The organism is Mucilaginibacter galii (assembly GCF_014635825.1).
Classification (GTDB): Bacteria; Bacteroidota; Bacteroidia; order Sphingobacteriales; family Sphingobacteriaceae; genus Mucilaginibacter; species Mucilaginibacter galii.
In genome coordinates this window covers 1-57,671 of the sequence record NZ_BMDO01000004.1, presented here as the reverse complement: position 1 = coordinate 57,671, position 57,671 = coordinate 1, and the positions used below count along the sequence as shown (strand labels likewise).

General features: G+C 42.5%; 54 protein-coding genes and 1 other RNA gene. 32 read left to right on the top strand and 23 right to left on the bottom strand.

Annotation, left to right across the window (positions count from 1 at the left end):
* Positions 1–341: 341 nt before the first annotated feature.
* Positions 342–2,297 carry a KUP/HAK/KT family potassium transporter gene (locus IEV61_RS08750; RefSeq protein ID WP_188415728.1) on the bottom strand — a complete coding sequence of 652 codons (1,956 nt, stop codon included), beginning with the start codon at positions 2,295–2,297 and terminating at the stop codon, positions 342–344.
* A gap of 196 nt (positions 2,298–2,493) precedes the next feature.
* On the opposite strand from IEV61_RS08750, the gene IEV61_RS08745 reads away from it, so the two are divergent.
* The 10 genes from IEV61_RS08745 (at position 2,494) to IEV61_RS08700 (ending at position 13,481) form a co-directional block, all read left to right on the top strand.
* Complete coding sequence (locus IEV61_RS08745) at positions 2,494–3,003, top strand: T9SS type A sorting domain-containing protein (protein ID WP_188415726.1); 510 nt, start codon at positions 2,494–2,496, stop codon at positions 3,001–3,003.
* A 419-nt stretch (positions 3,004–3,422) separates the two neighbouring features.
* Positions 3,423–4,034 carry a fumarylacetoacetate hydrolase family protein gene (locus tag IEV61_RS08740; protein WP_188415723.1) on the top strand — a complete coding sequence of 204 codons (612 nt, stop codon included), beginning with the start codon at positions 3,423–3,425 and terminating at the stop codon, positions 4,032–4,034.
* Positions 4,035–4,038: 4 nt separating this feature from the next.
* Entirely contained in the window at positions 4,039–5,751 is a 1,713-nt protein-coding gene (locus IEV61_RS08735; RefSeq protein ID WP_229747076.1) for a M23 family metallopeptidase, read from the top strand.
* 11 nt (positions 5,752–5,762) lie between these two features.
* Entirely contained in the window at positions 5,763–6,227 is a 465-nt protein-coding gene (gene bcp, locus IEV61_RS08730; RefSeq protein ID WP_188415721.1) for a thioredoxin-dependent thiol peroxidase, read from the top strand.
* Between the two features lie 106 nt (positions 6,228–6,333).
* Positions 6,334–6,888, top strand: coding sequence for an RNA polymerase sigma factor (locus IEV61_RS08725; RefSeq protein WP_188415719.1), 555 nt, complete (start codon positions 6,334–6,336; stop codon positions 6,886–6,888).
* 50 nt (positions 6,889–6,938) lie between these two features.
* A complete protein-coding gene (locus tag IEV61_RS08720; RefSeq protein ID WP_188415717.1) occupies positions 6,939–7,967 on the top strand; it encodes a hypothetical protein in 1,029 nt (342 codons plus the stop codon).
* 9 nt (positions 7,968–7,976) lie between these two features.
* Positions 7,977–8,417: a hypothetical protein gene (locus IEV61_RS08715; RefSeq protein ID WP_188415715.1), complete on the top strand. Its 441-nt coding sequence runs from the start codon at positions 7,977–7,979 to the stop codon at positions 8,415–8,417.
* 279 nt (positions 8,418–8,696) lie between these two features.
* Positions 8,697–9,890: an aspartate aminotransferase family protein gene (locus IEV61_RS08710; RefSeq protein ID WP_188415713.1), complete on the top strand. Its 1,194-nt coding sequence runs from the start codon at positions 8,697–8,699 to the stop codon at positions 9,888–9,890.
* 307 nt (positions 9,891–10,197) lie between these two features.
* Entirely contained in the window at positions 10,198–12,474 is a 2,277-nt protein-coding gene (locus IEV61_RS08705; protein WP_188415711.1) for a glycosyltransferase family 4 protein, read from the top strand.
* Positions 12,474–13,481: a glycosyltransferase family 4 protein gene (locus IEV61_RS08700; protein WP_188415709.1), complete on the top strand. Its 1,008-nt coding sequence runs from the start codon at positions 12,474–12,476 to the stop codon at positions 13,479–13,481. Before IEV61_RS08705 ends, IEV61_RS08700 begins: the two co-directional genes overlap by 1 nt.
* 67 nt (positions 13,482–13,548) lie before the next feature.
* Here the strand turns inward: IEV61_RS08700 and IEV61_RS08695 are convergent, their stop codons facing one another.
* From IEV61_RS08695 to IEV61_RS08660, 8 genes are all read right to left on the bottom strand, one after another.
* Positions 13,549–15,015, bottom strand: coding sequence for a glycoside hydrolase family 130 protein (locus IEV61_RS08695; protein ID WP_188415707.1), 1,467 nt, complete (start codon positions 15,013–15,015; stop codon positions 13,549–13,551).
* A gap of 185 nt (positions 15,016–15,200) precedes the next feature.
* Complete coding sequence (locus tag IEV61_RS08690; RefSeq protein ID WP_188415705.1) at positions 15,201–16,121, bottom strand: DUF58 domain-containing protein; 921 nt, start codon at positions 16,119–16,121, stop codon at positions 15,201–15,203.
* 73 nt (positions 16,122–16,194) lie between these two features.
* Complete coding sequence (gene trxA, locus IEV61_RS08685; protein ID WP_188415703.1) at positions 16,195–16,515, bottom strand: thioredoxin; 321 nt, start codon at positions 16,513–16,515, stop codon at positions 16,195–16,197.
* Between the two features lie 244 nt (positions 16,516–16,759).
* Positions 16,760–17,323 carry a sugar O-acetyltransferase gene (locus IEV61_RS08680; RefSeq protein ID WP_188415701.1) on the bottom strand — a complete coding sequence of 188 codons (564 nt, stop codon included), beginning with the start codon at positions 17,321–17,323 and terminating at the stop codon, positions 16,760–16,762.
* A gap of 11 nt (positions 17,324–17,334) precedes the next feature.
* Entirely contained in the window at positions 17,335–18,096 is a 762-nt protein-coding gene (locus IEV61_RS08675; protein ID WP_188415700.1) for a DUF5131 family protein, read from the bottom strand.
* Positions 18,096–18,929, bottom strand: coding sequence for a three-Cys-motif partner protein TcmP (tcmP, locus tag IEV61_RS08670; protein WP_188415698.1), 834 nt, complete (start codon positions 18,927–18,929; stop codon positions 18,096–18,098). Before tcmP ends, IEV61_RS08675 begins: the two co-directional genes overlap by 1 nt.
* Positions 18,930–18,978: 49 nt before the next feature.
* Positions 18,979–19,272, bottom strand: a complete 294-nt coding sequence (gene gatC, locus IEV61_RS08665) for an Asp-tRNA(Asn)/Glu-tRNA(Gln) amidotransferase subunit GatC (RefSeq protein WP_188415696.1) — start codon at positions 19,270–19,272, stop codon at positions 18,979–18,981.
* A complete protein-coding gene (locus tag IEV61_RS08660; RefSeq protein ID WP_188415694.1) occupies positions 19,259–19,999 on the bottom strand; it encodes a lysophospholipid acyltransferase family protein in 741 nt (246 codons plus the stop codon). The genes gatC and IEV61_RS08660 overlap by 14 nt, the downstream gene beginning before the upstream one ends.
* A 39-nt stretch (positions 20,000–20,038) precedes the next feature.
* Between IEV61_RS08660 and trpS the strand changes: the two genes are divergently transcribed.
* The 10 genes from trpS (at position 20,039) to yidC (ending at position 31,563) form a co-directional block, all read left to right on the top strand.
* A complete protein-coding gene (trpS, locus tag IEV61_RS08655; RefSeq protein ID WP_188415692.1) occupies positions 20,039–21,034 on the top strand; it encodes a tryptophan--tRNA ligase in 996 nt (331 codons plus the stop codon).
* A 109-nt stretch (positions 21,035–21,143) separates the two neighbouring features.
* On the top strand, positions 21,144–21,758 hold the full coding sequence (locus IEV61_RS08650; protein WP_188415690.1) for a deoxynucleoside kinase: 615 nt from the start codon (positions 21,144–21,146) through the stop codon (positions 21,756–21,758).
* A 77-nt stretch (positions 21,759–21,835) separates the two neighbouring features.
* Positions 21,836–22,564 carry a 3-deoxy-manno-octulosonate cytidylyltransferase gene (kdsB, locus tag IEV61_RS08645; RefSeq protein WP_188415688.1) on the top strand — a complete coding sequence of 243 codons (729 nt, stop codon included), beginning with the start codon at positions 21,836–21,838 and terminating at the stop codon, positions 22,562–22,564.
* A 245-nt stretch (positions 22,565–22,809) separates the two neighbouring features.
* Positions 22,810–24,231 (top strand): MBOAT family O-acyltransferase, encoded by a 1,422-nt coding sequence (locus IEV61_RS08640; protein WP_188415686.1) that lies wholly within the window; start codon positions 22,810–22,812, stop codon positions 24,229–24,231.
* Complete coding sequence (locus tag IEV61_RS08635; RefSeq protein ID WP_188415684.1) at positions 24,231–25,076, top strand: hypothetical protein; 846 nt, start codon at positions 24,231–24,233, stop codon at positions 25,074–25,076. Before IEV61_RS08640 ends, IEV61_RS08635 begins: the two co-directional genes overlap by 1 nt.
* A 53-nt stretch (positions 25,077–25,129) precedes the next feature.
* Positions 25,130–25,717 (top strand): hypothetical protein, encoded by a 588-nt coding sequence (locus tag IEV61_RS08630; RefSeq protein WP_188415682.1) that lies wholly within the window; start codon positions 25,130–25,132, stop codon positions 25,715–25,717.
* A 58-nt stretch (positions 25,718–25,775) separates the two neighbouring features.
* On the top strand, positions 25,776–27,110 hold the full coding sequence (locus IEV61_RS08625; RefSeq protein WP_188415680.1) for a M23 family metallopeptidase: 1,335 nt from the start codon (positions 25,776–25,778) through the stop codon (positions 27,108–27,110).
* A 70-nt stretch (positions 27,111–27,180) separates the two neighbouring features.
* The gene (locus IEV61_RS08620) at positions 27,181–27,870 is read left to right on the top strand and encodes a hypothetical protein (protein WP_188415678.1); all 690 of its coding nucleotides are present in this window, start codon (positions 27,181–27,183) and stop codon (positions 27,868–27,870) included.
* A 227-nt stretch (positions 27,871–28,097) separates the two neighbouring features.
* Positions 28,098–29,708, top strand: coding sequence for a CTP synthase (pyrG, locus tag IEV61_RS08615; protein ID WP_188415676.1), 1,611 nt, complete (start codon positions 28,098–28,100; stop codon positions 29,706–29,708).
* A gap of 22 nt (positions 29,709–29,730) precedes the next feature.
* Entirely contained in the window at positions 29,731–31,563 is a 1,833-nt protein-coding gene (yidC, locus tag IEV61_RS08610; RefSeq protein WP_188415674.1) for a membrane protein insertase YidC, read from the top strand.
* 304 nt (positions 31,564–31,867) lie between these two features.
* On the opposite strand, the gene lysS is transcribed toward yidC, so the two are convergent.
* The 5 genes from lysS to IEV61_RS08585 form a co-directional block, all read right to left on the bottom strand.
* Positions 31,868–33,592, bottom strand: a complete 1,725-nt coding sequence (lysS, locus tag IEV61_RS08605; RefSeq protein ID WP_188415672.1) for a lysine--tRNA ligase — start codon at positions 33,590–33,592, stop codon at positions 31,868–31,870.
* Positions 33,593–33,779: 187 nt separating this feature from the next.
* Positions 33,780–34,589, bottom strand: a complete 810-nt coding sequence (locus IEV61_RS08600) for a sterol desaturase family protein (protein ID WP_188415670.1) — start codon at positions 34,587–34,589, stop codon at positions 33,780–33,782.
* Between the two features lie 66 nt (positions 34,590–34,655).
* Positions 34,656–35,306 carry a Crp/Fnr family transcriptional regulator gene (locus IEV61_RS08595; protein ID WP_188415668.1) on the bottom strand — a complete coding sequence of 217 codons (651 nt, stop codon included), beginning with the start codon at positions 35,304–35,306 and terminating at the stop codon, positions 34,656–34,658.
* Positions 35,307–35,536: 230 nt separating this feature from the next.
* Complete coding sequence (locus tag IEV61_RS08590; RefSeq protein ID WP_188415666.1) at positions 35,537–37,450, bottom strand: AMP-dependent synthetase/ligase; 1,914 nt, start codon at positions 37,448–37,450, stop codon at positions 35,537–35,539.
* A 64-nt stretch (positions 37,451–37,514) separates the two neighbouring features.
* On the bottom strand, positions 37,515–37,982 hold the full coding sequence (locus IEV61_RS08585; protein WP_188415664.1) for a flavodoxin family protein: 468 nt from the start codon (positions 37,980–37,982) through the stop codon (positions 37,515–37,517).
* Positions 37,983–38,235: 253 nt separating this feature from the next.
* Here IEV61_RS08585 and IEV61_RS20680 point away from each other — a divergent pair, with 253 nt between their 5' ends.
* Positions 38,236–38,361 carry a hypothetical protein gene (locus tag IEV61_RS20680; RefSeq protein WP_262890597.1) on the top strand — a complete coding sequence of 42 codons (126 nt, stop codon included), beginning with the start codon at positions 38,236–38,238 and terminating at the stop codon, positions 38,359–38,361.
* A 168-nt stretch (positions 38,362–38,529) separates the two neighbouring features.
* Here IEV61_RS20680 and IEV61_RS08580 read toward each other — a convergent pair whose 3' ends face one another.
* Complete coding sequence (locus IEV61_RS08580; RefSeq protein ID WP_188415662.1) at positions 38,530–39,081, bottom strand: tetratricopeptide repeat protein; 552 nt, start codon at positions 39,079–39,081, stop codon at positions 38,530–38,532.
* A gap of 75 nt (positions 39,082–39,156) precedes the next feature.
* Here IEV61_RS08580 and ung point away from each other — a divergent pair, with 75 nt between their 5' ends.
* The gene (gene ung, locus IEV61_RS08575) at positions 39,157–39,834 is read left to right on the top strand and encodes a uracil-DNA glycosylase (RefSeq protein ID WP_188415661.1); all 678 of its coding nucleotides are present in this window, start codon (positions 39,157–39,159) and stop codon (positions 39,832–39,834) included.
* Positions 39,835–39,943: 109 nt separating this feature from the next.
* Here ung and gldC read toward each other — a convergent pair whose 3' ends face one another.
* The 3 genes from gldC to IEV61_RS08560 are packed head-to-tail and all read right to left on the bottom strand — an operon-like array spanning position 39,944 to position 41,908.
* Complete coding sequence (gene gldC / locus IEV61_RS08570) at positions 39,944–40,276, bottom strand: gliding motility protein GldC (RefSeq protein ID WP_188415660.1); 333 nt, start codon at positions 40,274–40,276, stop codon at positions 39,944–39,946.
* Between the two features lie 16 nt (positions 40,277–40,292).
* Entirely contained in the window at positions 40,293–40,562 is a 270-nt protein-coding gene (locus IEV61_RS08565) for a hypothetical protein (RefSeq protein WP_188415659.1), read from the bottom strand.
* A gap of 2 nt (positions 40,563–40,564) precedes the next feature.
* Complete coding sequence (locus IEV61_RS08560; protein WP_188415658.1) at positions 40,565–41,908, bottom strand: DEAD/DEAH box helicase; 1,344 nt, start codon at positions 41,906–41,908, stop codon at positions 40,565–40,567.
* A 146-nt stretch (positions 41,909–42,054) separates the two neighbouring features.
* Between IEV61_RS08560 and IEV61_RS08555 the strand changes: the two genes are divergently transcribed.
* Positions 42,055–43,389: a dihydroorotase gene (locus IEV61_RS08555; RefSeq protein ID WP_188415657.1), complete on the top strand. Its 1,335-nt coding sequence runs from the start codon at positions 42,055–42,057 to the stop codon at positions 43,387–43,389.
* A gap of 284 nt (positions 43,390–43,673) precedes the next feature.
* Entirely contained in the window at positions 43,674–44,432 is a 759-nt protein-coding gene (locus tag IEV61_RS08550) for a copper homeostasis protein CutC (protein ID WP_188415655.1), read from the top strand.
* A gap of 180 nt (positions 44,433–44,612) precedes the next feature.
* Here the strand turns inward: IEV61_RS08550 and IEV61_RS08545 are convergent, their stop codons facing one another.
* Both IEV61_RS08545 and IEV61_RS08540 read right to left on the bottom strand, forming a co-directional pair.
* Positions 44,613–45,191: a GrpB family protein gene (locus IEV61_RS08545; protein ID WP_188415654.1), complete on the bottom strand. Its 579-nt coding sequence runs from the start codon at positions 45,189–45,191 to the stop codon at positions 44,613–44,615.
* 89 nt (positions 45,192–45,280) lie between these two features.
* The gene (locus IEV61_RS08540; RefSeq protein ID WP_188415653.1) at positions 45,281–48,115 is read right to left on the bottom strand and encodes a TolB-like translocation protein; all 2,835 of its coding nucleotides are present in this window, start codon (positions 48,113–48,115) and stop codon (positions 45,281–45,283) included.
* Positions 48,116–48,341: 226 nt separating this feature from the next.
* On the opposite strand from IEV61_RS08540, the gene hscA reads away from it, so the two are divergent.
* Entirely contained in the window at positions 48,342–50,198 is a 1,857-nt protein-coding gene (gene hscA, locus IEV61_RS08535; RefSeq protein WP_188415652.1) for a Fe-S protein assembly chaperone HscA, read from the top strand.
* A gap of 77 nt (positions 50,199–50,275) precedes the next feature.
* On the opposite strand, the gene IEV61_RS08530 is transcribed toward hscA, so the two are convergent.
* Entirely contained in the window at positions 50,276–50,569 is a 294-nt protein-coding gene (locus IEV61_RS08530; protein ID WP_188415651.1) for a hypothetical protein, read from the bottom strand.
* A 95-nt stretch (positions 50,570–50,664) separates the two neighbouring features.
* On the opposite strand from IEV61_RS08530, the gene IEV61_RS08525 reads away from it, so the two are divergent.
* The gene (locus IEV61_RS08525; RefSeq protein WP_188415650.1) at positions 50,665–51,825 is read left to right on the top strand and encodes a tetratricopeptide repeat protein; all 1,161 of its coding nucleotides are present in this window, start codon (positions 50,665–50,667) and stop codon (positions 51,823–51,825) included.
* Here IEV61_RS08525 and IEV61_RS08520 read toward each other — a convergent pair.
* Entirely contained in the window at positions 51,822–52,406 is a 585-nt protein-coding gene (locus IEV61_RS08520; protein WP_188415649.1) for a riboflavin synthase, read from the bottom strand. The two genes, IEV61_RS08525 and IEV61_RS08520, sit on opposite strands and share 4 nt — an antisense overlap.
* A 177-nt stretch (positions 52,407–52,583) precedes the next feature.
* Between IEV61_RS08520 and IEV61_RS08515 the strand changes: the two genes are divergently transcribed.
* From IEV61_RS08515 to IEV61_RS08505, 3 genes are read left to right on the top strand one after another with little or no spacing between them, the layout of a single operon-like run.
* Positions 52,584–53,438 carry a methylated-DNA--[protein]-cysteine S-methyltransferase gene (locus IEV61_RS08515; protein WP_188415647.1) on the top strand — a complete coding sequence of 285 codons (855 nt, stop codon included), beginning with the start codon at positions 52,584–52,586 and terminating at the stop codon, positions 53,436–53,438.
* Between the two features lie 2 nt (positions 53,439–53,440).
* Positions 53,441–53,710 carry an Ada metal-binding domain-containing protein gene (locus tag IEV61_RS08510; RefSeq protein WP_188415644.1) on the top strand — a complete coding sequence of 90 codons (270 nt, stop codon included), beginning with the start codon at positions 53,441–53,443 and terminating at the stop codon, positions 53,708–53,710.
* A gap of 11 nt (positions 53,711–53,721) precedes the next feature.
* On the top strand, positions 53,722–54,324 hold the full coding sequence (locus tag IEV61_RS08505; protein WP_308472321.1) for an alpha-ketoglutarate-dependent dioxygenase AlkB family protein: 603 nt from the start codon (positions 53,722–53,724) through the stop codon (positions 54,322–54,324).
* A 15-nt stretch (positions 54,325–54,339) separates the two neighbouring features.
* Here the strand turns inward: IEV61_RS08505 and IEV61_RS08500 are convergent, their stop codons facing one another.
* Positions 54,340–55,080, bottom strand: coding sequence for a rhamnogalacturonan acetylesterase (locus tag IEV61_RS08500; RefSeq protein ID WP_229747075.1), 741 nt, complete (start codon positions 55,078–55,080; stop codon positions 54,340–54,342).
* A gap of 640 nt (positions 55,081–55,720) precedes the next feature.
* On the opposite strand from IEV61_RS08500, the gene ssrA reads away from it, so the two are divergent.
* The 3 genes from ssrA (at position 55,721) to IEV61_RS08490 (ending at position 57,561) form a co-directional block, all read left to right on the top strand.
* Positions 55,721–56,088: a transfer-messenger RNA gene (gene ssrA, locus IEV61_RS08495) on the top strand.
* 246 nt (positions 56,089–56,334) lie between these two features.
* The gene (locus tag IEV61_RS20575; RefSeq protein ID WP_229747074.1) at positions 56,335–56,634 is read left to right on the top strand and encodes an Arm DNA-binding domain-containing protein; all 300 of its coding nucleotides are present in this window, start codon (positions 56,335–56,337) and stop codon (positions 56,632–56,634) included.
* A gap of 21 nt (positions 56,635–56,655) precedes the next feature.
* Positions 56,656–57,561 (top strand): site-specific integrase, encoded by a 906-nt coding sequence (locus IEV61_RS08490; protein ID WP_229747073.1) that lies wholly within the window; start codon positions 56,656–56,658, stop codon positions 57,559–57,561.
* The last annotated feature ends 110 nt before the right edge of the window (positions 57,562–57,671 follow it).

The following is a 57,671-nucleotide window of genomic DNA, read 5'->3' as shown; positions in this document are numbered from 1 at the left end:
CACATCCGAATAAAATTAATTTACAACGAAGGTATTTTTAAAGTTACAACAATCAGCTCATTAAACTATTAATTAATCAATAATTGTTTGTTAAGTATAGTTGGTTGATAGTAGCAAATTTGGTTGATATGTATTGCCATATAAACGCATTTTAGAGCATTTGGAGATTGCATTACCGGAATATGCTAACGCTGAATAATATTAATCACTCAGCAATCCAGATTCTATGGCACTGAAAATTGTTAAGTAATGCTTTAAAACTTGCCAGGCGTGTTAAAATAAAAGCAAAAAGCCCTCATTGCTTGAGGCAATAAGGGCTTCGAAATAAGTTAAGAGGTGTGTTATATTACCCGGTTAATGACTACTGTTTCGGGATCGGCCAGCATAAGCGGTACTTTTTCAACCGTAACAAAGCTCAGATCGAGGCCAAAACCACGCTCTTCAGAGATACTCACCTTTTTCAACTGGGTGTGCACTGCCATAATTATACGCTCATAAAGCGACAAGTTGTGCGAACGCGAAAGTACTTTTTCGATAACCACGAACCTGAAATCGCCCACAATTTTGCGTTGATTTAGTGATTTGTAGCGGCTGGTAATATCAACCTCTCCTTTTTTAACAAGGTCTTCCACCACTTTTCTAAACAACAGGTTGATCTGCTGCTCTACGCGGAACCCTAATTTAAAGTCGATACGAATTAGTTTATTGGGTACCAGGAAATCTACTTCGTAATCGCGGGTGTAAGGCTCATCCATTACATCTACGTGTACCAGCCAGTAAACATCGGCACGCTTAGGCTGCTTTTGCAGTATAGAATAAATAATTTTGGATTCAATCTCTGAATTGAAGTTAGCGCTGGTTAAATAAACCAGTTGCGATGCATACTTAGGAACGGTTTCATCATCGCTTAACTCCTTTAACACTTCGTAATAATCCTCAATCTCTACAAACTTCACATACCGGTTACGAATGCGGCGGGCAGTATGCCAGCTCCACATTACGCCAAACAATAAAGCGCCTATACTTAAGGTAAACCAACCTCCATCTACAAACTTACCCAGGTTACCCGACAGGAAGGTACCTTCTACCAACAGGTAAACCACCAGGAATAAGTTGATAAGATATGATGGAACTTTACGTCGTTTTAAAAATTTAGAAACCAGTATAGTGGTCATCAACATGGCTACGGTAATACTTAAACCGTAGGCTGCTTCCATTTTGGCAGACTCCTGGAACAGGCAAACTACGCCTATACAACCGGCACACATAATCCAGTTAATGCTGGGCACATAAAGTTGTCCCTTTTGTTCAGACGGGTAGTTGATCTTTACTTTCGGCCATAAGTTCAACCTCACCGCCTCTGCAATGAGGGTATAAGAACCCGATATTAAGGCCTGGCTGGCAATAACTGCGGCTACGGTTGCTATACCGATACCGAAGATAAGGAACCAAGGCGGCATGATCTGGTAAAAAGGGTTCATCTTATTGAGGTCAAGCACTTGCCCTTCATGCTGCATCAACCAAACGGCCTGGCCTAAGTAGTTCAGGATAAGGCATGTTTTAACAAATATCCAGCTTATCCGTATGTTAGAACGTCCGCAATGGCCCAAGTCGGAATACAAAGCCTCAGCCCCGGTGGTACATAAAAACACAGCGCCTAGAATACCAAAAGCGGCATGGGTACCGTGGCTGGCCAGCAAATCGTAAGCATAATATGGGTTTAATGCTTTGAGGATGCTTGGCATTTGTACTATAAAGCCAATGCCTAAAACCCCCATCATGCTAAACCACAAAAACATAATTGGCCCAAAAGCCTTGCCTACCAGTGAAGTACCAAATTGCTGGATAAAGAACAACCCCACGATGATGGCCAATACCACATACATGGTAGGCACCCCCGGATATTTACTATGTAAACCCTCGATAGCCGATGATATGGTAATGGGCGGCGTAATAATACCATCGGCCAGCAAAGCACAGCCCCCAACTATAGCGGGTATAATAAGCCACTTGGCTCGCCTCCGCACCAATGAGAATAAAGAGAAAATACCACCCTCGCCCTTGTTATCGGCCTGCAGGGTAATCATCACATATTTTATAGTGGTTTGGAGTGTGAGTGTCCAAAAGATACACGACACTCCACCCAGTACAACGCCCTCGTTAATGGCATGTCCTTCGCCTATAATGGCCTTGAAAACGTATAAGGGAGAGGTACCTATATCGCCATAGATAATTCCTAAGCTAATTAACAGCCCGGCGGCCGTTAGCTTTTGCAGATCTTTATTGTGTGATGACACTTTGAATTATAAATAGTTATAAATAGAATTAGCGTGTTAAACGCTTAACAGAATTATTAGTCTGTTAAATAAGCAACCGATCATTAGCATAACCAGTTAAACCAGTATTTGTTAAAAATTGTTAAAAAAACTGCATGTATTTTTTACACACTAACGTTTAACTTGTTTTATTAGTACCTTTGTAGCTGAACGTAATATGGGGCAAAGATATACTTTTAATTATTTATGGATACTATTAATTGCAACAGCAATATCCATAAACTTTGCCTTTGCTTTTGGTGCCGTGCCACATCCAAAGGCCGATACCATCTATACCCGCAAACCAAAAGTTACTTCTAAACAATCTTATTTTAAGAATGGCTTAAATGTAGGCAGCATGCCGCAAATTAAGCCTTCGCCTTACGCTAATATTAAACCTACCGTACCTGTTAATACAGATAAGCTGTTGAGCAACGTGCAGGTTTACCCTACCATGATCACCGATCAGATCAATCTTAAATACTTTTTGTCGCGCAATAACAACGTGACCATTAAGATTGTGGATGTGTTGGGTAATAACGTGGCTACGTTGTTTTCGGACAGGGTTGAACTTGGTGAACGGACTTTTAAAAGCAATATGGCTGTTAATAAGCTAACCAGCGGCTTTTACTTTCTCAGGGTTACCGCCGGCACCGAATCGGTGATCAAGCGTATTACTATTCTATAATTTTTTGCAATTCTTATTTCTGCAGGTGCCGCGAACCTGCCTTTACCCATACATAACGTTTCCTGAAACATACATCGCAGAAATACCTGCGTAGCGGCAGAAAGAAGAAAATTTTCTTTACCAGATAGTGCCTTTGCACCCTGTAGCCAAAAGGCTTTTTACATTTACGACAATATAATGTTCTTTCTTCCATGATGAGGTTAGGGCTCTCACAACAGGAATAAACTGGCTGTCACAAAGCTATCATTGCGTTTGTTTAATCCCCTACATTAAATATTAACATTCCTGTTACAAACCCACATAAAAACTGCGTTTTGCATTGATTGTATGTTAAAACAATCAAAAAGCGGATAACTGCGTTTAGCAACAGACGCTTTGCTTAAATAATTTTTAGATTTGAAGCTGTACACAATCATACTATGAAGATAATTGCCATTGGCCGTAACTACGCCGAACACGCCAAAGAACTAAACAACCCGGTACCCACTACCCCGGTTATATTTATGAAGCCCGATACGGCACTACTAAAAGATAACAAGCCGTTTTACCATCCGGAGTTTTCGCAGGATGTACATCACGAGATAGAACTGGTACTGAAAGTGAGCAAAGAAGGCAAGCACATCAGTGAAAAATTTGCAGCCGATTACTTTGACGAGATTGGCTTGGGCATTGACTTTACCGCCCGCGATATTCAAAGCCGCCACAAAGAAAAAGGTTTACCCTGGGAACTAGCCAAAGGATTTGACAACTCGGCACCTATCAGCAACTTTTTACCAAAGAGCCAGTTTACCGATCTTTATGATCTGAACTTGAAACTTGATGTAAATGGCGAAACCCGCCAGGACGGCAACACCAAAGACCTCCTGTTCTCTTTTGAAAAACTGATAGCCTTTGTTTCGCAATACATTACCTTGAAAAAAGGCGACCTCATTTTTACCGGCACGCCCGAAGGTGTGGCTGCTGTTAAACCCGGCGACAGGCTTGAAGGTTACCTGCAAGGCGAAAAACTTTTAGATTTCTACGTAAAATAGCCTGATGCTGAAACAACTTATTTTTTTGCTGGGATGCGTATGTACTTTTAGCAACACCCATGCTCAGGGTATTATTCAAAGTAAAACTTATCCTAAAGGCACATTCCAATACCCTATTGATCTGCCGCCAAGTACGGCCGGTTCTTTTGGTGAATTACGCCCTAATCACCTTCATTCGGGCCTTGACTTTCGCACCAACCGTCGCACGGGCTACCCAGTGCATGCAGCTATGTACGGCTATGTGTCGCGTTTACGCGTGCAATTGGGTGGTTTTGGCAATGCCGTATACGTAACCCATCCTAACGGTTACACTACCGTTTACGGTCACCTCGACCATTTAACGCCCGAACTGGCTGCTGCCGTGCGCAAGTACCAAAACGACCATCAAAGCTGGGAAATTGACTTTAAATTGCAGCCATTCCAGTTCCCGGTTACTAAAGGACAACTGATTGCTATTTCGGGTAATACGGGAGCATCGGGCGGGCCGCACCTGCACTTCGAGATCAGGGATTCGCTGACCGAAGAAACTATAAACCCGCAGTTGTTTGGTTTAACCATTGCCGATAATATTCCGCCTACGTTGGGCAGTATTGCGGTTTACCAGTTAAACGGCAGGCCTTTTAACGAAAACACGCCCCGTAATTACTATGCGGTAGCCGGAGCAGCGGGCAATTACCACTTGACAGGCGCGCAAACCATTGCTTTAAGCGGCGATATTGGCTTTGGTATAGTTACCGATGACCAGAATAGCTCTTCGGTTAACCGTAATGGTATTTACTCGCTTGAGTTAAAAGTAGACGATAGAACCGTATATACTTTTGCCGTAGAGCGTTTTGCTTTCGATCAAACGCACGCTATCAATGCTTATATTGATTACCCCTTGTTTCTGAAAACCAAGCGAAAGATCCAGAAATGCTTTGTACCGCCGGGCAGCCGCATCACCATTTATCCGCAAAGCGAAAACCGTGGAATCGTAAGCTTTAAAGATACGCTGCTTCACAACGTAGAATATTTAGTGAAAGATATTGCAGGCAATGCATCTTCATTAAAGTTTAAAGTACAGTCCAGCACGCCTAAAGACCGACCTGTGGTTACCTACACCGGCACCAAGTTTAGCTACGATAAGCGTAACGAGTTTAACAATGGCCCCGTTAAAGTGGTAGTTGAACCAGGAAACCTTTACGATGATGTAGACTTTAATTACGCCCTGCTCCCTCAAAAACCAGGCACCTTTTCGGCAACGCACCACATTCATAACCGGTTTACTCCTATTCATGACAAATATGATCTTTGGATAAAGCCCGATGCAAGCATTGGTTCGTTAGCCAATAAAGCGGTTATTGTCAATACACTGGCCGGTTGCGTGGGTGGCATTTACCAAGATGGTTACGTAAAGGCCAAGCCTGCCATGTTTGGCGACTTTTTCATTAAACTGGACACGATGGCTCCTGTAATTACTCCGGTCAATATACGTAACGGCGGCAATATGTCGGCGGTAAGCGGTATTAGCATGCGCGCGAGCGATAATCTTTCGGGCATTAAAAGTTGTGTAGCTACAGTTGACGGCAAATGGGTACTATTGTCGCAAGATTACAGAACACGTATATATAAATATACTTTTGATAGTGGTATAGATCCCGGTAAACATACTTTTGAGCTAACCGTTACTGATAATAAAGATAACGTATCTAAATTTACAGCATCATTCAACAGATAACATCACACATTATGGCAACATTAAAAGAAGGCGATAAAGCCCCCGATTTTACCGCTACCGATCAAAACGGAAAATCTGTTTCGCTGAGCGATTATAAGGGAAAGACGGTGGTACTATACTTTTATCCAAAAGATGATACGCCCGGCTGCACAGCCGAAGCCTGCGATTTCAGAGACAACTATCAATTCCTTTCCTCACAAGGTTATGAGGTTATTGGTGTAAGCACCGATGATGAAAAATCGCACAAAAAGTTTGAGACCAAATACAACCTTCCTTTTACCCTTATTGCCGACGCCGATCAGCAGATAGTGAACAGCTACGGTGTATGGGTAGAAAAAAACATGTACGGCAAAAAATATATGGGCACACAGCGTACCACTTTTATCATTGATCCCGAGGGCAACATCAGCCACATTATCGGCAAGGTAGATACCAAGAACTCGTCGCAGCAGGTACTTGATCTGCTCAAGTCTTAGTGCTTATTTTAAAAACAATTGGTTACTTTAGCTTTAATTATTAATAACGGTGTTTTGTTATTAAACCAATTAGCTTAACTTTCATCAAATATCAAGAATACAATAGATGTCAGCATCCGTTAGTGATACCGAGATACTCAGCAAGTTTCAGGACGAAAAGACCCGGAACGAAGCTTTTAACCTTTTGCTGAAAAAATATCAGCAAAAGATATACTGGCACGTACGCCGCATGGTCATAAACCATGATGATGCCGATGACCTGGTGCAGGACGTATTTATTAAAATATGGAAAAACCTGCCCGGTTTCAGGAGCGATGCCCAGCTTTATACATGGATGTATCGTATTGCTACGAATGAGTGCATTACGTTTCTGAATAAAAAGAAACAGAAGAATAATATACCGCTGGATGATGTATCGTACGAACTGGCCGAATCGCTGGCCGATTCTACCTACCTCAGTGGCGACAAGGTACAGTTGAAGCTGCAACAGGCTTTGCTTACCCTGCCCGATAAGCAGCGGCTGGTGTTTAACATGAAGTATTACGATGATATGAAATACGAAGAAATATCTGACGTACTCGGTACCAGTGTAGGGGCACTAAAAGCATCCTTCCACCTGGCGGTAAAGAAGATAGAAGCGCATCTGTTATCACACGATTAATTTCATTTTTACATTAAACCTTATAGTTTTACTTTCATCTAACGTAAGATATGGAAATCGATATAGAACATAAAGACCTGCCGGAAGATGATTCCTGGCGCCAAAAGTTACCGACAGGTAACCCATTTGGCGTACCAGCCGGCTACTTTAATGATTTGAGCGAGCGGATTATATCGGGCGTACATTTGGAAGAAATTAAACAGGCCGACGTTTTTAGCGGCTTTACCCTTCCCGAAAATTATTTTACAGAGTTAAGCAGTAATATACAAAGCCGCCTTACTATTGAAGAAGCAGCCGCTTCTGAAACCGAAGGCTTTACCGTTCCAACAAATTATTTTGAAGAATTAAGCGGCAACATACAAAGCCGCATTGCCTTAGAAGAGGCGCTGGGTAATACCAACGAAAGCTTTACCACACCGCAAGGCTATTTTGAAGAGCTTACCGGTAACATACAAAGCCGTATAGCTTTAGAAGACGCTTTGGGGCAGGACACACAGAGCTTTACGGTACCAAAAGGTTACTTTGAAGAATTAAGCAGCAATATACAAAGCCGCATTAATTTAGAAGAGGCTTTGAGCGGAGAAACTGAAAGCTTTACCGTACCGCAAGGTTACTTTGAAGAGTTAGTTGGCAACATACAAAGCCAGGTGGCTATAGAGAACGCTATCGCCGCCGAAAGTAATGCTTTTGCCGTGCCTGAGGGTTATTTTAACCAACTACAGGAAAGCATAGTGAGTAAAACCACAGTGCAGGAAGAAGCTAAGGTAGTACAAATGCCTTCAAGGCAGGGTGTGATCAGGAAACTGGTTTCTACAGCAGCATTCAAATATGCATCGGCCGCCTGTTTCGCTTTAGTCATAGGAGTTGCCGTTTACATTAAAGAAGCCTCGGCTCCGGTAAGCCATAATTCGGCATATCTGCATAAAGAACTATCTGAAATACCATCTGACGATATACGTGCTTACCTGGAAACCCAGACAGACGCTACAGAAACCGAACGGAAAGTAATTGCCGACGGAACAAGATTTGATGACAATACATTAAGAGATGCTTTACGTGATTACGTAGAAACGCAATAATTAAATACTATGAACAGGCTCTTGAAACACTTGGTGTTTATTTTAATGTTATTTACCGGCTACGAAGTTTACAGTCAGCCTCCTGCTTCGTTCAGAAGCTCTAACAATGGGCGTAACAAGGTGGAATCCTATCGCGAAAATTATGTAGACAGGCAGCTGAATTTGAACGAAGACCAAAAAGCAAAATTTTGGCCGGTTTATCGCCAGTATCATGATGAGATAACCTCGGTTAAACGGGCAAAACGTCAGAATATATTAACCAATAAATCAAGAGATCAAATGCAGAAAGACCTGCAGTTTGACCAGCAATTGATTGATATTAAAAGACGTTACAACCAGGAATTTATGAAAATAATGCCTGCCGATAAAGTCGCTAAAATATATCAAAGCGAGCGCGAGTTTAACGATGAGCTGTTTAAGCAACTCGGCGAACGTAGTAATCCTGATTGATAGTTGATTAGTTGATTAGTTGATTAGTTGATTAGTTGATTAGTTGGAATTAAACTACAAACAATAGGGTTTCAAATATTATTATAAAAATTCAAAAGCCGTTACCCTAAATAGGTAACGGCTTTTTGTTGTAAATTTGCATTCCAAATTAACTCACAACTCACAACTCACAACTCACAACTCACAACTCACAACTCACAACTCACAACTCACAACTCACAACTCACAACTCACAACTCACAACTCACAACTCACAACTCACAACTCACAACTCACAACATGCTTACCCTTCGCCAGCTTTTTTTAGCCAATAACGCGCAAACTACCGATTTCCCGCTGATGCTGGAGTTTGAACGCGCTGAAGGTGTATATATGTACAATACCGAAGGTAAAGCATATCTTGACCTAATATCGGGCATTGGGGTGAGTAACATAGGCCATGGCAACAAAGAAGTAATTGAAGCCATTAAACAGCAGGTTGATCAATATATGCACCTCATGGTGTATGGCGAGTATGTGCAAACCCCGCAGGTAAAGTTTGCGCAAAGGCTGGCATCGCTCCTGCCCTCAAACTTACAATCAGTTTACTTTACTAACTCTGGGTCCGAAGCTATTGAAGGCGCCATGAAACTGGCTAAGCGCCATACCGGCCGCAACCAAATTATTGCATGCCACAATGCCTACCATGGCAGCACTCACGGCGCTTTAAGCATAATGGGTAACGAGGAATTTAAGCAAGCTTATCGACCATTGTTGCCCGGCATAAGCTTTATTACGTTTAACAACCCGGCCGATCTTCAATTTATTACCACTGATACTGCTTGTGTGATTATTGAACCTGTACAGGGTGAGGCGGGTATACGCGTACCTGATGTTACCTACATGCAGGCTCTACGTCAAAAATGTAATCAAACAGGTACACTCCTCATTTTTGATGAAAACCAAACTGCCTTTGGCCGTACAGGTAAACTTTTTGCATTTGAACATTTTGGCATAGTACCCGATATTTTGGTTTTAGGCAAAGCATTAGGTGGTGGTATGCCTTTAGGGGCGTTTATTGCATCGCTTGAGGTAATGGGTGCTCTAAAAAACAATCCCATTTTAGGGCACATTACCACATTTGGCGGGCACCCGGTTTGTTGTGCCTCAGGCCTGGCATCATTAGAGGTTTTGCTGCGCAATGATCATGTAGCCCAGGTTGCTGCTAAAGAGCAACTTTTTAGAGACCTGCTGGTACACCCTGCCATTAAACAGGTGCGTGGAAAAGGCCTTATGCTGGCGGCCGAATTAGAAAACTTTGAACTGAATAAAAAGATCATTGACCGCTGCATTGAACAGGGTATCATTATCGATTGGTTTTTACACTGCAGCAATTCTATGCGCATTGCTCCACCCCTTATTATCACTCCCAAACAAATTACCACGGCTTGTAATATCATCGTTCAAGCTGTAGAGTTTTTTACAAGCAAATAAATTAAGATAAACAACATCTTTATATATCAAATTGCCTCAAATTTATCTTAGCGGGTTTTGCAATTTTCTATTCAGTTAAACCACTTTCATCCCGCTTGTAAGTGTATTTTAAACACCTAAAAAGGCCCAATTTTGGTATAGTTTATGCACTTAAACGTGTGTTATTATTTAATTACTGGTTTAACGTGTGATATGAAGTATTAAGATTAGCAAATGGCCTTTTTTTAGTTCACCGTTGTACAAAATCTGCAATCATAGTTTCCTAATAATAACAACAATATCATAATAATTATACTACACTACAAAAATGAAAATAGCCTACATCTCTACTTATCCACCCCGCGAATGCGGAATTGCAACTTTCAATCAAAATTTGATGCGTGCTATCAGCGCTAACTTCCCAGAACGAAAATCGTTATCACAAGGAGGTTTTGTTGTTGCCGTAAATGATTCTGAAAGTTTGCAGGAATACGAATACCCCCAGGAAGTAAAGTATGTAATAAGGCAAAACCATCAAAAAGATTATATACGTGCGGCCAATTATATTAATACCAGCGATGCTGATGTTTGTATAATGGAGCACGAATTTGGTATTTACGGCGGTGAAAGCGGTATATACATTCTACCCTTGCTAAACCGTTTAGAAAAACCACTTATCTCTATTTTGCACACTGTATTGCGTGAGCCAAGTTACGTGCAAAAGATCATTGTACGTGAGATAGCAGAACAGTCTGCAAAAATTATTGTGATGAGTAACAGGGCTGTTGAATTCCTGACTACCATTTACGATATTCCTGCTGAAAAAATACAGATTATTGAGCATGGTGTTCCTGATTTGGAAGAGCCTGAAGTAAACCCTGTTTTAAACATCAGCTCATTTAAAGATAAAAAGGTGATGTTAACCTTTGGCTTGTTAAGCCGTAACAAAGGTTTAGAGGTAGTTATTAAAGCATTGCCTAAAATTGTAGCCAAACACCCCGATGTAATGTATGTGGTGTTAGGTAACACCCACCCCGGTGTAGTTAAACACTCAGGTGAGGAATACCGCGATTCATTAAAGTCATTAGCAGCGCAGCTGAAGGTTTCAAACCACCTGGCGTTCATCAATAAATTTGTAACAGAAGAAGAGTTGATCAACTACCTTACTGCTTGCAGCATTTATGTTACACCATACCATAACGAAGCACAAATTACCAGCGGTACTCTTTCATATGCTGTTGGTGCAGGTGCTGCCGTAGTATCAACCCCATACTGGCACGCGACCGAGCTCTTGGCCGATAAACGCGGTCGCTTGTTCGACTTCAAGGATGCTGACGCCCTGGCCGAAAACGTGATCGACCTGTTGGACAATGAGTCGACCATGACTGAAATTAAACAAAACGCTTATGAATATGGCTTGCACCTGCGCTGGCCTGTGGTTGGCGCCGAGTTTATTAAAGTTGCACAAGAAGCCAGCAGCCGTCATGATTTCAGAGATAAAATCTTGAGAAACAGTATTGTTGACCCGGAGATTATGCCAACATTTAACCTGGCTCACGTTATCCGTTTAACAGATGATACTGGTATAGTACAGCATGCTAAGTATGGTATCCCTAACTTAAAAGAAGGTTATTGCCTGGATGATAACGCCCGCGCCTTAATTATGGCATTAATGGCTTACCAGCGTAACAAGAGCCCCGAGGCCTTTGAATTGTTACCGGTATACCTCAGCTATATTCACTACATGCAAACCGACGACGGTAACTTCCGTAACTTCTTAAGTTTTGACCGCCGTTACCTGGATGAGGTAGGTTCTGAAGATTCATTCGGTCGTACCATTTGGTCCTTAGGTTATCTTATTGGTTGCGCGCAACATAACTCTTACCGCGAGTTTGCTATGGAGTTATTCCAACGTTCATATCCGCACTTTAAAAAGTTAGAACACCTGCGCGGCATGGCCAATACCATAATTGGTATTGCCTTGTACCTGAAAGCCATTCCTACTGATGAAGGCATGATGGCTGAACTTATACGCCTGACTACCCCTCTAATCGAGGCTTACGAAAACACATCATCGCCAGACTGGCAATGGTTTGAAGAAAAAATGACCTACGATAATGCTATTTTACCTTTAGCGTTATTACATTCTTACGAAATTACCAGCAACGAAAAAGTTAAAAAGATTGCGCTTGAATCAATGGCATTCCTGGATAAGCTCACCCTGTCTAACGGTTACCTGAGCCCTATCGGCAACGATGGCTGGTATTACCGTGGTGGTAGCTTCCCAACTTTCGATCAGCAGGCTATCGAAACTATGGCCATGGTGTTAATGCACTTCCAGGCATACGAAACTATGCGTAAGCCAGAGTACATTGAAAAGATGTTCTTAAGCTATAAATGGTTTTTGGGCGAAAACACGCTGCGTGCGCCGTTGTATGATCATGAAACCAAAGGCTGTTGCGATGGCTTAATGCCAACCGGTATTAACCGTAACCAAGGTGCCGAAAGTACTTTAGCTTACATGCTATCGCACTTAACCGTTTTAAAAGCCTTTGAGTTGGAGTACGAATACAACAAATTCGGTCAAAAAACTGAAGTGTATTAATGAGAGTTGCTGTACTATCTCCCGTTGCCTGGCGCACACCGCCAAGGCACTACGGGCCTTGGGAACAAATAGCATCTAATATAGCCGAAGGACTTGTAAAAAAAGGCGTCGAAGTAACCTTGTTTGCCACCGGCGATTCTATCACCGGAGGTAAATTAGAATCTATTTGTGCTACCGGCTACGAAGAGGACCGCAACCAGGATGCGAAAGTTTTGGAGTGTCTTCATATCAGTAATGTTATGGAAAAAGCCGGTCAATTCGACCTTATTCATAATAACTTCGACTTTTTGCCGCTTACCTATTCCAGGCTCATCAATACGCCGGTGATTACCACCATACACGGCTTTTCGTCGTCGCGCATTATACCGGTATACAAGAAATATAATGACAGTTCTCATTATGTGTCTATCAGCAACGCCGACCGTAGCGCTGATTTAGAATATTTGGCAACGGTGTACAATGGCTTAGATACACGCGACTTTAGCTTTACCGCAAAGGCAGATGATTACTTGCTTTATTTTGGCCGTATACACCATGATAAGGGCACTGCTGAAGCCATCGAAATTGCCAGGAAAACAAATCGTCGCTTATTAATAGCCGGTATTATACAAGATGCTAATTATTACCGCGAAAAGGTGGAGCCTTTTATAGATAATGAGCAAATTGTTTACGTAGGTCATGCCGGTCCGGATAAACGAAAAGACTTGCTGGGCAATGCTGCAGCTCTTTTACACCCTATTAACTTTAACGAGCCCTTCGGCATGAGTGTGGCAGAATCTATGCTTTGCGGCACACCAGTGATTGCCTTCAATAAAGGGTCAATGCCTGAGTTAATCAAAGATGCAGTAACAGGGTTTTTAGTTAATACGGTTGATGAAGCTGTTGAAGCGGTGGCGAAGCTGCCCACCATTAACCGCGAAACCTGCCGTGACTGGGCTACAACCCAATTTTCGAGCGAGAAGATGGTGGATGATTATTATAACCTTTACCAGCAGATCTTAGCCTGATAAAATCAGATACAAACAAAAAAAGCTTGCCGTTTGGCAAGCTTTTTTTGTAATACACCGTCATTATCTATATACCGTCAGATTTCAAACGGTCTAATAATGTCCGTAAATCTACTTCGGCAAATGATGAAGAGTAATCTGACAAACCGTAAGGAATAATCAGTTTTTTATTGTGTACAAACGATCCGCAAGAATAGATTACGTTTGGTACATAACCCTCACGTTCCTCGCTATTAGGTGTTAATAACGGTTCTTTTAAGCGGCCAATTTCTACGCTTGGATCGTCCAATTTTAGCAAGCTTGCTCCAAGTACGTATTTACGCATGGGGCCAACACCGTGGGTAATTACCAACCAGCCATCCTCAGTTTCAATAGGCGATCCGCAGTTACCAATTTGTACAAACTCCCATGAAAATTTAGGTTTTTGCAGCAACACCGGGTTTTCCCAAAGGTTTATCTTGTCCGAATACATGATGTAGTTATTGCAACCATCTATACGGGAGATCATGACAAACTTTCCGTTGATTTTACGAGGAAAAAGTGCCAGATTTTTGTTTTGCGAACCAGTACCATACAAAGGCATAATTCGGAAATTGATAAAATCGTGCGTTTGCAAAAGCTTAGGCATAATCAGGGCGCCATCATAGGCAGTGTACGTAGCGTAATAAACCGAACTGCCGTCCTCATTCATAAACTTCACGAAGCGGGCATCCTCAATACCCTTACGCTCATATTCTGAAATAGGGAATATTACACGATCTGATATATCGGTATCCAGCGAAAACACGATCTCATAATAAGAATCGGCCAGCCAAAGTACTTTATCGTACTCCAACTTCAACATATCGCTTTCCTGCAGCTTTTGCGAATCTAGTATAAGGCGGCGAAGACTTGAGTATTCGAAGTGATGATCAAGTTTGTCTTCCAGTTCTCTTAGTACATCAACGTTGATCTGCGTAGTAATGGCCTTATCAAAAAACAGTTTCTTGTTATAAACGGCGTTTCGTACAATTTCGGCCTCGTCAATATAGTTACCTGCGGGCAACACTGTAATATTATTATCTTTATCAAACAAGGCCCTACGGAAGGTAATAGAAGAGATATGCCCTTCACCTACTGCACGAAAGCTGATGATAACGCGTTTTTGTCCTTCTTCCAAATCGCCCTGATCAGGGTCGTCTACAATGGAGGGGTTAAAGAATGCGGCAGATTCAATAGAGTATTCGTGTGTGAAGTAAAAACCGATCAGCAGTTTGCGGTAAACGCTCAACGAATCAAAATCGATACTTAGTTCGCCAAAAAGGTTTTTGAGCTTGGCACAATGACGGTTTAGTACACGGGTAATGTTACGGTGCCGTGTAGAATATTCCTGCAATAAAGGCGAAATAAGGCCAAATACCTTTTCTTCGTCAATTTCCATTACACGCTGAATTACTTCTTTGGCACGCTCGTTACCGTTAAAAAAGAACCTGGCTATAACACGCTTGGAATCGGGGTTTACTTTTACAGCTTTACGCTCGATAGAAAGTCTCATATAAGGGGAATATGTATTTAAAAGTTATCAGCTAAAATTGATCGCTTAATGCTTTGTTAAGTGTTTAATTAACGCATATTAATCTTCAAGTTATTACACAAATTTTAAGCACTATGGTTTTAGCTAATTAACAATAGTTATACGTTTAGAGTGGTTAATAAGATTTATAAATAATTAATTTGCGTTTAAATTACTTTGTTGCGTTTAACCAGGTAAGCACGCAATAACTGGTTGTAGCCTTCATGTATGTTTGCGTCAACCAATTCAATTTGGTATTGGGCGCATTTGAGTTCGAGCTCGTGGCGGTATTGGCTTAATGCCGCGCGGTAACTTTCCCTTACTTTTCCCGGATGCACTTTTACCTCTTCGCCGCTTTCCATATCAATGAATTGATGCGGGCGGTTATCAAAATTGAAGTCAATTTCTTGCTGCCTGTCGTTCACGTTAAAAATGATAACCTCATGCTTGTTATATTTTAAGTGCTGCAAAGCGGCAAATAAGGCCTGCGCTTTTTCGGCGTTAAGGCTATTCTCCAACATATCGCTAAACACAATGATCATTGATCGCTGGTGCACTTCTTCGGCTATGTGGTGTATAACATTGGCCAGGTTGGTTTGCACATTGGCTTTGGGCTGATTATAGGCCTTCTCTAACTCAGCAAACAAGTAAAATAAATGCGTGGAGGTAGACCGCGTAGCACTCAGCCATTCAACTTTATCAGAGAACAGACCTAAACCAAAAGCATCGCGTTGCTTTTTAAAGAGGTACATTAGGGAGGCTATGCCATACACCGAGAATTGCAGCTTGCTCAACTCCTTTTGCGGAAAATTCATGCTCGATGAAGTATCTAACAGGAGATAACAACGCAGGTTGGTTTCTTCTTCAAACTGTTTAACGAATAATTTATCGGTTTTGGCAAAAAGCTTCCAGTCAATGTTCTTCACCGATTCGCCGTTGTTATACAAACGGTGTTCGGCAAACTCTACAGAAAAACCATGAAACGGGCTTTGATGCAGGCCGGTAATAAAGCCTTCTACCACCTGGTGGGCCAGTAATTCGAGGTTGGCTAACTGCCTGAGTTCGGTGTTGGAATTGAGCTGAGCCATCGCAACCAAAGTAAACAAAAAAAGCGTTTCCCTTTAACAGGAAACGCTTTTTTTATAATTATATTGAAAATGCTTAGGCTAATTGCTTAGCCAGTTTTTCGGTCAATACAGATTTTGGTACAGCGCCAATTTGTTTGTCAACTATTTCGCCGCCTTTAAAGAATAATAAAGCAGGGATGTTACGGATACCGAATTTCATAGAGATACCCGGGTTGTTATCTACGTTTACTTTACCAACAACGGCCTGACCGTCATATTCTTTGGCAATTTCTTCTACTACCGGACCTACCATACGACAAGGGCCACACCATTCTGCCCAAAAGTCTACCAATACCGGTTTATCAGATTTTAACACTAATTCGTCGAAGTTAGCGTCGGTTATTTCTAAAGCCATGATCTTGTTTATTTATGTTTAACAAATATATACTATTCAAATAGCTTGCCACAAGTACATACTGACAAACTGACAATTTTATGTTGGTTGAGTGGTTGAGTGGTTGAGTGGTTGAGTGGTTGAGTGGTTGAGTGGTTGAGTGGTTGAGTGGTTGAGTAAAGCAAGATGATCTCCTCTTATTTGTTTTCATTCTGCTAACTAATCAACAACTCACTACTTAACTAATCAACCAATCCCCAATCAACTACTCACCAACATTCAACTTCCTGATCACCTTCGCCGGGTTGCCTACGGCCAGCGAACCATCGGGTATATCTTTGGTAACTACCGAGCCTGCTCCTATAACGCAGCGGTTGCCAATGGTTACACCGGGGCAAATGATGGCGCCGCCGCCAATCCAGCAGTCGTCGCCAATGGTAACCGGTTCGGCGTTTTCTTTACTGCGGCGCAGTTCGGCATCAAGCGGGTGGGTAGCCGTATAAATTTGCACACCCGGGGCACAAAATACATTGCTGCCCATTTTTACCGGCATCACATCAAGCACTACGCAGTTTACGTTAAAATACACGTTTTCGCCGCAGGTAATATTGTAGCCATAATCGCAGTGAAATGGTGGTTCAATGTACAAACTGGCAGGTGCGTTTGGAATCAGCTTAGCCAGGATGGCCTTCGTTTTATCGCTTACCACGTACTCGGTAACATTGAGCCGATGCAGCAGGCGCTTGCAATCGGTACGTTCCTCTAACAGTTCGGGATCGTTAGCGAGATAGTACTCGCCGGTAAGCATCTTTTGCTTTTCGGTTTTCATAGGGAAACATATTATGCAGCTTTTGTTGGCATTTCTCTATAAATTTTTCCATCAAGTTCACATCCTCCTTTTGCATGTTGTGGATGCTCATTTATAATAGTTGGATCATTAGGATTGGCATTATACTTAGCCTTACCCCATTGCTTGAAAAAGAATGCAACTGAATTATCTTGACATTTATTTTTTATGTGGTCTATCCAATCTTTTTTAATAGGCCTTGCTTTATGGCCGGATTCTCCGCCGACTATAACCCAATCAATACCAGCTAAGTTTAAAGTATTTACCGGCGCAATTAAAGGCTCTACTGAAAGGAATTTAGTTTGTGCAGCTGTTTGTGATAATTCATCAATACGATAAGTATATTCTTCGCTTTCAACAGATACACCCATCCAGATATTAGTTGTCCAATTTAATTCTGATGAAAGCTCTAACAGCCTTTCAGACCTTTTAGTTAGTACTTGATAGATGTGTTGCGGGGTATTATTCATAACAGCAAAAACTGCTTTTATGAAAGCGGCAGGAACATCTGGGTGAAACAAATCACTCATTGAATTAACAAAAACAACTTTAGGCTTTTTCCACGTAAATGGTATATTTAAAGCATTTGTATGAGTCTTGATTTTAAAGCCATCATTATATTTTTCAACACCCATAGCTTTTAATCGTCTGGACATAACTTCCGCATAACAGAATTTACAGCCAGGGCTAATTTTGGTGCATCCAGTTACAGGATTCCATGTCAATTCGGTCCATTCAATACTTGATTGTGCCATTATAGTTTATATTTAGGCTTTACAACATCATTTGCAATTGTTAATGCAGCTGGGTTATTTGTAGCCATCATGAAATGATACATTATTGAATTATTACTATTACGCATCACAAACGATTCTGATACTGCTTTAAAAACTGTTTTTAACCGTTCAGTATAAAGCTGCCCTATTTTTTCGATAACGTTATCTTCTTTGCTGATTGTTTTTTCTTCACCGAATAAAGTAAATCGACTTTTTTCTTTGTAAAAATGATTTAAAATATAATCCCTTGGTAAGCCGAGAAATTTTTCAAGTTTCAACAACCAGCCTTCTTCAATGTCACCATTGTTTTTCAAAAGTCTATTTACGCCTAAGCCCGTCGGTACTAATATCCACAGATCAATTCCTAAACCTTTAAGTGCTTCTATTGAACTCCAATTAACCGTCATACCATATGGATCAATAAATGCTAATGCTCTGTAAGCACTATCCTTTTTTAGAAACCCAGCCATATCAACTATTTTTTTATTACAATCATCTTGAACAACATGGGCATTCCTTCCAAAATAGTCTGTGTTGACTCTGTTTTCTAGAGAAATCTTTTTATTTATATCGAGTTCAACAAAGTAATACATATCAAACGGCTTAGGTTCAACAATGTCCAGTATCCTTAAAGCCGTGCCCTTAATCGCCTCGTCGTCCTCATTAACACCTATCAAACCGGAGCCCGCAAAGCCATCAAAATATAAAGTCTTCGCCCATGATTGTTTATTCATTATTCTTAGGTACGCTTTCGCATAATTAACAACAATCTCCATTTTTGCCTCCGTCCAGTTACCACCAAACTTATTCATAAAACTAATTTTTTTAGCAAAATAGAAAGTATTTTTATTAATTGCAAACTTATTTACGCTCAATTACCTTCGCCAACAAAAAGTGCTTACCATCCTGTTCAGGAGCGTTAGATAGCGCCTCTTCATGGGTAATCTCCTGCTTCACCACATCTTCGCGTAGGGTGTTTACCTCTTTGGTCATGTAAATTAGCGGCTCTACGTTGCTGGTGTCTACCTCGTTTAGCTTAGCCATAAAATCCAATATCTTGGTCATATCGGTCACCATGTTGTCGGTTTCCTGTTCGTTTACTTCCAGGCGGGCCAAGTGAGCTATTTTAGCAACGGTATCTTTATCTATTTGCATGGCTTTCAAATTTATTGTTAATTATTTTAAACACCTCGTCGCGCAGGTTATCGGCATCATCAACCGTTAAATTGGCGGTATCAATGGGTTTGTGTACGTAAATGTCGCATATTCCGGGGCGGCTGCCGTGCTCGGGGCCGGTGTCCCACAATACCTTCCAGGTATCTAAGCAAGTTACCGGTATAATAGGCACATTATGCTCAATAGCCAAACGGAAGGGTCCGTTTTTAAACTCATGCAGTTTTGGCGGGTAGTTATCGGGTATTTTACCTTCGGGAAATATAACCATGCTCATGCCCTGCTGTAAACGTTCGGCCGCACTTTTAAAGGCACGGAATGATGACATTTTGCTTTCCCGGTTTACTGGTATATCAACTGTTTTAAAAAAAAGCTTGGTTACCAGGTTATCGAGCAGTTCACCCTTGCCAATAAAGCAAAAGTTATTTTTAATGAGCAGGCTCATGGCCGTAGCATCCAGGTTTGAGGTGTGGTTAGCACATATAATATAAGCACGGTTCCACTCAACAGGCTGCTCGTAGGTAAACCGATAAAATATGCCTGCCATGGCCGAACTGCAAAAGCCCCATATACGCCTGTAAACATTCATGGCGGCGTAGCGCTGCGGCTTGCGCGAGTTATAATATAAAAAAGGCCAAAAAATAAAATAGAAAAAAGCCACACCATAACGGTAAAAATGGCTGTGCACTTTTTTCAATAGTTTTTTCATCAGCGTCAAAAATATAAAAAATCCTTACTTTCGCGCCATATGGAAACTGTTGTTAGTGGTATTCGTTCTACCGGTAAATTGCATTTGGGTAACTATTATGGTGCTATCCAGAACTTTATTAAAATGCAGCACGAATACAACTGTTATTTTTTTATTGCCGATTTACATTCGCTTACCACACACCCTACCCCTGCCGATTTGCATGGCAACGTAAAACAGGTGTTGGTAGAATATTTAGCAGCTGGTATTGACCCCGAGCGTGCCACCATTTACATTCAAAGCGATGTACCCGAGGTAGCCGAGCTTTACCTGTATTTAAATATGAACGCCTATCTGGGCGAGTTGGAACGCGCCACCTCTTTTAAAGATAAGGTACGTGCCAACCCTGATAACGTGAACGCCGGTTTGCTAACTTACCCGGTTTTAATGGCGGCTGATATCATCATCCACAAAGCCACCAAGGTACCCGTAGGTAAAGACCAGGAGCAACACCTGGAAATGGCCCGAACCTTTGGTAACCGTTTTAACCGTTTGTACGATACCGAATACTTCCCCGAGCCTTATGCGTTTAATTACAGCAACAACCTGGTAAAAATACCCGGGCTGGATGGTAAAGGTAAAATGGGAAAATCGGAAGGCGAAGCCAATGCGGTATATTTGTCAGACAGTCCGGAGATTATCCGTAAAAAAGTTTTAAAAGCAGTAACCGACGGTGGCCCCACTACCGAGAATCAGGAAAAACCACAGGAAATACAAAATCTGTTCGACCTGATGAAAGTGGTATCGAGCGCCGACACTTACGAGCATTTTGACGACCTTTATAACAAAATGCAGATTCGTTACGGCGATTTTAAAAAGCAGCTGGCCGAAGATATGATCATCGCCACCGCACCTATCCGCGAGAAGATCAACGATATTGCCAATGATGAAGCTTACCTGCGCCAGGTGGCCCGCTACGGTGCCGCCAAAGCCCGCGAAAGCGCTTCAAAAACAATTAAAGAAGTAAGAGAAATTATTGGGTTTAGGAATTTTTAAGAGCCCCACCCAAACCCTCCCCGGGAGGGAGGGCTTTTGAATAAAAAGTTTATATTAGCACAAATAAAATAAAGAAGTCCTCCCTCCCGGGGAGGATTTAGGAGGGGCTATGCACATTGCAATTGTTGGAAATATAGGTGCCGGTAAAACTACCTTAACCAGTTTGCTGGCCAAAAACTATGGCTGGGAGCCGCAGTATGAGGCGGTTGATAACAACCCTTACCTTGAAGACTTTTACGGCGACATGAAGCGCTGGAGCTTTAACCTGCAGATATATTTTCTTAACAGCCGTTTTAGGCAAATAAGGGATATACAAAGTAGCGAGAAAGACATCATTCAAGACCGTACCATATACGAGGATGCTTACATATTTGCAGAAAACCTGCACGATATGGAATTGATGAGTACCCGCGATTATGACAATTACCAATCTATATTCGAAAATATAACATCGTTCATCAATCCGCCCGATTTGTTGGTGTATCTTAAAGCATCGGTGCCAAAGCTGGTAAGCAACATACACCGCCGCGGCCGCGAATATGAAATTGGAATAAGGCTAGATTACCTCTCTAAATTGAACGAAAAATACGAAAAGTGGATAGCCGGTTATAACCTGGGCAAGCTGCTTATTGTAGATATGGACAACCTTGATTTTGCCAACAACACCGAAGATTTGGGTACCATTATTAATTTAATTGAACGCGAAATACACGGCTTATTTTAGTTGTCTGTTATCAGTTGTGAGTTGCCAGGTAAACCCCGGAACAGACAACTGACAACACGCAACAGACCACTGACAACATGAAAATCCTTGGCATAATTCCTGCACGTTACGCTTCTACACGTTTTCCGGGTAAGCCGCTGGTTGACATTACCGGTAAGGTGATGATACAGCGCGTTTACGAGCAGTGCGTTAAATGCCCAAGTTTGGATGAAGTGATTGTGGCCACTGATGACGAGCGCATCCTTAACCATATTCATGATTTTGGCGGCAAGGCAGTGATGACCTCGCCCAACCATCAAAGCGGTACGGACCGTTGTGCCGAAGTAGCCGCCAACTACCCCGAATATGAAGTAGTTATTAACATTCAGGGTGATGAACCTTACATAGACCCGGTACAGATAAGCAAAGTAGCCGCCTGCTTCAACAGCGCCGATGCGCAAATAGCTACCCTCATCAAAAAAATAACGGCAGCAGCCGACCTGCATAACATTAATTCGCCCAAGGTCATTATTAATAAACTGGCCGAAGCTATCTACTTTTCGCGCACGGCCATCCCCTACATCCGAGGTCAAGAGCCTGAACAATGGCTGGAGCATTTTACTTACTTTAAGCACATCGGTATTTACGGCTTCAGGTCAGAAGTATTACAAGCCGTTACCCGCCTCCCTATCTCTTCATTAGAAAAAGCCGAAAGCCTCGAACAACTGCGCTGGATAGAAAACGGTTACCGCATTAAAGTGGCCGAAACCGAACTGGAAACCCAGGCGGTGGATACGCCGGAAGACTTGGAAAAATTACCACAGTAATTATTGCCTTTTATTACACTACCACATCAGCGCTATACAATCTCTCCGAGCTCAACTTTTAGGTTGTAAGTATCATTATATATTAAATCTTGTTTACAGGCCGTTGATTTACTGCCATCCAATATTTGAATCAAATTTATGCACTATCGTTTAAACGAGATTTTTATGCATATTTCGTAAAGCTTGAGGCTTAAACCAGATATTTTTTCAAATATTTTATATATTTGGTAACAAATCAACCGTACATGCTGTTCAATAGTCTGGTATTTTTAGTACTCGTCCTAATTACCTTCATAGTTTATTACATACCTGGTTTAAAAAAATATCAAGTTGGCATTTTAATCGTATCGAGCTTTGTATTTTACGCGTACTATAAACCTATATTATTACTGCTTTTTATCACATCTATACTGCTTAATACGTCGAGCAGTTATATCGTTTTAAAAGAAGACTCGCTTTCTAAGCAAAAAAAGGTTGCAGCTTTTGCTATAGCACTTAACTTGTTAATACTGGCCTTTTTTAAATATACGCCACTTATTTCACATACCTTTTATAAAGAACTTGAGCTAAACGGATCGTGGAGAGAATTCTTTTTCACCATTCCGCTGCCCATTGGTATCTCCTTTTACACCTTTGAAGGTATCAGCTTATTAATTGATGTTTTACGCGATAAAAACTCGTTGAAAGAAAAGCACAACAGTTTTTGGGAACACCTTATTAAAACAAGCTTTTTTATCTCATTTTTCCCACATTTAATTGCCGGGCCTATCCTCAAAGCCCATGATTTTTATCCGCAGATCAAAGAAAAGTATTTTAGTGACATCAACTGGGAAAAGGTGATTAAACACCTTATACTGGGTTATTTCCTGAAAATGGTTGTTGCAGATAACCTCAACGAAATTACGGTGAACATTACCTACCCTTTCTTTTTAGGTTACTCATCGCTCAATTTACTATTGTTGCTTTTTGGCTACTCCATGCAAATATTTGCCGATTTTGCAGGCTATTCTTCGATAGCCATTGGTTTGGGCTTTTTATTTGGGTACAACCTGCCTCGCAACTTTCACTTCCCATACATATCACAATCCTTCGCCGAGTTTTGGACAAGGTGGCATATTTCTTTATCCACCTGGCTTAAAGAATATCTATACTTCCCTTTAGGTGGCAACCGGAAAGGTCAGTGGAGAACATATTTCAACTTGTTTACGGTAATGCTGCTTGGTGGCTTTTGGCATGGGGCAGGCTGGAGCTATGCCTTATGGGGCTTTGGCCATGGTTCGTTCTTGGCTATTGAGCGGTTAATTAAAGACAGGGTTAAGGTTAATAATACTCTTCTTGTACAGATCCTGCAAACGGCGATGGTATTTTTGGTGGTAACGTTTTTATGGTTACTGTTCAAGCTTCCAAATTTTGATCAGGTAGTACAATTTTTCAAAGCACTAATTGATAATAGAAGCATGCGATTCAACATCTCATCCAAAGAGCTCAACCTCGTGATGCTGTCATCGTTCGTTGTACTTTACCATGCTTGCTATTTATTGTTTAAGAACAATAAAGTGAGCCCTGCTACCAACTACAACATTCAATGGGTAAGCTACGGTGTACTGCTTTTCTTAATATTAGTTAACAGCGGCAATCAAAACGCATTCATTTATTTTCAGTTTTAATGGTAAGAAAAATTATCATCACAGGTATTTTACTGTTTGTGATCTTCAATGCGATGCTGTACCTGCTGCCTATTAAAAAGCGGTTTGTGTATACTGATGTTGAAAAATCGGAAAGATTCCTTTACGCCGGAAGAAAGTTCAGCGTAATTACTGCAGGCTCGTCGCTGATAGGCAATTTTACATTCGAAACCGAAAAACGGAAAAATTACTTCAACCTTTCTCTTCCGCCAAGCGGTGGCTGTACCGGTGTAAAAATATTGGCACTAACCAACAACATCCCCGATACCCTGTATTTGGAGACTAACTACATTTCGCGTGGATTTAACAACGTATTGATAGATGGCTTGCTTGACAAACGCTCTTATTATGCAAAATTAATTTTCCCGGCTTTACAAGAGCAGAACAAGTTTTTCCCGTTAATTATCGATAAATTTAAATCGGGCAATACGGCGCAGGCCAGTAAAAGAAAACCAAAAGATGACCTGTTTCTTCAACTATTTGCCTCAACCAAAGAAGAATACAGTAAGCCAGTTAACTTAGTTAAATACAATAAAACCTTGCTCGAACTGAAAAAGCACCTGGAGTACTTAAGTGCTAAAGGAACTTTCATTGCTTTTTTTGAAGTTCCTATTGAACACGATCTGGTTAATTCGCCTAAGTTGGTTTCTCAACGACAAGCTTTAAAACTGGCCTTTGCCGATAAAAAATACAATTGGATACAACCAGACACCACTAACAGATACTACACCGGCGATGGCAAACACCTGCTCGAGGAAAGCTTTGTTCGTTTTACGAAATATTTTAAAACCCAATGTAATTTGCTGAAAAAACAAGGCAAAAAATAGTAAGTGCATATTGTTCAAAATGTATTATTTTTATCATACCTAAACACAATACGATGAAAATAAGACTTCTACTCCTGCTTAGTTTACTAATTGCAAGCATTACAGTAAATGCACAGCAACCCGGTATTGTGGTAAACAACTCCGGCGATACGCTGAAATGTGAAATGAAATTTCCTTTCATAGGTGCCAACAAGTATAAAACAGCACAAATGGAGGATTTTAAAAAGCTCAACGTTAAAGAGATCAGCTACTATCGTACCGATGATCTGAAGCATGTTTACAAAGCTGCGCGCTTGCCCAATTCTAAAAAAACAGCTTTCTTACAAGTAGTAGAAGAGGGAAGAATTAATTTATATACACATACCGTAACTTACTCTGGTTACATGGGTGCATCTTACTCTACCACTACCTGGTATATCAGTAAAAATAATGGCGAATTGCAGGAGTTAAAAACAAGCGCGCTATTCAGCTTTAAATCAAAAAAAGACCGTAAAAATAATTTTTCTGATATGCTGGCCGATAACCCTGAAGCTTTGAAACTTTACCAGGACGAAGATAATTTTAGCTTTAAAACCCTGCGTAACACCGTACACTTTTACAACACCGGCAAACCCGTAGAAGAAAATAAAGTTGCCGGGTAAATTTTGAATTAAACATTTATACCCGGTATTGAGTTCAATAATACAGTTTACCGGTAAAATGACTCTACTTAAAATCAAATATTTAGTTTTTAACCTTTTGTGCTATGCGGCCCTTTCTTCTTGCAGCAACAAAGGGCCGCTTTCCATATTTAACAAGTTATCGCCGCACGATGCCTATGCCCAACGCCTTAAAGATGCCGGGCTTGACCGTAGCGCTATGGGAAGTGTATGGCTGAAAAAAGCAGAAAGCAGCTTGGGTAATGCGCTCAACATTAGCATTCCGTACAAAGAAACCGGTTATTTTTCCGCAGAAAAGATTCCCTCAGCTACCTTGAGCTTTGAGGCCAAACGTGGACAAAAACTAAACATTACACTCAGCAAAAAACCAGAATTAAACTTTGCCATATACATAGACCTTTGGCGGGAAAACACCACTGCCGGTCACCAACTTTTGGCATCGGCAGATACTATGGGCCTTAGCCTCGAGTACGAGGTAAAAGAAAATGGAAAATACCTGCTACGCCTTCAACCTGAATTATTGCGGAGCGGCCAATATACGCTTACCATCACGGCCGGGCCGTCACTCAGCTTCCCGGTATCGCAAAGCGGCAAGCCCAGCATTGGCAGCTTTTGGGGAGACGGGCGCGACGAGGGCGGCCGCAAGCATGAAGGGATAGACATATTTGCCCTTAAGCGTACGCCGGCCATTGCTGCGGCCAACGGTACGGTAACCAGTGTACGCGAAAATACACTGGGCGGACTGGTGGTCTTTATGCGCCCCGAAAATCGCGACTATACGCTTTATTATGCTCATTTAGACAAGCAATTGGTGAAAGACGGGCAAACGGTGAGCACCGGCGATACGCTTGGCCTTGTAGGTAATACCAGTAATGCCCGCAACACGCCATCGCATTTACACTTTGGCATATACACTAATGGCGGCGCAATAGATCCCCTTGCCTTTGTTAACCGTACCGTAACTGAGCCAAAACCAGTTTCTTCGCCGCTCAAATTATTAAGTGCAACAGCACGCACTACCAGCAAAAGCAACCTGCTGTATGCAGAACCTAATGAAAAAGCAGCAGTGCGTCAAAAGCTGCCGGTAAGCACCGCCTTAACTGTTGACGCCGCTATCGCTGACTGGTTCAAAGTCTCACTACCAGACAATACTCAAGGTTACATACATAACCGCAACGTAAGCGGCATTATCACTTTACGCAAGCTCACACTCAAATTTGAACAGCCATTGCTTGATGCCCCCGACAGCTTAAGCGCTGCCCGTAAAACCATCCTTGCAGCAGGTCGTCATGTGAATATCAAGGCATCTTTTAAGAGTTATTACCTGGTAACTGACGATGATGACAATACCGGTTGGATTACAGCCGCAAAGTAACGTGCCAGCAATTCTAAGAACAATTAATTTAATTACCTGTTAAAAGACGGTACTCAACTAACATTTTGCTTTGAGAAAAATCTTTTTGACAATATCCGCTATTGCCTTTTGTTCAATAGTAAAAGCTCAGCCTGCTTACAACTACTCGAAGGTTGATTTTGGTATTGCGGGCGCCATAACCAAGCCTTTTACCGATGAACAATCTGCCGATTATAAGCCCTCGGGGTTGGTTAATGTAACGTACAATCAAACCCCATTCATTAACTACGTAGCCGAGTTACAGGCAGGCGAACTAACCGGAAAAAGCGTTTACAGTAACGTTAACAAACGCGATTTTAATACCAGGTTTGCTACAGCAGCACTCAGAGGGCAGTTGCAGGCAGGGCAGTTTCTCAATTATTACAACAGTCGCTTTTTAAACGCCATTAAAAACCTCTATGTAAGCAGTGGGGTTGGTGCTATTTATACACGCTCAACCGTTAATAGCATCGCATTTCAAAATAACCAATACAGAACCGTTACCGGCAGGCCGTCTGATTACGCCCTGTTTATACCTGCTCGATTGGGGTATGAATTCAAAATATATAACAGCGACCAGGAACCTTTCATTAAAATTGATTTGGGTTATCAATTTAATTACGTGTTTGGCGATAGCCTTGATGGTAACAAAAGCGGGAACAGTAACGATGTTTTTAACCAGTTTTCTGTAGGGGTCAAGTTTGCAGTACCCGGCATAGCAATTTACAAACGCCCTATTTAAGGTTAGGCCTTAAAGCTAAGTTGCCATAACTACTCAAGCACAAGCATTTAACATTAAATACTACAAGCCCCTGCAACATTACGTTGTTGGGGCTTCTTTCATTATTGTCTTTTTGCGCGTCCTATTTTCTAAAACATGCGGGTAAGGCTAGAAAAAGTCTTACTTTTGCATCCCGTACACATACTATGGCGAAGGCATTTTTTGCCCGGGCCAGATTCAACAAGATCATGACTAAATACATATTTGTTACGGGCGGTGTTACCTCATCGTTAGGAAAAGGTATTATCTCGGCTTCCCTGGCCAAACTCCTTCAATCGCGCGGTTATCGCGTTACCATCCAAAAGTTCGACCCTTATATCAATATTGATCCGGGAACGCTGAACCCGTATGAACACGGCGAATGCTACGTTACCGAAGACGGTGCCGAAACAGATTTGGATTTAGGCCACTACGAGCGTTTCCTCAATACACCAACTTCGCAATCTAACAACATCACTACTGGTCGTATTTACCAAAATGTAATAAACCGTGAGCGCGAAGGTGCCTTTTTGGGGAAAACGGTACAGGTGGTTCCTCACATTACCGATGAGATCAAACGTAACTTCAAGATACTGGGCGATACCGGCAATTACGACATCGTGATCACCGAAATTGGTGGTACAGTGGGCGATATCGAATCTTTACCTTTTGTGGAGGCCGTGCGCCAGTTCCGTTGGGAAGCAGGTTCGGGTAATTCTCTGGTAATCCACCTAACGCTGGTTCCTTTCCTGGCTGCCGCAGGCGAATTAAAAACCAAACCTACGCAGCACTCCGTTAAAATGTTGCTGGAGTACGGTATACAACCCGATATTTTAGTGTGCCGTACCGAGCACCACTTAAATGCAGATATCCGTAAAAAGATAGCACTGTTCTGTAATGTAAACATCAACGCCGTTATTGAGTCAATTGATGCATCGAGCATCTATGATGTGCCTTTGCTGATGCTGAAAGAACAGTTAGACAAAACGGTATTAACCAAACTTAAACTCCCTAATAAAAACGAACCCGATCTGGATAGCTGGAAAGACTTCCTGGGCCGTTTAAAGAACCCCACCGCCGAAGTACGAATTGGCCTAGTGGGTAAATATGTAGAGCTTCCTGATGCTTATAAATCAATTACCGAGGCTTTTATACATGCCGGTGCTAAAAATGAGTGCAAAGTACGTGTAGAATACATCCATTCCGAGCAGTTAACGCCGCAAAATGCAGTAGAGCGCTTACGTGGTTTACATGGTGTGCTGGTTGCACCGGGCTTTGGCCAGCGCGGTTTTGAAGGTAAAATTGAAGCTATCCGTTATGTTCGCGAAAACAACATTCCGTTCTTTGGCATATGCCTGGGTATGCAGTGTGCCGTGGTTGAATTTGGCCGCCACGTATTGCAACTGGAAGCTGCCAACAGCGTGGAAATGGATGGCCATACTACCTACCCGGTAATTAGCATGATGGAAGATCAGAAGAACGTTACCAACAAAGGCGGCACCATGCGTTTAGGTTCGTACCCTTGCGATTTGAAAAAAGGAAGCAAGGCAGCCCATATTTATGGTAAACAACACATTAACGAACGCCACCGCCACCGTTACGAGTTTAACAACGAGTTTTTAAAGCAGTATGAAGACGCAGGTATGATACCATCTGGTATTAACCCGCAAAACGGTCTGGTAGAGATTGTTGAGCTTAAAAACCACCCGTTTTTTGTAGGATCTCAGTTCCACCCCGAATTAAAATCAACAGTTGCTAATCCGCATCCACTTTTTGTTAACTTTGTGGCCGCTTCGCTGGGTTATGCCCGCAAGAACTAATTAATTGTACGATAAATAGATAATGGATAGAAATACGTTCACAGGGTTATTCCTGATCGCCATCATTTTGGTGGGCTCGTTCTTTTTTTTGAAACCTAATGAAGAGGAAGTAAAAAAAGCACGCCAGATTGAGCACCTGGATTCCCTGAAAAAAGCCGGCGCCTTAAAAAAGCCGGCGATAGCTGGTGTTAAAAACGACACCACACTTAAAGCAGCACCTGTTGATTCGGCCGCGTTGAAAGCGCCTTTTGGTGCCTCAACCATAGGCAGCGAAAAACTGATCACTTTAGAAAACAAAGACATCCGCGTAAAGCTAAGCACACGCGGTGGCCGCATCTTCAATGTAGAGCTTAAAAACTTCAAAACTTTCGACAAAAAGCCATTGATCTTATTCGATGGCAGCACTAACCAGTTTGGTTTCAGCTTTAAAGCAGGCAACTCAACTATTAATACGAACGAGCGCTATTTTACGCCAACCAGCGCCGATGTTAAGATAGCCGGTACTGATAGCAATAGCGTTACCATGCGCTTAAGCTACAGCCCAACGCAATATGTAGATTACATATACACATTGGGTGCAGCCGGCTTCAAGGTAGGCTATACCGTTAAACTTACCGGCCTTGATAATGTAATTGCCAATAACAAAACCATTACCCTTAACTGGACGGCCAGTTTGCGCAAACAAGAAAAAGACGTTATACAAGAGCGCCTTTACTCTACTGTTTACTATAAAAGCACCGAAAATTCGGTTGATAACCTGAGTGTAAGCAAAGATGAAAGTAAGCAAATTGCCGATCAGAAGCTGCAATGGATCTCTTTCAAGCAGCACTTTTTCTCTAACGTGCTTATCTCTAAGCAAGGGTTTGACAAAGCAAATTTAGCCGTAAGCACCGATGTAAACTCGCCCGATGTTAAGCAAATGAAAGCTGGTTTAACATTGATTGCCAATAATGAGAATACTTACCCTATGGAGTTTTACTTCGGTACCAACCGTTTTAAAACCTTACAGGCGCAAGGCTACGATTTAGAGAAGCAAATAGATTTAGGATGGGGACCGTTAAAGTTCATTAACCGCTGGGCTGTAATACCGGTGTTTAACTTTTTGCAGAACTTTAACTGGAACATGGGTTTTGTAATTTTAGCGCTAACGGTGTTATTAAAACTGGTGCTTTCGCCGCTTACCTACAAATCATACCTGAGCATGGCCAAAATGAAAGTTTTGAAGCCGGAGATGGATGAGATTAAAGCGAAGGTTGGTGAAGACAACCCTACCCTGCTTCAACAGGAATACATGAAGCTTTACAAAAAAGCTGGTGTTAACCCTTTAGGTGGCTGCTTACCACTGGTACTGCAAATGCCTATCATTTTCGCCTTCCTTCGCTTTTTCCCAAGTTTATTTGAACTGCGTGGGCAAAGCTTCTTGTGGATGAAGGATTTATCTACTTACGATGCTTTTATCAACTTTGGTGTTAAGGTACCTTTTATAGGCGATCACCTGAGTTTGATGTGTGTGTTGATGACTATATCGACCATTGTTTATACCTACTTTAACAACCAGGTATCGGGTGCTACAGGCCAAATGAAATACATTGGCTACATTAGCCCTATTATGTTTTTAGGCTTCCTGAACAGCTACCCGGCAGGTTTGAATTACTACTACTTCCTGGCCAACATGTTAACGTTTGCGCAACAGTACTTTATTCGCCTTTGGGTTGATGATAAAAAGATCCATGCGCAGATACAGGAAAACAAGAAGAAACCCGACGACCCAAAAAAGAAGAAATCAGGTTTTCAGGCCAAGCTTGAAGAAATGATGCGCCAGCAACAGCAGACACAAGGCAATAAAGGAAAATAAAATAACGAGTGGTGAGTTTTGAACTTCCATTTAACTATAAGAAAGGCGATACTGCAAACAGTGTCGCCTTTCTTATTTGATGCCGTATAAGGCTCCTAAAGAACCACATCTAATTATTGAGGTATCGACTTAGGATATTAACAATGTTTATGGGATAACAGTCGAAGAAAATCTTCTTAAACATGCACTCACCTAAAAGCCCAGAAAACAAAAATCCCAGCTACTTGCGTAACCGGGACTATTATAATATCTGTAAATAATTATTACTGCCGAGTTTGAGATTCGGCTTTTTTGGGTTTCAACCTTACGCAAACCAAGCCATCACCTCTTCTTTAGTAGGCATAACCAAGTCAAGTTTCAGCTTTTTGCGCATTCCGCCTAAATCATTAAATACTTTGTTTGGGTTAGCTGCTTTCAATTCTTCAGGAGTATTAAAGCCCATTTTATTTAAGACAGGTACCCAACCGGCAGGCACCCCAATATTTACGAAGTCTTCTACAGTAACCACCTTAGCCTTCTTCTCAGGGCGCATTTGCGGGAAGAATAACACCTCTTGTATAGTGCTTTGGTTAGTCATCAGCATTACCAAACGATCTATACCTATACCCAGGCCCGAGGTTGGCGGCATGCCATATTCCAAGGCGCGTAAAAAGTCGTCGTCCATGGCCATGGCTTCTTCATCACCACGACCGGCCAATAACAGTTGTTCTTCCAGACGTTCACGCTGATCGATGGGGTCGTTCAACTCGCTGTAGGCATTGGCTATCTCTTTACCGTTTACAAACAGTTCAAAGCGCTCTACCAAACCGTCTTTAGTACGGTGCTTTTTGGCAAGCGGAGTCATCTCAATGGGATAATCGGTAATGTAGGTAGGTTGGATGAGGTTAGCTTCAACCTTGGCGCTGAAAATCTCATCAATCAGTTTACCCTTACCCATGGTAGAGTCTACCTCAATGGCCAGGTCACGACAGGTCTGGCGCAGCTGGGCTTCGTCCATTTGAGATACGTCAATATCGGTGTACTTCAATATAGAATCGTACATCGACAGCTTTTCGTAAGGACCGGCAAAATTAATTTCCTTTTCACCCACTTTTACCAAAGGCTGACCGTGAATGGCGGTTGCGACTTTCTCCAAACATTCTTCTACCATGGCCATCATCCATATATAGTCTTTGTAGGCTACATAAATTTCCATAGCAGTAAATTCCGGGTTGTGCGTGCGGTCCATCCCCTCATTACGGAACATTTTACCAAACTCATATACGCCATCAAAACCAGCTACTATTAAGCGTTTTAAATAAAGCTCGTTAGCTATGCGCAGGTAAAGTGGCATATCCAGCGTATTGTGGTGGGTATTGAACGGACGAGCCGCTGCACCGCCGTGTACTGCTTGCAGAATTGGCGTTTCTACCTCCATCCAGCCTTGCTCATTAAAGTAATTACGCATAGTGCTGATTACTTTAGAGCGGTTGATGAAAATTTGTTTGTACGATGGGTTTACCGTTAAATCAACATAACGCTGACGGTAACGCATTTCGGGGTCGGTAAACCCGTCATAAATATTGCCATCATCGTCGCGCTTAACTACGGGCAGCGGTTTCAACGATTTGGCAAGCACGTTAAGCTCGCTAACGTGTACCGAAATTTCGCCGGTTTGGGTTAAAAAAACATAGCCTTTAACGCCAATGTAATCCCCTAAATCGAGCAGTTTTTTAAATACGGTATTGTAGAGCGTTTTATCCTCGCCGGGGCAAATTTCATCGCGCTTAATGTAAACCTGCACGCGGCCGGTGGCATCCTGTAATTCTACAAAGCTGGCGTTACCCATTATACGGCGCGACATAATGCGGCCGGCAACGGTTACTTCTTTATAGTTATCGGGATGGGTATTAAAATTGGTTATAATATCCTGTGCCCAGGCATTTACAGGGTAAGCTTCGGCGGGGTAAGGGTTAATACCCAAAGCCCGCAGCTGTTGTAAAGACTCGCGGCGTAAAATTTCCTGCTCAGATAAAGCTGCAATACTCATAATAAAAAACGGTATTTATAAAGGCGCAAAGATAGGGCTTTGTACCGAAGTTATACAGTTATTATTGAGTTATTAGGCTATCGAACAAATAACTATTTACTCGATAACCGGCTAAATATTCAGGCGATTTCTTACCCGAGCAGTACTTTGACCTTGCATCTGCAAGGCTTTTAAACATGCCATTGCTCTAACGTGAAGAGGGCTGCGATTGTACAACGGCTTCTTTTCCCTCTGTCCCGAACCTGTTTTGCTGTACGCGGTCATAGTCTTTCACATAGTCAGGATGCTCGGTGCCCATCAACCTGTCCCACACCCTGAAATATAAGCCATAGTTGCCTTTAAATTTGCTGTGGTGGAGGTTATGGTGAACCGAAGTGTTGATGAGTTCAAACAAAAACGTATGCCTGAACCATTTCGGCGCCACCTCGTAGCCCAGGTGCCCATATACATTGATGATAAAGCCCACAATAGTAAACAGGATAACGGTTAAAGGGTGCATAGGGATAAGCATAGCAATTACAAATAATACCGCCCCCTCTGTACAAGCCTCTATGATGTGGAAAGAATATGATGCCCATGGCGATGGATTGGTAGATTGATGATGCACCAAATGCGTTAACTTAAAAATACGCTTGTGATGCAGCAAACGGTGCATCCAGTAAAAATATGTATCATGAATAATAAGGCTGATGACGAGGCTGGCTCCTATCCACCAAATGGGATAAGCATTGATGTCGGTGTAAATTTGGCTGTAGTTTTTAAACGGACTAAACAAGGCTATATATCCAATAAACACAAATACTATTGTAGTTTGCATAGAGTGCCATATCTCGCGCTTAAAGTCTTTTAGGTCGGCATCGCGTTTCTGAATCTTAGATTTGCCGAACCAAACCGGAAGTACCTTATAAAATATAATAAATGGCAGGCCTGCTATAATGAAGTACCGCAACGCCGATACACTAAAGAGCCTGGCAAATGTTTCAAATGTTAACTGCATCACAATATCTGTTTTATTGTTTCAAAGATACAGGCCACGAACGAGCCAGAAATTAACAAAAGATAATTACCGCTGAGGCGGGTTTGCTATGCGGTGCCGTATGCGACTTAATGATACCGGCGTTATCCCCAGAAGCGTAGCCAAGTATTTATTCTGCACCCTGTTCACAATATTGGGCTTATCTTTCACCAGTTGCAGGTACCGCTCCTCGGGCGAGAGCAGTACAAAAGACTCCATACGTTCCAAAGATTCGGCCAGCATGTTGAGCAGGAAGAGGTTACGGTACGATGATAACTTGGGATTGTTATTCAGCACGTTTTCAATGCGGTTATAATCTACTTCAGTCAACACTGTATCTTCCAAAGCCTCGTAAATAAACCTCGATGGTTGATTGAGTATAATATTATCGTGTGAAGCAAAGAATTGCTGTTCCCATCGCAGCATCAGCGTTACATCATCGCCGTTTGGTTTAATACAGTAGGCCCTGATGAGTCCTTTACGTATGAGTGCCAGCTTTTTAATGGTGGCACCCTCATCAATATAAATTTCACCGGCACTAATTTTCCTGGTTTTTGCCATGCCAAAAAGCTCCACCAGGTCGGTTACGCTAAGGTCTTTAAACAAGCCCAGGTAAAACTTAATATCTTCGGGACTAAGCATTTTAATAATCAGTTGATGTTTCAGGGCGTTTCCCTCCGGGCCGCGCTTTACGCTCATACGCCTGCAGGCCTTACTCACACGGCCGGTATCCGCTGCAATCGCTAACGCAAAAGCTTTTTAAATACTTTCGCCCACCCAAGTTAAGCCCTTTTTACAAACGAGCACAGATAGTGCAAGTTTTACGCATTGCCAGTCGGAGCTTATTGAAGACTTAACAAAGCGACAAATGCTTCGACAAGCTCAGCATAACAATTTAAAGTTTCACTGCAACTTCCCTTTAGAAGCACTTAATCTGCGTCAACCTCCTGCAAGTACATTTCATCAATATCTTGTGCGTATTTTTTCTCTATAACTTTACGTTTGGCTTTCAAAGTCACGGTCATTTCGCCTTCTTCCATGCTGAAAGGGTTCCGCTTTACCTTGAAGTTCTTGATGCGCTCAAACTTGGCTAATTCGTTACTCAGCTTGCGGATATCCTGGTTTATCCAATCGGTTATTTGCTTATCGTTCACAAAGGCATCCGGTTGCTGGAACCAGGCTTCATCGAAACCAAAAGTTTCCTGCAACAATTCTTTAGGCGGGACAATGATGGCAGTTACATATTCACGACGGTCGCCCACTAAAAATATCTGCTCAATTTTAGGGCTTTTGAGGTAGGTGTTCTCTACCGGGGTTGGATAAATGTTTTTACCGTAAGCATTAATAAGCATGTTCTTCAACCTGTCGGTAATTTGCAGGTAGCCTTTATAAAAACGGCCAATATCACCGCTGTGGAACCAACCATCGGCATCAATGGCGGTTTTTGTTTCCTCTGGCTTATTCCAGTACCCCTTCATTACCGCCACACCACGGATGATGATCTCCCCTTCTTCCGAAATCAGTTCAGGATCCATAGAGTGATGCGTTTGCATAGTGTAGATCTTACCTGTCTCAATATTTTGGATGGCAATTTCTGAACCAGGCAACACCAGTCCGGCGGTGCCGTACACCTGGCGGTCAAACTCAGTTACGCAAACCGGGCCCGTAGTTTCGGTAAGGCCATAACCTTCCAACACAGGGATGCCTACGTTACCAAAAAACTCACCCACATTTTTAGGCAGTGCACCACCACCCGAAATGAGGAACTTTAAACGACCGCCGGTTTTTTCTTTGATCTTGCTGAACACCAGCTTTTCGGCCAGTTTGTGCTGATTACGCAGAATGATGCCCGGCTTTTTACCCGCTTCAATAGTTAAGCGGCGTTGCTTGCCAATTTCAAAAGCCCAGTTAAATATCTTGGTTTTCATGCCGCCTGCATCGGCACCATTTTTCATGGCCTTGTCGTGTATACGTTCGAGCAAACGCGGCACACAGTTCATGATGGTAGGTTTAACCTCAATCATGTTCTTGGCCAACAGCTCTAAGCTTTGCGCAAAAGCAATGCGGCAGCCACCTCCCATACACATATAATAGGTTGCTGCACGTTCAAACACATGCGACAGCGGCAAGAACGATAGGAACGTATCGTTTTTATCAACAATAGAAATTTGCTCTAACCCGGCCGAAACTGTTTGCACAAAGTTGCTGTGCATCAGCATCACACCTTTAGGCGTACCCGTGGTGCCCGAGGTGTAAATTAAGCACGAAAGATCTGACGGTAAAATAGCTTCGCGCGCTATGTTGATCGTGTTGCTGTACTGACCAACAATTTTCATTCCCTCCTCTATCAGCTCTTTAAAGCCAATAACGCCGGCATTAAGGTTTACCTTTTCGGTATACTTCTCAAAATCATCAAAAGCCGGTATAATGCGCACTAATGATGGGCAACTGTTAGCTACCTTCACTATTTTGCGAAACAAAAACGGGTTACCCACTAAAATGGCTTTTATGCCCGAATCATTGATAATATATTCGGTTTCGGCCTCGGTAAGAGTTGGATATATGGAGGCGTTAACTGCGCCAATTTGCTGCAGCGCCTGATCAAAATAAATGTAATCGGGCCCGTTCTCTATCACCAGGCCCAGGCGGTCACCTTTTTGGATGCCCAAATCTAAAAACCACGCCGATATGGCATCTATCTTCTCTATGGCTTCGCGATAGGAAATATCAACCCATTGATCTTTAACTTTATGTGTTAGAAAAGGATGTGTGTCGGGGTGCAGGTGAGCTACAATATGACGTAACAGATCGGGAACAGTATCTGGCTTTTTAACCGTGTTCATCAAAGTTTAATTAGTTGGCTTATAAGTAACAAACTTAGGGTATGTTATTAATATTTACAATAGTTTAAAATTGGGGTAATTCTTCTTTTACGTAGCAGTAACGGCAGCCCTCATAAACCATATCAAAGTAATCGGCCGTTTCGCGGAACGGTACTTCAAAACCCACAGGCAGGCGTTCGTCTGTACCAGTGGCCAGCACTTTCATAATTTTTCCTTTCAGCTGTTTACCCTTTGCTTTCTGCACGCCGGTAAGATCGGTAAGGCGATCAAAAAACACTTTCATCAGGCCGCTCATACTGTACCAGTAAACCGGCGTAGCCAGCACCAGCACATCATTCTTTAATACCTCATCAATAAGCTGCTCAAACTGGTCGTTGTAAGGGTAAGTTTCATCATAACGATAAGGGGTGATAGTATAATCTAACAGATCGGTAATGGTTGGCGTAATTACGCCATAGGTATCGGTAACAAACTGCTTGGTATTACCATTTTTTCGGCTGCTGGCTAAGATGATGATAGTACTGTTATCCATTACATCATAACACGCGAGTCCCGTTATTGTGTCTTTACTATGGCACTTAAACGCGTACCCAAGGCCTATCAGTTAATTATTTATACTGTTAACCAAAACTTAAAGTATATATAACCTGCGGTTTATATATCTATTATACTTTTATGAAAAACAGAATTATATGAACTCAACGCTCGAAATTACAGATCGTGAATTTTTGATCAAACTGGATCGTACGAAGTTCAACGTATCTTTTGTACGCTCTTTATTAAAGATGGTCGAGTTTTCGAATCCATCTCATGATGATGATTTCACTACCCCTGAACGCCACCTCCATTCTCATCAAAACCGGGACGACTATGAGCCCGATTACTTCGAACGTAATCTGGACGAAAAATAAAAGACCGGGATGATCATCATCCCGGTCTTTTGGCTTTATATTAATCTTTCCACAGATGTCATCTCGAACGATAGTGAGAGATCCTGTTCAAACGCCAGGTTGTTCACCTTGAAAATTGAACAGGATTTCTCGTTAGCACTCGAAATGACATGAGGTGTTTAAGAATACTTAAAAGTTTCTATATCCTCCACGCTGAACCTGTTGTTTGTCCATTTGCGCCATCTGGCCTTTCATCATCTTGATCTGGTCGGCCAGTAATTTGTTTTTATCTTCTTTAGCGGCTTCTGATAAGTATTGTTGAGCTTCGCGTTTGTTGCGTTTAGCCATAGATATACCTGCCAGGCTTAACTTGGCAAGTGCAATATTGTGCGACATAGTCATCCCTAATTGCAATGCTTTTTTGAAGTATTTTTCAGATTTTAAAGGTGCCTTGCGCGATTCGATCAAGCCAATTAATAGGTTGTAGTAACCATGTTGTGCTTTAAATAACTGTTTTTCATAATCGGTGATCTTGAGCAACCATTTCTCAGCCTCTTCAGGTTTTTCTTTACGGAGAAAGTATTGGGCCACCAGCATGTTTTCATTAAAAAAGAAAGTAAGCAACACCAGGGCGCCAATTAAAATCACCAATATGCCCCATCCCCACAAACCAAAAACGCAAAGGGCAACGCCTGCTCCCATTACCACGCAGGCTATAACTAACCGAACAATATTAGACATCGTTTGTACTTTTGTATTAATGTGCAAATATCCGTTTATTTATACGTTTAAGCAATTAACCGCACAAATATTTATATGGCTGTAGATTTAGAAGCCTCGTGGCTAAAAGTATTGCATGATGAGTTTGAAAAAGACTACATGCTTAAACTCAGGCAGTTTTTAAAAGAAGAAAAAGAGGCAGGGCACAAGGTCTATCCTAAAGGAGCCGACATCTTTAACGCCTTTAACCATACGCCGTTTACTAACCTAAAAGCGGTTATTTTGGGGCAAGACCCTTACCACGGCACCAACCAGGCTATTGGCCTTTCTTTCGCTGTGCAAAAGGGAGTTACGGTCCCGCCGTCCTTAAAAAATATCTATAAAGAACTGGCTACCGATATTCCTGGTTTTGCCGTACCCACCCATGGCGACCTTACCCCCTGGGCCGATCAAGGCGTGCTGCTGCTCAATGCTACTTTAACCGTAGAAGCGGGCAAACCCGGCTCACATCAGAAAAAAGGCTGGGAGATATTTACCGATACCGTGATCCGCAAAATATCTGAAGAAAAAGAAGGCATTGTGTTTTTGTTATGGGGCAAATTTGCACAGGCTAAAGCCGAGCTCATAGATGCCGGTAAACATCATATTCTGAAAGCGGCTCACCCATCCCCCTACTCTGCTGATAGCGGTTTTTTTGGCTGTCATCATTTTTCGAAGACGAACGAGATACTGGCCAAAGAGGGTAAAGCGCCGATTGATTGGCAGATTGTATAAATATAAAATGTCATTGCGAGGAGCGATAGCGACGTGGCAATCTCTTTACGCTTAGTTATCGGGCGTCGGAGATAGCCACGCTACGCTCGCAATGACATCTATGTATCACCTATTTTGGCGAAATATCCATTTTATCGGCAAAGTGAGCGCAGTAATCGCGCAGATCTTCTACGATATTCTTTTCGCCAGTGGCGCGTAAAAAGCTGTCGCCCATGGTTTGTAAGGTTTCGAAAAAGAATCGTTTCATTTCGTCAACCGGCATATCGTTGGTCCATAAATCGATACGCATGGTGTTTTTATAGTTATGATCCCAAAGGGCCAGCATAAAAGATTTTACCGGCACGGCATCCTTGTTTGCTGAGTCGGTAGATTCCCAGGTGATGTTTTGCGGGATATTGTTATCGTCTAAATCGACTATGAGTTTTATTTCAGCTCTTTTCATTGAAGTATTTATATTGTTATCGGACAAGTAAATAAATAACGGCGGTGAGGATAATAAAAGCAACCTCGACCAACCACAGCATTTTAGTTTGCAAAAAGTAATTGCGAAACAGCATATCCAGGAAAAAAGAGAATATGGCAAAAACAATAAATATGATGCCTATGGTTCCCGTCCACTGCTTTAATTCACTGCCGGTTACGCTTACCGGTTTAAAAAACCAGGTTACAAAGGCCAGTACAATTAGTAATGCGGTAGCAATATTTAACGGAGTAATTCTGAATTTCATTTCTATCGTTTGCGGAGTGCTTTTCCGCGGGTGGTTTTAGGTTTACCGTGCTTTTTAGAAAGCTCCTGCTTGTGACTTAATTTGGCAACGCGTTCTTTACGTTCTTTCTTTTCGTGGAAAGCACCTTTAAAATCGGGGTCTTCCTTACGCATCTGCATATCAATTTCGCGGGCCTGACTTTGCTTTTCTTCGTAGGGAGTTTCTTCTACAAACACTTCATCAGGTATTGGCAAAAGCGTAACCGTTTGGCGAATGAGCTTTTGAATTTTACCCATGTAATACTCTTCGGCCGGGTTGCAGAACGTAACCGCCTCGCCCGATTGCAGCGCCCTACCTGTACGACCTATACGGTGCACATAATCTTCATATACAATAGGTACGTCGAAGTTAATTACGTGGCTTACATCGCTCACATCAATACCCCGCGAAGCCACATCAGTAGCTACCAGTATCTTGATCTCGTCGTTCTTAAAGGCATTGATGGCGTTGATACGTGTGTTTTGCCCTTTGTTGGCATGCAGGACTTTTACACGCTTATCATCATACTTGCGCAGCAAAAACTTATATACATCCTCGGCAGCGGCACGGGTTTTACAAAATACCATGAGTTTGGTTATCTCTTCGTCCCTGTCCAGCAGCTTTTTAAGTACATTGATCTTAGTTCTGATATTAGGCACATGGTACAACACCTGGTTAACCGTTTGCGCCGGTGTGGCCTGTGGTGTAACCTCAATAACCGTTGGAAATTTTAAGAAATTACCGGCCAGTTCCTGTACCTTATCGCTCATGGTAGCCGAAAACAACATATTTTGGCGCTTGCGAGGAACCACCTCCAAAATGCGGTTGATCTGCGGCATAAAGCCCATATCCATCATTTTGTCGGCTTCATCCAGTACCAAAATCTGTAACGTTTTGGTGTTGATATGGCCTGCAATGTACAAATCTAAAAAGCGACCGGGAGAGGCTACAATAATATCGGTACCCTTGTTCAGGCTTTCAATTTGTGTTTTAGGGCCTAAGCCGCCGTATAAAATAACGGTACGCAAATCGGTATTAACGGCAAAGCTCTTGATGTTTTCCTCAATTTGCATGGCCAACTCACGTGTTGGCGCTAATATGAGCGCACGTGCGGTATTACCTTGCGCGTAGTTAAGCTTTCTTAATATAGGCAGCACATAGGCGGCGGTTTTACCTGTGCCTGTTTGGGCTATACCCATTACATCCTGCCCGTTAATAATTGGCGGAATAGCTTTTTCCTGTATAGGCGTAGCTTCGGTATAACCGGCATCGGCTATAGCGTTCAGTATTTGCCGGTTTAAATTAAATTCATCAAAAGATACACCCATAGTATGCAAAGATACGGATTTTTAAGAAGTTGGGAAGTTTGCCTGCACCTTATGACACAGGCAGTAAAATTCATTAGTTATCAGCTAATACAAAACACCGGCAGTGCAAAGCGTAACTTTTCTTTGTAATTATTACCTTTACCGGCATGGCATCTATCCTCATCAAAGCAGCTACTATAGTTAACGAAGGCCGGCAGTTTGTAGCCGATATATTGGTAAGCAATGGTTTAATAGAACGCATTGACGCTCAAATAGACACTATGGCCGACCAGGAAATTAACGCCGAAGGCTTGCACCTGCTGCCGGGTTGCATTGATGATCAGGTGCATTTTCGTGAGCCTGGCTTAACCCATAAGGCCGAAATTTATACCGAGGCCCGGGCTGCTGTGGCAGGTGGTATTACTTCTTTTATGGAGATGCCCAACACCGTGCCCAATACGTTAACCCAGCAATTATTGCAGGACAAGTATGACGTTGCAGCGCGCCGATCGCTGGCTAACTACTCCTTTTATATGGGTGCATCTAATGATAATTTGGAAGAAGTACTCGAAACCGATATTTACAATGTTTGCGGCGTAAAGGTTTTTATGGGATCATCAACCGGTAACATGCTCGTGGATAATCCGCGCACTTTAGAGAACTTGTTTAGCCGCTCGCCTATGTTGATCGCTACGCATTGCGAAGACGAGCATACCATTCAAAAAAACCTGGCTTATTACAAAGAGCAATTAGGCAATGATATTACCATAGATTATCACCCTAAAATACGCAGCACCGAGGCTTGTTACCTGTCGTCGTCTATGGCGGTGCAGTTGGCTAAGCAGCACGGCGCAAGGCTCCACATCCTGCATATTTCTACCGCTAAAGAAACGGAGTTGTTCAACAATACCATCCCGCTTCAGGATAAAAAGATCACGGCCGAAGCCTGTGTGCATCACCTGTGGTTTAGCGAGGAAGATTACACCACCAAAGGCAACCTCATTAAATGGAACCCGGCCGTTAAAACCAAGGCCGACCGCGACGGCATTTTACAGGCTGTGTTAGACGGCCGTATTGATGTTATTGCTACCGACCATGCCCCGCACACCATGGCCGAAAAAGACCAGCCCTACCTGCAGGCGCCATCCGGTGGTCCGCTGGTACAGCATGCTTTGCCCGCCTTATTGGCACTGCATCAGCAAGGTAAGATGACACTTGAGCAAATAGCCCAAAAAACTGCCCACAACGTGGCCACCTGTTTCCAGATAGAGAAGCGCGGTTTTATATGCGAAGGTTACTGGGCCGATATGGTACTGGTTAATTTGAACCAGCCATGGCAGGCCACTCCCGACAATGCCTTGTATAAATGCGGCTGGAGTCCGTTCGATGGCACTACTTTTCCCGCAAGCATAGTACACACCGTAGTATCAGGCCATTTAGCTTACAGTAATGGTAATTTTAACGAAACCATAAAAGGCCAAAGGCTCGCATTTAACCGTTAATGGTTACTTCGCGGCCTTGTTTGTCTAAAAACATGCATAACCAAGCAAGTTAATTATGTTGAAAAGTCCGTTGATCTTTTAAAGAAGATAAGTACTGTCTTATGGCATTCAAAAAGGCCTTTAGTTTGGTGGTTTGCAACAATACAAGCGCAGAGCCGTTAAATAGGTAGTAAGAGTTTTTACTGAAAAGTTAATTTGTAGCAGTTTTTTTACCTATATTCGGCTAAAAGTTAGCGACTTAAGTAAAACGCACCAATTTTATATAGGTCCAGTACCTGCTTATCATGAATATATTGCTCGAAGTTTGTGCAAATTCTGCACAATCGGCCATCGCTGCGCAAAATGGAGGCGCACATAGAGTTGAATTATGTGACAATTTGCACGAAGGTGGTACCACACCGTCTTACGGACAAATATCTGCCACCCTAAAATACCTAACCATCCCGGTTCATGTTCTATTAAGACCCCGTCCGGGCGATTTCTTATATACCGATCTAGAATTTGAAGTAATTAAGTCCGACCTCGAAATGTGCGGCAAACTCGGCTGTGCCGCAATAGTTACCGGCGTACTTAACGCCGACGGAACCATTGATAAAACCCGCTGTGCCGAACTGGTGCAACTGGCCAAACAAAACGGCTTAAAAACTACCTTTCACCGCGCTTTCGATTTGTGTGCCGATATGTTCCAGGCCCTTGATGAGATCATAGAACTGGGTTTTGATTGTATACTCACCTCGGGTGGCAAAACTACAGCCATTGAAGGGGCCAGTAAAATTGCACAATTAATACAAAGGGCGGCCGGGCGCATTTCCATTATGCCGGGCGGAGGCATTAGCGAGTATAACGCCGCCGACATTGTTCATTTCACCGGAGCAACCGAAATACACTCTTCGGCACGTGTACGCCGTAAAAGCAACATGCAATTTCACAACGATCATATTATAGTGGGCGGCAGTTTTTCGGACGAGTACGACCGCGACGAATCGGACGAAGAACGCGTAAAAAGTATCATCCTTAAAGCCAACGAGCAACAAACTGATTAAAAATTCAAAACATTATTGCGAGGCTTTATGCAATCCTTTCGTAGTAAGATACTTGGATATTGATGTACACCTGTCAGTCTGACCCTGTCGAAGACTTAACCAAGCGGCGAGTCTTCGACAAGCTCAGACTGACAAGTATCTTTTAAAAGTTTTGCCTGATTTTTTACGCAATAACAAATACTACAACAATTGCTGTTTAGCTCTTTTTGTAATTGCTTCAACAAAATCCGTTTTAGCAACACGATAAGCAACTCTATCGTGTTTGAAAATTTCAGACAGTTTTAGTTTCAATTGCACGTACTCTTGTGCAGTTTGCGGATGCGCGATAAGATAATCCCTAAAAAGAACCCTGTCCCATATGGGATGGTTTTGAGGACCGGCATGTATATGATAGATTTGATCTTCAGGGCTTGAGATGTTGTAGCCTTTAACAAATATCATGTGACGGTGACTGTCTTCACTCTGCCAGTAAAACTCATAACCCAAAGCCTTCATCTGATCAATGAGTTTCTGGTTCTGAGGTTCGTCAAAATCTACCTCCATTAAAATATCAATGATGTTTTTGGCAGAGAGGCCTGGTACCGATGTGCTTCCAAAATGCTCTATCCGGGAAAACAGGCCCGGTTCAAGTGCATTATTGATCAGTATTTTTTCCTGTTCAAACAAGTAAGGCCACTTTTCACTATACGTACTGATTTCAACAGGAAATAGCTGACCTATTTCTTCTTTGGTTAAGTCGTGTAATGTCTTTTCTTTCATACAACAATATTAAAGTTTAAGTACTTCTGTTAAAAAAGAATACTTCCAGAAGCCTTTGTTATTTTAAATGAGGATCAGTGATGCAGCACTTAAAATATATTCAGCGGCAGTATCAGGGTAAAGCGGTTACTGCCTGCCCCGCCAAAAATATCCCTGTCCAGCAAATAAGTATATCTTAAACCAAAGGTTATCCGGCTTTCGTTGAACCATTGGGTATCAAAAAACAGCTCCGCTCCTGCCGATCTGAAATCTGCTTTAAAGTTGGTTCCGTTGGTGTAAAAATCAGTACCGTGCGTATAATCGTAAAAAATATTGCCCCGTAACCTTAACAAGTACACCAGGTTGGCAAAGCCTGCATCGGGGTAAGCAATGGGGAAATGATAATTAGCCCCGGCTTTATACAAACGGTATAAGTTATCGGACGTGTATCCCCTTGAAAAAGGAAGCTGATTAGAGAAGATACTATAATTGCGGTCGCGGCGCTGGTGGGCTATATTAAACACCAAGCTATGGTTGGTAAACAGTCCTGGGAAATAAAAGGTGCCCGAAGCCAAAAGCTGGTGTGCGTTGAGGCTGTTAATGGTGTTGCGGTAAGTTAGCGTAATGTTTTGCGCCAGGTGCGGGTATATGTGCTGCACCGGGGCAGCAATCTGGTTACTAAAAGTAATAGAATTATTAAGATAAGTATTGTTGGGCAGCGCGTTTTTAAAGGCCGCCTGCTTTACATCGTTAATGCTGTAATTAATACTGCTGACAATGTTAAAACGGGTATAATTACGCCCTTGCGATAGGTTGAGCGGCACCTGTAAACCTGCCTGCACCTGCGTTTCGTTCCAGTTTACTTCTACCGGGTTGCGGTTGCGGTCAAAACCATAATCGCGCCTGTCGAGCGTATAATTTACGCTGCCAAACAGGTAAGGGAAAAGTGCCCCGTAAGTAGACGTAAAGCCAAACTGTTTATACCCCTCGTTGCGGTTATAGGTGAGGGAAAGCTCGCTTTGGAAAGTGTTCAATATGTTCTCGCCCACTAACGAGAATGAATACTCAGGGTCATCGAAGTAAGGAATTAGGCTATGAAAGTTGAACGGGCGCGTAAACTTCGGATACTTTTTAAGCGGTAACACTTCTGTATTAACGGTAGACAGCAAGTTGGCTGATGAATCCCTTTGTAGTGATGCAATATTAAAATCTGGCAACTGTGGCAACGCAGTTACGACCTGTTTGGTTAAGCTGCCTTTGGCAACCTCATGTAACTGATAGCCATAAGCGCTAAAGCTTACCCAAGCTACGTTGTTAGCGCTTACTGCAGGCTGGTAATTGCCAATGTAGCTTTGCAATGAATCGCTTTGCAGCTCAAAAAGCTTCCTGTCTTTAACGCTCACCGCAAAAAGCTTATCGTTAACGCCCGATGTTCCGGTAAAGTAAACGGTGTCGTTTTTGACTACCGGGAATGCCTTGGGTGCTATGCTTGCCGGGCTTAAGTCGTCTACCTGCCCTGTTGCTACATCAATAAGCGCAACCGACATTTTGCCATCACCTTTACGAATGGCGGCCACGATCTGGTTTTCGGTATAAAATTTTGGATAGGTATAATACAGGTTTTGAGGGTTAGGTATACTACTGATCAATTTACCATCGGCAGCGTTAAGCACGTGCAGTGCATACTTGCCCGAGGGCTGCGCATCTACCGCTACAATGCGGCTATTATTGGCATTAAAGGCCGGGGCAAAATACTTGGTTTTGGTAGTTACCTTGCGTTGAGCACCGGTTTTAACATCGATGATCTTAATTTCATTAAACTCGCGGTAACCCCAGCGCAAGTCAGGACGGCGCGAGGCGTAAACTATTTCGCCGTTATTGTAGGTAAAATAGCCATCCACCGTAAAATCGCTCAACCGTATGCGCCGCTCGGTATTTCCTTTTCTCATGATGAAAGCCGGCCGTTGTTTGTAGGACGATTTGCGGTAGATAATGGTTTCATCGTCAACATAAGCCGGGAACTCCTGGTTAGCTATAAAGTGCTGATTGGTTTTATATTTTTGAGCACCCTGCTCAAGTTGCCGAGTGATCAGCTGCTTTTTAAAATAGTTGAGTGCCGACGTACGGAAAGTGGCGTAATCTTTCCCGGTGTAAGTTTTAACCGCATTTTGGAACGGATAGATGAACGATTGGTAAGAGGCTGCCCTATTGTTGATCTTCTTCCAAACGTCGTTACCATAAGTATCGCGGCCATAGGCAACCAGCATATAACCCAAAGGGTACCAGTCGGGCACGTAATCAACGTACGATCCGTTACGCAACTTCATCCAGCTATAATTTTTACCGGCTGCCCAAAGACTGCGGTAGCCGTTAAAAAAGTAAGGCAATCGTCCCCTGCCCTGGTCGGTTAGCAACGTTTCGTTAAAAACGGCATCGCCCTCGGCAAACCAGTTGGGTACCGCTAAGCCGTAAGCCAGTTGCTGTCCGCCTTCGCCAAACAAAACGTGCAAAAAGCGCGTAAGCCCAACATCCGAATTGTTGTACTGCTGCACATGCCTAAACTCGTGAATAGCCAGCTGATCGGCTATGGATAAACTGCCTAACGAAAAACTATTTTGAGCCGGTATCAGGTAAAATTCGCTCCGAAAAGGTGCCAAACCCACATAACCATTCGTAGTAATCAACTGATTTTGCAGCACTACATTAATTTGCTTTTGCTTATAACCTATGGTAGGTTTAATTCGGTTATTGATCTGCTGTATGATACTGGCCACCCGGTAACCGGCAGAATCTAAGCCAACCGGAAAAATGATACGGGCAGCAGGCGTGTTCACCTGGTTCCATTTAATGGCGGACGGGTTGCCTCCAAACTGCTGGGCCTTAGCTACGAATGCACTTGATGAAAGCAGAGCAGCAAGCAGGAGACGGAAAACAGGTTTAAACATCAGGATGAAATTAGTTTAAAAATAGGAAAAGCATTTTGAAAATTATTAAATATATCAATTGAGTCATAGCAATAGCCCCTCCTAAATCCTCCCCCGGGGAGGGAGGAATTTGGATTTTTAGCTCCTTCCCTCCCGGGGAGGGCTGGGGAGGGGATACTCAATTCACACAAGTATGACATGCCTTAGCTTAAAACTACCTACATTTGCCGCTTGTTAAGCAAGTATTATGGCTAAAGTTTCTATTAACCTGGCTACAGGTTCTATTCAGAAAGAAGATATTATTGTAGGCATCGATTTGGGAACCACTAACTCACTGGTTGCCTTTATTGATCCTGACAAAACGCCTAAGGTAATTAACGATACCGGCAAGGGCGTGCTGGTGCCCTCAGTAGTGCATTTTGATACTGCCGGCGGTATTACCGTGGGTAACGAAGCTAAAAACTACTTAATTACCGACCCTCAAAACACCATATTTTCGGTAAAACGTTTGCTGGGTCGCTCTTATAATGATATTCAAAATTACCAGGATTTTTTCTCATACAAGGTAATTGATGATAATACCGAAAGCCTGGTTAAAGTTAAAGTGGGCGACCGCTTTTATACCCCCATCGAACTATCGGGCCTCATTTTGAAAGAACTGAAAGACCGCGCCGAGCATGCACTAAAAACACCGGTTACCCGTGCGGTAATTACCGTACCTGCATACTTTAACGATTCGCAGCGCCAGGCTACCCGCGATGCCGGTAAGCTTGCCGGACTGGATGTATTGCGCATTGTAAACGAACCTACCGCAGCCAGCTTAGCTTACGGCATTGGCTTAAACCCTGAAGAAACCAAAACTGTTGCCGTGTATGATTTAGGCGGCGGTACATTTGATGTCTCTATCCTGCAAATTCAGAACGGCATCTTCGAGGTACTTTCTACCAACGGCGATACCTTTTTAGGCGGTGACGATTTTGACCGCGCTATTTTAGAATACTGGATTGAAAAGAACGGCTTAAACCAGGCAGAACTTACGCAAAACCGCGAGCTAACCCAGCAACTGCGCTTAAAGGCCGAAGAAGCCAAAAAAGCGTTCACCCACCAAAGCTTGTTCAACGAAAAAATTGGCGACATATGGTGCACCATTGACCGCAACACTTTTGAAGAACTCATTACCCCAAAAGTTCAGCAAACCATAACTGCTTGCAGTAATGCACTAAAAGATGCCGATTTAACCATTGCCGATATTGACGAGGTAATTATGGTGGGCGGCTCTACCCGCACAGCTTTAGTAAAAAGCAAAGTGGCCGAGTTCTTTGGACGCCCGGTGCATAACGAGGTAAACCCAGATGAGGTAGTGGCCTTGGGTGCTGCCATACAAGCCGATATATTAGCCGGTAACCGGACAGATATTTTATTGCTGGATGTTACCCCCCTATCGCTTGGTATCGAAACCATGGGCGGTTTAATGGATGTGATCATTCCGCGTAACTCTAAAATACCCACCAAAGCAGGCAGACAATATACCACCTCTATTGACGGGCAGGTGAACATGAAGATCTCGGTTTATCAGGGCGAACGAGACCTGGTGAAAGAAAACCGCAAACTTGCCGAATTTGATTTGAAAGGCATCCCTGCCATGCCGGCGGGTTTCCCTAAAGTAGATATTAACTTTTTACTAAACGCCGACGGAATTTTAACCGTACAGGCCATTGAACTTAGATCGGGCACCAAACAGGAAGTAGAAGTAAAACCTGCCTACGGCATTACCGACGACCAGGTAGAGCAAATGCTGATGGATAGCATTACCCACGCCCAGGACGATGTTCAACAGCGCATGGCAATTGAAGCCCGTACTGAAGGCGAGCAAATGGTTTATCAAGCCGAGCGCTTCGTTGAAAAACACGGTGCGCTTTTATCTGTAGCCGAAGTGGCCGAAACTCATCAATATGTGCAAGCCTTGAAAGAGGTTCTAACCAGCGGCGATAAGGATCTTATCCTTAAAAAAGTGGACGACCTTAACAACCTGACCCGCCCTTACGCCGAGCGCGTGATGGACCAGGCCATAGGCACAGCCATGAAAGGGAAAAGTGTAGAATAATCTAATAAAATGTAATTTATTAGAACTTTAACGTATTTATATCAACAAAAAAGCCCCCCGATTGGAGGGCTTTTTTGTTATTTAAGGTTGTCAATTTCTTCCTGCTCTTTTAAGGCTTGAATGTTGTTCTTGCCTTCATAGTCGCTGGTTTGGTTGGCAAAGTCTTCCAGGATAGAAGCGATAGTGTCAAGGTTATCGGCCACACGCTGGTGCATGTCTGGCAGGTCCTTCTCAAGGCGTTTATCGCCAAGGTCTATATTGTCTACCTCAATTTTTCCTATCTTTTGTATAATAGCTTGCTGGCTGTTCTTCAAGTCTTCTAACTCGTGAACAATCTTTTCCATGAGTTCAAATTTTCTGATCTTATCCATAGGTCTCTTTCTTTATATACCCTTACAAGTATTTTTTTAAAAAAAAGTTTGCATGAATACATTTAACTAATAACTTAGTTAAACATTGACTGACTATGAAAACCTACATATTACTCTTTGCTTTCACCGTATTTTTAAGCACAACTTGTGTCAAAAACTCTAATGCACAAACCGCTAATGATGCCACATTGCTTGAGTTTTACCAAGCCCAGCGCTATCTTGAAGCGGCAGCTTACCTTAAAAGTATTTATAAAGAACCTATAACCGACCCTATTGCTTTGCGCAATCTGGCTTATACTTCCCAACTGGCGGGCAAACTTGTAGACGCCGAGGGCTACTATCAACGCCTCTTCGCAATTGACAGCACCAAGACTAATGTTCTCAATAGCTTGGCAGGCATTAACTTGCGTCGTGGCAATCTGGTTAAAGCCGGTGCTTACTATGCGCGCATAATTGCTGTAGATACTGCTAACTTCTTTGTACTAACCCAGCTTTCTTACATAGCCCTACGTACAGGCGATACAACCAACTACATCAACTATCTCACCAGAGGCAACCGGGTAAACCCCGAAGACCCCGACGTAGCATCGGACTTGAGCAACTGGTATGTGGATAAGAAACAGTTTGTGCCGGCCGAAAATGTCTTGAATAAAGCCGTTAAAGCTGACACCCAAAATGTTACACTATTACAAAGCCTACTTAGGCTTACTCATCGCCAAAAGAAATGGCCCGAAACGGTTAAAACAGGTTTGCAATTACTGCAATTGGGCGATGGTACCTACCTTACTGCGTTTAAACTGGCGCAAGCATATTATGGATTAAAAAACTACGTCTGCTGCCTTGAGGTGTTGGCCAATTTACGCAGAATAGAGCAAACCGAATCGTCTTATTACTATATGGGCATGTGCTACGAAAACCTCAAGAAATATGATAAGGCAGTCAGTTATTTTGAGCTGGCTATCAAAGAGGGTTTATCGCCATCTATTGCTACCTATTATGGCGAAATGGCGCGCAGCTATCAACAAGTAAATCTGACAAAAAAGGCGTTAATTGCTTATCAAAAAGGCTTACAGTTTGATGAAAGCCCTATGATACTATACTCATTAGCAATACTGTACGATGAAAAGCTGAAAAACAAAGCACAAGCAGTAAAGTACTTTAAAAAGTACCTTTCAACTAATCCGCCGGTTAGTCAGCAAGCCCTGGTAAATTATACCAAAAGCCGCGTTGAAATTTTAACCAACAAGCAGCATTAGCGTTGCATTAAACGGGCAACATACTTACCAATAATATCAAATTCCAGGTTTACTACAGAACCTTCGCGCACATGCTGCAAGTTGGTGTGCTCGTAAGTGTAAGGGATTATAGCTACCGAAAAGCCGTTGTCGGTAGAATTGACTACAGTTAAGCTAATGCCGTTGATACAGATCGACCCTTTTTCGACCGTTACATTACCTTTGGTAGCATCGTAAGTAAAGGTATACTCCCAGCTGCCGTCAAGCTCCTTGTATGCGGTACAGGTGGCGGTTTGGTCTACGTGGCCTTGTACAATGTGACCATCTAAGCGGGCATTCATTTGCATGCAACGCTCCAGGTTTACCAGGTCGCCAACTTTTAAGTGCCCTACGCTGGTTTTATTCAGCGTTTCTTCAATAGCGGTAACGGTGTGCTGATTATTATTGAGGCCAACCACGGTTAAGCAAACGCCGTTATGAGCTACTGATTGATCTATCTTCAGCTCGGCTGAAATATCAGATTCAACGGTTATATGCAGGTTTCCCTGTTCTTGTTTTAATTCGGCTACCTTGCCTAAAGTTTCTATAATTCCGGTAAACATATAAGTCCCCTATCCCCCCTAAAGGGGAGTTTGATTTTGAGCACAATGTTAATCATATTTTGACAGGTGTTTATCAGTTTTAAATCATTATCACGAACGCTTACTTAAGTAACATCGCAAGATTCGGGTTTCATAACTTATCTTAGCCCGGTACTTTTGTGTATCAAAACCAAAGCGATGGAAACGCAATACGAGTTAGATTATAGAAGGGTAGCCGATGCCATTGAGTTTTTAAAGCTCAATTACAAACGTCAGCCCGGTTTGGAAGAAGCGGCTGCACACGTAAACGTTAGTCCGTTTCACTTTCAGCGGATGTTTAAAGATTGGGCCGGTGTTACACCAAAGCAATTTTTGCAGTATTTAAGCATTGAACATGCAAAATCTATTTTAAAGGATAAGCAAGTCACCTTATTTGATACCGCTATGGAAACCGGGCTTTCGGGTACCGGCCGCCTGCACGACCTTTTTATAAAAATTGAGGGCATGACACCGGGTGAGTATAAAAACGGCGGCGAACAATTGCAGATCAACTACAACTTTGTTCAAACACCTTTCGGCACTTTACTGGTAGCCTCAACATATAAAGGTGTTTGCTATATGGCTTTTGCCGATGATAGCGAAGAAATAGCGCTGGGAAAACTGCAAAGCCGTTTCCCCAATGCTACCTATCAGCACCTAACGGATCAGTTGCAACAAGATGCCTTATATATTTTCACCCAGGACTGGAGCAGGCTTAACGAAATTAAACTTCATTTAAAAGGCACAGCCTTTCAATTAAAAGTTTGGGAAACGCTACTTAAAGTACCGATGGGAGGACTTACAACTTATGGACGCCTTGCGGGCAGCCTAAATAACCCTAATGCCTGCCGCGCAGTGGGTACTGCCGTGGGCGATAACCCGGTTGCTTTCCTTATCCCCTGCCACCGCGTTATTCGTTCAACGGGCGAAATTGGGCAGTACCACTGGGGAAGTTTGCGAAAGAACGCGATGATAGGCTGGGAAGCCTCGAAGGCCTTGGCGGAAGCACTTTAACCATGCTTTTTCATACAAGTCTTGGTGAAACCCCATTTGCACAGCAGCGACGCCTATTTAACCTTATTCAAGCAGAAGAAATCACTTTAGCCGGTTATTATAAAGGCCGCATATACGGGATGCTCAGTTGCGCAGCTGGCAAACGAATGAAACAGCAACATCGCGTATTTTTCAACAACGAAGAAGAAGCTTTAACCGCCGGGTTCCGCCCATGTGGCCATTGCCTGCCACAAAAATACAAAACTTGGAAAGCAGCAATTAATCGCCCATAATCAATATCAACATGATGGATCTTTTTAATACAGACATTAAGCATAACATACTTCCTTATGATGGTGAGGTTGTTTACTATGGATTAATTTTAACGCCTGATGAAGCCGGCAACTATCTGTCTGTATTATTAAAAGACATTGCCTGGAAAAACGATGAGGCGGTTATCTTTGGAAAACACATTATTACCAAACGCAAGGTTGCCTGGTACGGCGATGGTAATTATGCTTACAGCTACTCCAATATTAGCCGGCAAGCACTACCATGGACCAAAGAATTGTTAACGCTGAAAGCCTTGGTTGAAAAACACACCAGTACTGCGTATAACTCGTGCCTGCTAAACTTATACCACGACGGTAGCGAAGGTATGGCCTGGCACAGCGACGATGAAAAGTCTTTAGGGAAAGATACCACCATTGCCTCGTTAAGCTTTGGGGCAGCACGCAAATTTGCTTTAAAGCGTAAGCAAACCAAGCAGGCTACTTCTATAATTTTAGAAAGCGGCAGTTTATTAATCATGCGAGGCACTACCCAAACCTACTGGTTACACGCCCTCCCAAAAAGCACAAAAGTTAAGTTACCAAGGGTAAACTTAACTTTTCGCACTATGATTTAGGATGAGAATAAAAATTTATTTTAAATATTTAGCCAAAGGTAAATTAAGCTCTTTAACACCTTGTGCCGCCAACCCGGCCATTGTTTTAGCTCCATCCTGATTAAAGTGAGTATTGTCTTTTACACCTTTTGGGTAGTTAGCCAACACGCCCGAATCGCCTTGTAAAAAAAGTTTGGCCGATGGTCCTTCACCTACACTCACCAATGTAGCACGGCTTTTAAGTTGCATATCAATAAACGGAACCTTGTATTCTTTAGCTACCTCTCTAATTACATCCGGGTATTTGCCATGCGAGTCGGCCAGTTGTCCATCTTTAAAGCTACGGCGTTCTACCGGCGTTAATAGTACTGGAATGGCTTTTTTAGCACGAGCTTCGCTTACATATTTGATGAGATTAGTACGAAATTCATCGAGTGTTGTCCCCACGGCCGGTTTCTCTACCTTTTCATCATTATGGCCAAATTCAATAAACACATAATCGCCTTGTTTTAAACTGTCGAGCACAACCTGCCAGCGTTTTTCGTTAATGAAGCTTTTGGTACTCCTCCCATTTTGGGCGTGGTTAAAGATAGTGACGCTGCTATTAAAGTACTCGTTAAACACTTGCCCCCAGCCGGTTTCCGGAAACTTATTAGCCGCCTTATTGGCCATGGTAGAATCGCCCACCATGTACACTCTTATTTTCCGTTGTTGAGGTAAGGTCAGGCTTACCATGAGTACGCCTATCAACAAGAAAAACCATTTATTTTTCATCATAGTTACACGTTTAAATTTATTCAGTAATTCACGTTCTACCCCCGCTTTAAGCATGGGTTACCGTTTTGAGTATCGTACATAGTATTTAGCTTAACACACAAATCGCTTAATTTAGAATAAGCATATTGTATGTTAGTTTATAATTGAGTGGCTAAAGTAATAAAATCATCACCTAACCATCAATAAACAAGTACTGTAACAGGATAGTTAAGGATGGGCCCTATAAAACTTCCAGATTTAGTACCTATTGGCAATACGACCGAAGACTTTATAGCGGCAGCAGAAAAATAGCTTACCCTTAAAACCACTGCCAAACAGGCATGGCTAATCGAAGTAGATCAGTATTTGTCACAAAATTCGTGGGCTAAAACTTAGAAGCCATGCTTAAATTAACCAAACAGATTTTAATTGACAAGGCAAATACGTTAATACCTCAGTAAAAAAGCAATTAATTAACGGCAGCTAATTCATTATAAAAAAAGCCATTAACAATTTTTAGTGGTTCTTTTGCTGTCGATCGACGCTGCGTTTTCCATTGAGACTAGGGTAAAGCTTGCTCAACTATTACAATTTGGCTCAAATTTTGTACATTTGCAGCTACTTGACTGCTACTGCAATTTAAGATTACCTTTATTAACATGGGGTCGACCGGAATTGACAGGATGGAGATAAGTAAGTAAGCATGCAGCGCGTTGGGTGAATTAGCGCTATAATCTGAACGCTCAAACTTTCAAATGGCGAAAACAACTACGCCTTAGCTGCCTAATTTAGAATTAGCATAGCTTTTGTCCCGCCGGTTTTCCGTTCATCGGATCGGTATATGGGGCATCGAAAGATGAAACTGGCCAGCTTAGCGGTGTGATAAGCAGGTAAGATAAAGCACCTAAGGAAGAAGGTATAGGTGAGCTACTGACCTTCCCCTTCCTAACAATTTAACAGAGCTAAGCATGTAGAAAGCTTACCTTATACCATGTTTGGACGAGGGTTCGAATCCCTCCGGCTCCACAACCACAGTATCAATAAGCACTAAAACCCCTCATACGCAACGTATGAGGGGTTTTTTGTTTTAGTTTGGTGCCGTTTAGTGACCGTTGAATGCCCATTTTAGTGAGCATTTAGGTTAGCAGCAGTTTTGCTGAGTGGTGCTCACCGGGTTTGTTATAACTATTTGATAATCAAGATATTTATAGAGTAAACATCTTGTTTGGGTTATGCTGTAAAGGTAAATTTGTTTAACTTTTTAACAGCTTTTTTATGACAAACAATGTAGCTGTTCTCTTTTACTTAAAAAAGAGAACGAATGTAATTCAAGAAAAGATTCCGGTTTATGTCCGGATCACCTGCGATGGTAAACGGACTGAATTGGCAACGGGTGAAAAAATTCAGCCAAAGCTCTGGGACCCAAGTGAAGAAAGAGCCAGGGGAAAATCGGAGGTTGTCACTAAATTAAACTCTGCGCTAAATGCGGTGGAGTTAAAGGTCAACGACACCATCCGTTATTTAAAAGATTGTGGGGAAGAACTCACTGCTGAAAAAATCAAAAATCGTTTCTAGGGAAAAGCAGAAAAACCAATTATGCTGGTTGACGTATTTCGGGAACATAACCGCAAGGTTGCGGCATTGATTAATCAGGAATTTGCGCCGGCCACAGTTACCAGATATGAAACTACGCTCAGGCACGTGGTAGACTTCATGCAATGGAAATATAAGATAAACGATATCCGAGTCAAACAAATTGACCACCGGTTTTTAAGTGAATTTGAGTTCTATCTTCGTTCAGTACGTAAGTGCAACAACAATTCGGCATTAAAGTACATCAAGAACTTTGGAAAGATCGTTCGCATTTGCATTGCTAGCGGCTGGATAACCATAAATCCTTTTCTTAATTTTAAGATAAGAATAAAAAAAGTCGATCGCCCATTCCTTTCGAGGGAAGAATTGGAGGTTATGGCTAAGAAAACTTTCGTTAGCGCACGGTTAGATCTTGTAAGAGATATCTTTTTGTTTAGCTGCTACACCGGATTAGCTTACGTTGATGTTCAAAAACTCAGACGCTCGGAAATTGTCTCAGGCCATGATGGTGAACAGTGGATATTTACAAGCCGTCAAAAAACCGATACCCCATCGCGTATTCCGCTTTTGCCATATGCACTAAGTGTTATCGAAAAGTACCGTGATCATCCGCAACGTGAATTAGAAGACAGGCTGCTCCCTATTTTGACTAATCAAAAAATGAACGCTTATCTGAAAGAGATCGCTGATTTGTGTGGAATCACCAAAGATCTAACCTTTCACATTGCAAGACATACTTTCGCTACCACAGTTACTTTATTGAATGGCGTACCCATTGAAAGCGTATCTAAAATGCTGGGGCATACAAATATTAAAACAACGCAACATTATGCACGGATATTGGATATTAAAGTCGGTGAGGACATGGGGGCTTTAAGAAAAAAGCTGCAAACTTGGATATACCGCTGATATTGACCACCTGATTCCGGCGGAATGTGACCATTGATTCCGCGTCAAATTGACCACCCCATTCCGGGGCAAACTGACCAGGCATTCCGGGCCAAATTGACCACCCCGAA

Bases quoted from the DNA above. Each gene is read 5' to 3' on its own strand.
- IEV61_RS08635 (WP_188415684.1), top strand. From the start codon at position 24,231: ATGGTAAGAAAAATTATCATCACAGGTATTTTACTGTTTGTGATCTTC.
- IEV61_RS08745 (WP_188415726.1), top strand. From the start codon at position 2,494: ATGGGGCAAAGATATACTTTTAATTATTTATGGATACTATTAATTGCA.
- trpS (WP_188415692.1), top strand. From the start codon at position 20,039: ATGGAAACTGTTGTTAGTGGTATTCGTTCTACCGGTAAATTGCATTTG.
- kdsB (WP_188415688.1), top strand. From the start codon at position 21,836: ATGAAAATCCTTGGCATAATTCCTGCACGTTACGCTTCTACACGTTTT.
- IEV61_RS08650 (WP_188415690.1), top strand. From the start codon at position 21,144: ATGCACATTGCAATTGTTGGAAATATAGGTGCCGGTAAAACTACCTTA.
- ung (WP_188415661.1), top strand. From the start codon at position 39,157: ATGGCTGTAGATTTAGAAGCCTCGTGGCTAAAAGTATTGCATGATGAG.
- IEV61_RS08640 (WP_188415686.1), top strand. From the start codon at position 22,810: ATGCTGTTCAATAGTCTGGTATTTTTAGTACTCGTCCTAATTACCTTC.
- IEV61_RS08510 (WP_188415644.1), top strand. From the start codon at position 53,441: ATGCTTTTTCATACAAGTCTTGGTGAAACCCCATTTGCACAGCAGCGA.
- IEV61_RS08600 (WP_188415670.1), bottom strand. From the start codon at position 34,589: ATGCAGTTAACATTTGAAACATTTGCCAGGCTCTTTAGTGTATCGGCG.
- IEV61_RS08720 (WP_188415717.1), top strand. From the start codon at position 6,939: ATGGAAATCGATATAGAACATAAAGACCTGCCGGAAGATGATTCCTGG.
- IEV61_RS08700 (WP_188415709.1), top strand. From the start codon at position 12,474: ATGAGAGTTGCTGTACTATCTCCCGTTGCCTGGCGCACACCGCCAAGG.
- IEV61_RS08565 (WP_188415659.1), bottom strand. From the start codon at position 40,562: ATGAAATTCAGAATTACTCCGTTAAATATTGCTACCGCATTACTAATT.
- IEV61_RS08630 (WP_188415682.1), top strand. From the start codon at position 25,130: ATGAAAATAAGACTTCTACTCCTGCTTAGTTTACTAATTGCAAGCATT.
- IEV61_RS08725 (WP_188415719.1), top strand. From the start codon at position 6,334: ATGTCAGCATCCGTTAGTGATACCGAGATACTCAGCAAGTTTCAGGAC.
- pyrG (WP_188415676.1), top strand. From the start codon at position 28,098: ATGACTAAATACATATTTGTTACGGGCGGTGTTACCTCATCGTTAGGA.
- IEV61_RS08625 (WP_188415680.1), top strand. From the start codon at position 25,776: ATGACTCTACTTAAAATCAAATATTTAGTTTTTAACCTTTTGTGCTAT.
- hscA (WP_188415652.1), top strand. From the start codon at position 48,342: ATGGCTAAAGTTTCTATTAACCTGGCTACAGGTTCTATTCAGAAAGAA.
- IEV61_RS08520 (WP_188415649.1), bottom strand. From the start codon at position 52,406: ATGTTTACCGGAATTATAGAAACTTTAGGCAAGGTAGCCGAATTAAAA.
- IEV61_RS20680 (WP_262890597.1), top strand. From the start codon at position 38,236: ATGGTCGAGTTTTCGAATCCATCTCATGATGATGATTTCACTACCCCT.
- lysS (WP_188415672.1), bottom strand. From the start codon at position 33,592: ATGAGTATTGCAGCTTTATCTGAGCAGGAAATTTTACGCCGCGAGTCT.
- gldC (WP_188415660.1), bottom strand. From the start codon at position 40,276: ATGAAAAGAGCTGAAATAAAACTCATAGTCGATTTAGACGATAACAAT.
- IEV61_RS08690 (WP_188415705.1), bottom strand. From the start codon at position 16,121: ATGGCTCAGCTCAATTCCAACACCGAACTCAGGCAGTTAGCCAACCTC.
- gatC (WP_188415696.1), bottom strand. From the start codon at position 19,272: ATGCAAATAGATAAAGATACCGTTGCTAAAATAGCTCACTTGGCCCGC.
- IEV61_RS08560 (WP_188415658.1), bottom strand. From the start codon at position 41,908: ATGGGTGTATCTTTTGATGAATTTAATTTAAACCGGCAAATACTGAAC.
- bcp (WP_188415721.1), top strand. From the start codon at position 5,763: ATGGCAACATTAAAAGAAGGCGATAAAGCCCCCGATTTTACCGCTACC.
- IEV61_RS08585 (WP_188415664.1), bottom strand. From the start codon at position 37,982: ATGGATAACAGTACTATCATCATCTTAGCCAGCAGCCGAAAAAATGGT.
- IEV61_RS08675 (WP_188415700.1), bottom strand. From the start codon at position 18,096: ATGGCACAATCAAGTATTGAATGGACCGAATTGACATGGAATCCTGTA.
- IEV61_RS08540 (WP_188415653.1), bottom strand. From the start codon at position 48,115: ATGTTTAAACCTGTTTTCCGTCTCCTGCTTGCTGCTCTGCTTTCATCA.
- yidC (WP_188415674.1), top strand. From the start codon at position 29,731: ATGGATAGAAATACGTTCACAGGGTTATTCCTGATCGCCATCATTTTG.
- IEV61_RS08660 (WP_188415694.1), bottom strand. From the start codon at position 19,999: ATGAAAAAACTATTGAAAAAAGTGCACAGCCATTTTTACCGTTATGGT.
- IEV61_RS08580 (WP_188415662.1), bottom strand. From the start codon at position 39,081: ATGTCTAATATTGTTCGGTTAGTTATAGCCTGCGTGGTAATGGGAGCA.
- IEV61_RS08715 (WP_188415715.1), top strand. From the start codon at position 7,977: ATGAACAGGCTCTTGAAACACTTGGTGTTTATTTTAATGTTATTTACC.
- IEV61_RS08555 (WP_188415657.1), top strand. From the start codon at position 42,055: ATGGCATCTATCCTCATCAAAGCAGCTACTATAGTTAACGAAGGCCGG.
- trxA (WP_188415703.1), bottom strand. From the start codon at position 16,515: ATGGCTTTAGAAATAACCGACGCTAACTTCGACGAATTAGTGTTAAAA.
- IEV61_RS08740 (WP_188415723.1), top strand. From the start codon at position 3,423: ATGAAGATAATTGCCATTGGCCGTAACTACGCCGAACACGCCAAAGAA.
- IEV61_RS08550 (WP_188415655.1), top strand. From the start codon at position 43,674: ATGAATATATTGCTCGAAGTTTGTGCAAATTCTGCACAATCGGCCATC.
- IEV61_RS08680 (WP_188415701.1), bottom strand. From the start codon at position 17,323: ATGAAAACCGAAAAGCAAAAGATGCTTACCGGCGAGTACTATCTCGCT.
- IEV61_RS08545 (WP_188415654.1), bottom strand. From the start codon at position 45,191: ATGAAAGAAAAGACATTACACGACTTAACCAAAGAAGAAATAGGTCAG.
- IEV61_RS08530 (WP_188415651.1), bottom strand. From the start codon at position 50,569: ATGGATAAGATCAGAAAATTTGAACTCATGGAAAAGATTGTTCACGAG.
- IEV61_RS20575 (WP_229747074.1), top strand. From the start codon at position 56,335: ATGACAAACAATGTAGCTGTTCTCTTTTACTTAAAAAAGAGAACGAAT.
- IEV61_RS08590 (WP_188415666.1), bottom strand. From the start codon at position 37,450: ATGAACACGGTTAAAAAGCCAGATACTGTTCCCGATCTGTTACGTCAT.
- tcmP (WP_188415698.1), bottom strand. From the start codon at position 18,929: ATGAATAAGTTTGGTGGTAACTGGACGGAGGCAAAAATGGAGATTGTT.
- IEV61_RS08695 (WP_188415707.1), bottom strand. From the start codon at position 15,015: ATGAGACTTTCTATCGAGCGTAAAGCTGTAAAAGTAAACCCCGATTCC.
- IEV61_RS08595 (WP_188415668.1), bottom strand. From the start codon at position 35,306: ATGAGCGTAAAGCGCGGCCCGGAGGGAAACGCCCTGAAACATCAACTG.
- IEV61_RS08735 (WP_229747076.1), top strand. From the start codon at position 4,039: ATGCTGAAACAACTTATTTTTTTGCTGGGATGCGTATGTACTTTTAGC.
- IEV61_RS08515 (WP_188415647.1), top strand. From the start codon at position 52,584: ATGGAAACGCAATACGAGTTAGATTATAGAAGGGTAGCCGATGCCATT.
- IEV61_RS08490 (WP_229747073.1), top strand. From the start codon at position 56,656: ATGCTGGTTGACGTATTTCGGGAACATAACCGCAAGGTTGCGGCATTG.
- IEV61_RS08710 (WP_188415713.1), top strand. From the start codon at position 8,697: ATGCTTACCCTTCGCCAGCTTTTTTTAGCCAATAACGCGCAAACTACC.
- IEV61_RS08705 (WP_188415711.1), top strand. From the start codon at position 10,198: ATGAAAATAGCCTACATCTCTACTTATCCACCCCGCGAATGCGGAATT.
- IEV61_RS08505 (WP_308472321.1), top strand. From the start codon at position 53,722: ATGATGGATCTTTTTAATACAGACATTAAGCATAACATACTTCCTTAT.
- IEV61_RS08525 (WP_188415650.1), top strand. From the start codon at position 50,665: ATGAAAACCTACATATTACTCTTTGCTTTCACCGTATTTTTAAGCACA.
- IEV61_RS08500 (WP_229747075.1), bottom strand. From the start codon at position 55,080: ATGATGAAAAATAAATGGTTTTTCTTGTTGATAGGCGTACTCATGGTA.